This is a genomic window from Bosea sp. Tri-49 (genome assembly GCF_003952665.1).
Lineage (GTDB): Bacteria > Pseudomonadota > Alphaproteobacteria > Rhizobiales > Beijerinckiaceae > Allobosea.
Map to the genome: position 1 here is coordinate 1 of NZ_CP017947.1, position 56941 is coordinate 56941.

Consider the following 56941-nt stretch of genomic DNA (forward strand, 5'->3'; position numbering starts at 1 on the left):
GCCGCGACCGCCGAGCGCCTGCTGCAGCAAGCCGAAATCGGCTCGGCCGGCTCCGTCGAGCACCACCGCCTCGCCATCGAGGATGAAGCTGCCAGCGTCGAGGATGAAGCCGCCTCAGCCGCGATCGAGGGGAAGCGATGCGTCCAGTCATGGCCGCCGCGGGTGATAATCCGCACGCCGCCAGCGTCACGATGGACCGCCAGGCGATAGCCGTCCCACGTAACTTCAAAGGCCCAGTCCGGCCCTGTCGGCGCCTTCGACTGCAGGAGAGCCAAGCAGGGCTCAATCCGTGCCGGCATCGGTTCTGCGAAGAGATCGGGCTTGGCAGCGCCGCGACGCGCTTTGACTGGCGGGCTGCTCACCACCTCGCCGGCAGGCATAGCCCTCAAGACGCGACGCGGCTGCCTCGCCATGCTCAACACCACCGAACGCAACACACTGACGGCGACTCAACGTCATCACGCCTGCCCCGTTCCTAGCGCGGCTAAAAATATCTCTTCTTGGTCAAGGGAATTAGCTCATTTGCAACCTTGCCGAGGTCACATCAGCCACCGCACCAACTCCAGAGAGTAGATCAGATAATGCATCAGCTCATCACCGCGATCCAAAGCGAGGACGATCGCGAGCGCGTGCTGCTGCGTATCCAGGAAATGTCCGGAGCTACCGAGCAATCGCCAGAGGAGGTGGAGCTCATTCTCCTGACCCTGTCGCTGGAACTCTGGGAGCTTCACATGCGAACGGCTGACATGGCCGAGCCGAGCTGCCGCTCGTCCTCAACTCGCGGAACGGTTCTGCGGCCAGACAGTTGAGCCTCCATCAGTTGCGTTGGAGGTTGCGATGCATACTCAGCCGAAACGTTCCGGGCTAAGCGACAAGATCGCGGCCCATCTCAATCCCGCCCATCTGGAGCTCTATCGCGAGATCTGCCATGACGAGGACGGCAAGCGCTATGCCGTCATCGTCTATCGGCCGTTCCCCGATGTGAACGTGACACGTTACGAGCTTGAAGACGGCACCCCAGTGCGCTTCATCGCCGATTGCCTGTTCGAGATTGAGTCGACCGGGCGAACGCTCACGCGCTGCGAGCCGTGACGACCCGCTTTGGCAATCGCCCGATGGACCGTGCCCGCCGCGCGGGCTGCAAAATCCTAACCGCTGCCGAGGGATCAACGAGGCGGCCGGCCGCTACTGCTGCGTCGATAAAGGCAGCCCGTACTTGAGCGGCGGGCATGTGGCCCGTCAACGCTTCCGCGCAGCAGTCCACTGCCCTATGCCATTCCGGGCCGCGAACCGACCATCCAAACAATTGCTCCGCGGCCTTCTCGACCGAGTTCACTATACTGGGTTGGCCGGGATTGGCCGTCTCGACGCGTACGGCCGGGCCGAACCAATGGTGTCGCATGACACACAACTCCCGTTAGGTAACTAGCGACTCAACGCTGATCGCAGCTAGACGTTCCGGTTCAGGAGTTTTGCCGTGACCTATCCGCCAGCCAAGCCGCCAATGGTCTTCTCCCACCTCGCCGGCCGGGAGGTTTCGACCTGGTCGAGCGAATGGGCACCGGCAGTGCGAGGTCGACACCATACTTCGCATGCCGGCGGCTCAGCGGCTGCGCTTCCTGAACGGCTCGGGCAATCCGGAGGATGGGCGGGACGGCCGACCTCTCGTTACCATCCGTGGCCAAGCAGGTGCGGACGCCCTGAAAGCCGACCTTGAGCGGATGGAGGATATCCTGCGGACGCGGCCCAACTGACTTCCGACGGGATCCCGGCAACCCCCCGCGCGACATGCGCGCTCGATGATTAGGCTTTTGCTGACGGCCGATTGTCGATCGAGAGGAAATCCCGCGCCTCACAGAAGTTCTGAGCCGCGAGCCTAAATCGGTGCCAAGCTGGCGTGCCCGCTACCGCAGGCGCTAGCGAGCGATTGAAACGGGGACCGTCCACCGCATCGACCAGCGCATCGGGATCAGTTCGGGCGGCGCGGCAGAGCACTCTGGCGATATGTTCGATGCGGGCCTCGTCCATTCTTGGACTCCTGCCCATCAAGGCAGCTGCAAGGCCTTTGCGCTGATGAGCGCGGCGCAGAATTCCAACAAATCCAAACGTACAAAGTTCCGCTAGGAAACCAAGAACCTTCGCCTCCGCCGGACATTGAGCAAGCATCTGCAATGAGGATGGAGGCGGCCATGCCACGCGAAAAGCCTGGACACGACGACACCGTCGGTCAGCCGCGCCGAGCGTCGGATAGCCGCCCACGGCCGGGCTCGGGAACTCCAACGGCAGAGCCCGCGCCTGCTTCGGCGCCGTCGAAGGTTCGGGAAAGCACCGGCGATCGGAAGCCGTCGGAATTATCGATCCCGGGCGCCCCAGCAAAGGCAGCTGATTCCGAGGCCTTCGGCGAGCTGGCGGCGATCTGGAACGTGTAACGCGATTCTGCGGGCGAAAATCAAGCAATAAAGGACGCACGTCGAGTACCGGCGGGCTAGTGACTGGTCATGTGGCTTTGCCCTTTATCTGCCGCTCGACCACTCAAAAGCGCATCAATCGAGTCGCGAAAATTCAGCCCCTCCACTGGCATCACAAGCCGAGCTCAAACTACCGCTTCGAAACTTAGTTCCGTCGATGGACCGGCCAGCATCTTTTCCGCTACTGGCCGCACGTGCGTAAAGGTCAGGCTCGCGAAATCGCCCGTCCCCGAGTAGTTGAAAGGGCCTGCGACAAACGTCTCGGGAATGTGGTCGGGATCGATGACGGGACTTTCGCTCAAGGCTTCTGCTGCGATTGCGACATTCGGACAAATCTCTGCCTCTCGCCGATGTACGCGGGGGAGCGACTGCACCGGCGAGAGGCATGGCGCTGGTTGGGGAGCGCCGAGATCAAGCTAGCACGCTGCGTCGGAGGGAAAAGGCCCAGGTTCGTCCGCTGGACGAATTCGAGCTACTGGCTCTGAAGGGCTGCCTCTCGCCGACGAGGACCGGGGGAGATGCAAGTCGGCGAGAGGCATGGCGCGAGGATCCCGAGAGCGCCGGGCTATGAACTGGCTAGTCGTCGGCCGGTTCCTCGGGCGCTCCGGTTTTTCTTCGGCCTTCGCCCTTGAAGTCGAGAGAAGCGCGATAGACCTCATTACCGTACCTTGAAGTGGGCTCGCTCGCCGTTCGGAAGAGTTTCCTTCGCCATGTCAACGACCGCTGTGCGTCATCGGTCGCGGCTTGCTCGCTGGGGAAGTCCATTGACTGGCGGGCTGAGCCGCTCGGATCCTTGGTAGTCACCCGGTATTTAGGCATAGCGCTTCTCCTCTTGCGAGGAATGCGCCAGCGCTACTCGGGGTTCCCTAACTCTGCCAGGAACCGGTCAATGGCATGTTCCGCCAAGTTACCGGCGGTCTTATTCCGGAGCAGGCCAGCGACAATATAGGCCAACCGTGTCCGCTCCCCTTCCGGGTCATCGGAACAAAGCCCTCGCTTTCCGATTTCCGCCCAAGCAGCCTCAAGTGCACGTTGTGCTTGCTCGACAGAGGCGGGGTCGTGGAGCGATGACAACGGCATTGCTCCACACCATAGGGCGCCGCGATGCCAATTGGGAGCATAATATGAGCAAGCGGCCGAGGGCTGAGTGGCTTTACCTCGTTGCGCTCGTCGTTGTTGCACTCGCGTGCTGCATCATTCTCGAAGCGCCGACACTGGGGCGATAGCAAGAAAGCCCCGCCTGCGGTGCTGGCGGGGCCGCGGTTATGCTGCACGTCGTCGATACCGCTCGATGGCGCGTTGCGTTAGATCGTCCTCGTCCTCTGCAATAGCCAGCAAGCTGGCGACAATGTAAGCGAGATGCGTTCGTTCGCGCTCGTCGAATGGGTCGGGCAGGGTCAACCGGATTTCGTTCCAAGCTGCATCGAGAGCTGCGCTTGCCCGGGCAAGTTCGACCGGGTCCAATGATCGGGATATCGCGCTCGATCCCCGATACGCGCGTTCGCAGGATGCCGAGCTCTTCCCGGTCGCTCTGCGACCACCCGACATAAGCCCCCGGACGATCACCATTCTGGCGAGGCCTCCTTGGCATGGTCCCCCCGTCGCGGGTTAGCGGGCCGTCACAGAGGGATCATCGACCTTGGCCGCGATCTCCGGCGTAGTCACGATCTGGGTCACCTCCGGCAACGCAGCGGCGGCGGCGACAATTCCGGCCTTGCGGCGAACCCACAGACCATAGGCCGCCGTAGCGATCGTAATGATCGCCCCCACGATGGCCTCAAGCGTGCCGCTATCCAGATAGCCTTTGGCCACGAGGCCGCCGCCGAGGGCCAGGAGGATCTGGCGCAGGAAGCTCCAGAACTGAACGTTGTTGAACATGCTGCTCTCCATGCTGCTGCTGGTGGTGAAGTCGATGCGGGAGCGGCGCTCGAAGGGGCCCGGCCCATGAGCGGCGCGCTACTGGCAGGTGACGAAACTGAATTTCGCCGCTAGCCTCACCCTCGGTGTGGGGTGGGAGTGTTGCGGTGGTTCTGGAAAAGATGATGGCCAACAACCTGAAGGGGATGTGGCTCAGGGTGGCGCTTGTGATTGCGATCGGGACTGCACTCGTACTGCCGATCCTCTGAAGATCAGCTCAGTCGGCCGAGTACATCATTACGAACGTCGAAGCTCGGACAGGCTTTTTCGGCGACCTCGTTGTGGCCGCGGACGCGCGAAATCTTCGGGAACCGCCGCCTCAGCTCACCCGTGAGCTATAGCAAAGCCGAGCGTTGAGCCGGAGTGCGCGTGTCCTTGGCGACCTTCCCGTCGGCACTCACGCCGCCGACATAGGAAATCCCGATCGAGCCCGTGTTGTGGCTCTCAACGTGTGCGCCCACCTGGCCGATAGGGCGGCCAACCATGATTCGGCCGTCGCGATAGATCACGTAGTGGTAGCCGATGTCGGAAAACCCCCGCTGCTTGTGCCAGCTGCGGATGTCGTCGACGGTGTAGTCCTTGCCTTCGGGCGTGGCGGTACAGTGGATGAAAATCGTGTCGATCGGACGGGCGGTGTCGAGCAGCTTGAGGCTCGTCACATTGGGCGGTGCGCCGACGACCCCGCCCGGAATCCTCACGCACGGCACCTCGCCCTGCATCGCCGTCTTGTCGGGCTCCGGCCGAGCGGACTTCGGCGCCGCTAGCGCGCGCTGGAGAGCGGTCTCGGTCTGTGGCCCGGCGATTCCATCGGGGACGAGCCCATTGGCGCGCTGGAAGGCGACGAAGCCCGCCTTGGTCAGCGGTCCGCTCTTCCCGTCGATTGAGCCAGGCTTGAAGCCGAGCGCTATCAGCACCTGCTGAAGTTCAGCGTTCGTCATAATGTGCTCCGGGCACGAAAAAAGCCGCGAAGGCGGCTGGTTGGAGGTCACGCAAACGCCAAAAGCCCGATTTCCCAGTTGTCGTTGTTGCAGAAGCTGCCAGCAGTTGCAGCGCTGACTAGGCGCTTCGAGAATGAGACCGAGTTTTTCTGCTAAGACCGCTATAAAAATACCTTGCGCCGATGAGTAGAATCGTCGATCAGATTGAGATTGATCGTGAATTCAATGTGAGAAAAAGAAATGTCAGAAGATGATCAGGACGTTGTCGCGCTCGCGGCCCATATCGTGTCGGCTTTCGTGGCGAACAACAGTGTGCCGCAAACTGACTTGGCGGCTTTGATTGCTAGCACGCATGCGGCGCTAGCTGGCCTTGGGCAATCTCAGGCTCCGGCACCTGAAGAGAAGGCCGTGCCCGCGGTGTCCATCAAGAAATCCATCACCCCAGATTATTTGATCTGCCTTGAGGACGGCAAAAAGTACAAGTCGCTGAAGCGCCATCTGCGGACTTCTTATGACATGACGCCCGAAGAATATCGGGCCAAGTGGGGATTGCCTATCGACTACCCGATGGTCGCTCCCGCGTATGCTGAGGCGCGCTCGCAGCTCGCCAAGAAGATGGGGCTTGGACAGCAGCGCAGGAAGGCGCCGCCTGCCCGCCCTCGGGCGAAGGCTAAGGCTTAAGCGACATGGCGGCGAGCTAGATGGTCAGCTCGCCGCCCGAAGGCGGCTCGAAGGAACCGGGGCCGAGTCTTACTATGGCCAGCTGATCGCTGGCAGTTCCGCGACTATCTCAGCGACCGTAGGCTGCTCGCGTTCGCCGCCTTCGACTTTTGCCAGTTCGGCATAGGCGTAGACCCAAACTGCGTCGCGCCAGGCGACAAGAGCTGCCGCCTCGGCCGCCCAAGCCGGGTTGGTCGAGTCGAGATAGGACGCGCAGATTAGCCCGCTATCGTAATTGCGGGCCTGCGCCGTCGCATCGACATGTGCTTGGATGGCGCGACGGTAATGCTCGACCGTGAGTTCTGGTTCAGGCGGTGGTGGCTCTAGGCCTAGATCGTCGCCCATCTCTATTGCGCGCTCTACCGCTTCTGACCACAGCGGCTCATCGCCTTCGAGCACGTGATAGGGCATGCCGGAGACTTGGGCGACGAACGAGCCATCGGCCCTACGATAGGTTAGGTCAATCATGTGATCCTCAGAGCCCGGCCCACCAAGCGGTACCGCTGATTCCGCTTGCTACAGTTGTCCCTCCGGCGGAGATGCCGGAGGTTTGAGCAAAGTTCACCGCACCCGACACGACGCTTATGCCCCAGTAGTACCAGAGCCAAGTGCCGCTCGCCGGGAGGGTGAACGGGGTGGCGTCTACGCCAGGCGCTTTGACGAACTGCCCGACACCCGATCCCGTCTGCGGTTGGGGCCCGGCGCCGATCGCGGTTCGGCCCGTGGCGGCGTCGGCCGCCATCAGGACGGCCTCACCTACAGCGGTCGCTCCGATGATCGCGCGCACCTGAGCAGGGGGCAGATCCTCCGGGTCTCCGGTGGACGCCGTGGCGCGACCTTTGATCGTACCCGCCGCCACGTTGGCGAGCTTGGCGTTAGTGGTCCCGTCGTTGGCTAGTTTCGTTGTCGCCATCGCCAGGCGTGACCAGCTCAATGCGCGTCACGGTCTCGATCGGTCCGCCGCTGCCGCCTGTCAGAGCAACCTTGTCGCCGTACTTCTTCGGCTGGAGCTTGCTCGCCATCCACTTGCGGGCGTCGAGCCGTAGCTTCGATCGCTGAATATGTTCGCCGTTGACGAGCCACGCCTCGTTCTCATCATCGGCGCGAGACAGCATCCAGTCGTTCGTGCCGTCGTCTGCGATGTCCAGAATCTCGTCGAATAGAGCATCGGCCTGCGCTTCCTTGGCGCGCGCGTACTGCTCCGAGAACCCTCATGGTCGCGAAGCCATTTGAAAACCGTGCTTGCGGCCGGCATGTCCTCGGCTTTGCAGATCGACCGCAGGCTTACGCCCGAGACAAGCTCGTCGCAGATGCGGTCAGCGATCTCCGGCGTGAACTCTGACGGCCTTCCCATCCCCTGCTCCCAAACGAAAAACCCCGTCTGGAGGACGGGGTCGCATGAAATAAATGCGCATATTTCGCGTATTTTTGTTAACTGATACACAGATTTTGCGCACACGTCGGTCACTCACGGCTGGCCGAAGGAGGTGACCCGCTTGAGACTACGGTATGTGAAGCTTGAGATCAGACTTTGGTTTGCCCGCCTACTTCTGATCTTCAAGTGACGCTAAAGGGGGTCGGGCGAAAGCCCGGCTCCTACCGAAAACAAGCGGGTCACCTGCCTGGTAGGATAGCTCGGAAAGGCGTGTACTTCAATGACTGGCGCTGAATTCGCCGCGATGCGAAAGGTCTGTGGTCTGACGCAGTCGGCTCTCTCTGCTCACTTCGGTTTGAGCCTGCGAGCTGTGCAGGACATCGAGGCGACCGAGGGACATGTGAAGAGCCACTACACCTTGGCGCTTGAGCGGGTCGCCCTCAACTGCGCCTATGTGCAGGCTAACCCGATGATCGCTCCGCCTATCGTTCGGAAAGAGGCTCTTCAGGTCGCAGGGATGATTACTGGTGGAGCGACTGTGCCGCGCGCTTGAATGGCGCTGGGAGAATACGCTCATCACGCGGCCTTTGCCTTGTCGAATTCGCGCTGCGTGGTGAACCCCAGGATGATCGTGAATTCCTGGCCTTTCGTCGCGTCGCGTCGCGTCGTGCTGCTGGAGTTTGGGATACGTCGTCGACTGGAAGACTTGGGAGCCGACGATCTCGTCTCCGTTGCGTGCCGCCTGCTCGTGCAGCGAAGCCTTGGCGCTCACGACCTTGTTGGCGTCGCCGGTGGCGTACTCGTAGCGCATCTCGTCCCCCTTTGAAGGCCGCATTGCATCCGCGCCATAATCTCGCGCGTATATGCTGAATGCCTATGCTTAAACGCCGCACGCGGGACGCGGAGAAGAATCCTAACACGACGGAGAAAGAGCAGATTCCTGTCGGGAAGCCTGGATCCAAGAAGTAGAGCGACCTTGCCGACTCGAGAATGATGACTTTGAATGGCCGAGCAAGCGCGGACGCCTACCAATATGAGGCTTACAGAAGAGGTGCTCGGCCAGCGGTAGTAGCGTGCGCGCGATCCGGGAGGAAATAACATGTCCGACGTAAAAACGACGGCCTACTTCGGCGAGGGCTCGCCCCAAGCCGTGGCCTTCAAGCTGCTGAAGGAAGTTGCATATGCAGAAAGTAAAGAACTCAGCGTGAGTGGCGCGGCTGACAGCAAGCCAGATCGGAAATGGATTCTCGACACCTTTGCCGAGTGTCTCAGCGCAGCACATGGCTTTCGCCAGCTCAAGTGAGCATGTCTACCTAACCGCCACCAGCGCGCGCCGCAGCCCGCTCGCGATCGAGACGGGGCTGCTCTCAAAGCCTAGATGCCGCCGATGCCCAAGCTGACCCGCCCTGCGTTTCTGCCACCGGGCTATCTTGTTGCCACGAGCGCCTGGCTTCGGCTTGTTTCGATCGGGGCTCAGGGCGAGACAATGTCCTGCGCTTTCGATGGAACAGGCGATGCGATGTCGGGTTGGTGTACGCCTGCAATGTGCTGGCAGGAGTAACCGCATGACCACTGAAGCTGCGATGAGCACTCTGCACGCCTACGGCTCGGTTCGAGCTACTGTGCAGATTTGGGGCTCGACCTTTACCTCGCGATCTTTCGATACTCTGCGCGAGGCTCTTCTCTTCCTCGGGGATAAAGGTGGGGATGAGTCGCCGCCTTCGATAGAGATCCATTCCGACGACGGAATCGTTTCGGTAAGCGGACCAGGGCTGCAGACGCTGATCGCGCAGGCCAAGGCCGTCCGCTCTGCGAGCTAACTCAGGCGAAAGTCCGGCCTCAAAGGGCTGGGCTTTCCTCGACGGATCTCAATCCAGGGCACATGGGAAAGCCCGCAGGGCGAACTCAAACGACAACGCCCGCGGGCCTTCGGCTGCGGGCGCAATTCAATCGCTGGAATTTATGATGTGTACGCGCCGTCAACCGAGCGCACGGTCTGGTAGTGGGTCAGTTTGAAAATCTGGCCGCAAGCCGTTCAGCAGAGGGACTGCCAAAGTTGTGCGCCCATGCCTCGGCCTTCGCGATTTCTGGACGGAGTTTTTCCAAGGCATCCGATTGCCAATATTCGCGCACCGATCCAAGCGGCATGGCATCAGTCTCGGAGTCGATCCCAACGAATGCCATCGCATCAGGGTCGGTCTCAAGATCGGCAGGAAAGCGCAGAAGGCAATTCTTCGCGCGCCTTCGATATAGGACATCGCGCCGGACAACATGGCTTGAGCCGTTCTGCTAATCTCAGTCCGGGCTTCCTCTTTCGTCATTTGTCGCGCCTTTAGGCTGCTGATTTTTTGTAGGGCCCGCGCTTGGCAGGTGCTTCCTCGCCAGCCTCAACCAAAGCCACGATATCGGCAACTTCCCAAAGCTTATCCGAAACGCCTGCCGCCATGGCCGGCGACATCAGCAGCTTCGAATGGATGCGGACGAAGTTGAAATACATCATGTGGAGCGCGACGGCGGCGACGGCGAAGGCGTGGTTCTCGACCTTCTTGGAAAAGCCATTGGTGAGCCGTGTGAAGCGGCGCATATGCTTCCGCATCGTGAGGTTCGAACGCTCGACGTAGGACGTGCTGACATGCGCCAGAGCAGGGTTGCCCTCGACCTTGGTCTTCTTGATGCCGGTGCAATCGGCCGGGCTGTAGCGCTATGGTCCAACTCGCCCCAATGCGTCTGTGGCTCCGCGCTTATGAGTTTACGGCCTAATCAACGCGACATGTGCGGTGCGCCCAATTTCATCTCAGCCTAGCCTTCCGTCGCGCCATTATGGCGCATTGGAGAACGGCCATGTTGAAGTCTGGAACGAGCTCATATGAGGTCTAGAAGAAGCGGCTAGAGGAAGGGACTGTCGCCGCGGGACAGCGCCATCGGCGTGAAGGCGATGCGGCCTCCTGGCGCGCATGGCAGGACACTTTAGCGCGCGAGACCGAATTGCGGCGACGCCGATCCGGGTGAAACGAAAAAGCCCCGCCGGCGCGAACCGACGGGGCTTTACATTTTAACTCTGCCTCTCGCCGATGTACGCGGGGGAGCGACTGCACCGACGAGAGGCATGGCGCTGGCAGTGGAAGCGCCATTTCCAAGCTAGCATGCTGCATTTGAAGGAAAAGGTAGAAACGTCCGCCAGACAAACTCATCTGCCGGCCCGGAAGGGCTGCCTCTCGCCGACGAGGACCGGGGGAGATGCAAGTCGGCGAGAGGCATGGCGCGAGGATCCCGAGAGCGCCGGGCTATGAACCGGCTAGTCGTCGGCGGGTTCCTCAGGCGCCCCAGCTTTTCTCCGGCCGCGGCCTTTGAAGTCGAGCGAAGCGCGATAGACCTCATCACCGGCCTGATCTTGAACTCGTACCTTGAAGTGGGCTCGCTCGCCGTTCGGAAGAGTTTCCTTCGCCATGTCAACGAGCGACCGCTGAGCGTCATCAGTCGCGGCTTGCTCGGTGGGGAAGTCCATCGACTGGCGGGCTGAACCGCTCGGATCCTTGGTGGTCACCCGGTATTTAGGCATAGCGCTTCTCCTCTTGCGAAGAATGCGCCAGCGCTACTCGGGGTTCCCTATAGGGCAATAGCAATAAAGCCGCGCCGCGGTGCTGCGATCACGCTGCACGTCGTCGATACCGCTCGATGGCGCGTTGCGTTAAATCGTCCTCGTCCTCCGCGATATCCAGCAAGCTGGCGACAATGTAAGCGAGATGCGTTCGTTCTCGCTCGTCGTATGGGTCGGGTATGGTCAACCGGATTTCGTTCCAAGCTGCATCGAGAGCTGCGCTTGCCCGGGCAAGTTCGACCGGGTCCAATGATCGGAATGGCATGTCCTTTCCCCATGCAAAACCACCAGACGGGCAAAATTTAGGGCGCCTGCGTTCGACGGCAATATCAAAAGACAAAAAGCCCCGCCGGCGGATGCCAGCGGGGCCGAGAGTTGGGCTTTCGGAGGCTGTAAAACGCCGGAAGCCCATGCCGGTTCAAACCGATCCCTGTTCCGAGCGCGTTGTGCCAAGATCTTGGTGCAGCGCATGGTGTCCTCGACCACCACGCTTGAGGTAAGGGGCAGCGCAATGCGAGCCGCGCCGCTCTCTCCTCTCATGCTCGCTTGGTGTGAGGCCACCTCATTACTTGTCCAGACATGACCAGGCGATCGCGACCAGCTTCTTTGGCGAAATACAGCGCGCGATCGGCGGCTTCGACCAATGAGATACAGCCCTTCGAAGCGGCAGGATCGGGCCATGCGCTCGCACCTCCCATGCTTGCCGTCACGAGTTCGGAGGGCGGGTTCAGCGCGTGCGGAATCTGGGCGTCGCGAAGGGCCTCGAGCAGCCTCGCGCCAACTTGCTCGCAGCCTTCGAAATCCGCGGTCGGCAGGAGAAGGGCAAGCTCCTCTCCGCCATATCTGGCAGCCAGATCAGCTGGCCGCCGCGCATGCGCGGCCAGGATGCCCGCCACGGTACGCAAGCAGCTATCTCCCGCCGGATGTCCGTAGCGATCATTGTATTTCTTGAAATGGTCGATATCGATCATCAGCAGGGATAGAGGTGTGCCTTCCCTCGCGGCCCTGGCCCATTCCTGCTCCAGCCGCTCGTCGAAGGAGCGGCGATTGGCGAGGCCCGTCAGTCCGTCCAACGCCGCCAGCGCCGCGAGCTTGTCTTCCAGGTCCTTGTGTTCCGTCATGTCGCGCGAAATCGCCACGACGCCGTCGACCATGCCGGTGACCGGCGTTCTCGTCGCGCGCAGGGCCGTCTCGATCCAGATCTCCGTCTTCTCTCGATGTCGTGTGCGATAGATGATCTTGGTCTCTTCGATATCGCCGCGCTTCAGTGAGGCGACCGTCTGTTCGACGCGGGGCAGATCCTCTTGGTTGACGCCCGCCAGGGCTGGCGTTCCCACGAGTTGCTCGGGATCCCAGCCGAGGACGCGCGTGGTCGATGGCGAGGCGTAAAGAATGCACTCGTCGAAGCCGATCCGCATGACCATGTCGCTAGACTCTTCCGCAAGCAGGCGGAAATCCGCCTCCGTTGCGGCTAAGGCCGCCGCGAGGCGTTGACGCGCAAAGAGCTGGCGCACGAGATACAGGCCGATGGCACCGATGACCGCTGTCAGCGTCAGGACGATGGCCGTCCGTATCAGGGCGCCCTGCCGCCACGGCGCCAGAACATCCTCCTGCGCTTCGGTCGCGAGAAGCAGCAAGGGATAGCGTTCGCTGAACCGGTAGGCGCTCAGGCGCCGCACGCCGTCTAGCGGCGATTTGAAATAGTAGGTGCTGGCGAAGGGACGTGTTGTGCGCTCCTTCAGGAGAGGCGTCCTCGACATGTCGCGCCCGACATACGTGCCATCGTCGGGGCTGCGGGCAAGCAAAATGCCATTGGCACTGAGCAATGTGACAGCGCCGTTCGGTCCGAGATCGAACCGGCTGTAAAACTGCGAAAAATAGGCAGCGTCGATCGTCGCAAGCACAACGCCAGCAAAAGTCCCGTCGGGATGGTTGAGGCGGCGGGACACGGTGATGATCCATTGTCCACCTGACCGGCTCTTAACGGGTTGGCCCAAATGGGGGCGCTGATCATCCGACTGGCGGTGATGCTGGAAATAAGCCCGGTCACTATTGTTGAGACCAGCGAGGGGGACCTTCTCCGTGGTTGCCAGCCAACGACCAGCTTCATCGTAGACGAAAAGGCCCCTGATACGCCCCAAAGTCGGCTTGCGCAGGTCCAGAAAACTCTGGACACGGGCGATCGCGGCAGGATCTGTCCCATTTGTCTCAAGACGGCTGGCCAAACCAATCAATATCGCATCGGCAAGCTCGACAGTGTCCTCCGCATGTTGCGTGAGCGAGCGCGCCAGATTGGCCATATCGACTTCGGCAGTCTTTAGATCGGCGCTTCTGGACGTCCATTCCCGCCACCCGCTCAAGGCGAGCATCGTGGCGCAGGCCAACAGCACAAAAATGGCTGCCCAGAGGGGAAGGCGCGGCAAGGCTTCGGCGCGGTTATCAATGCGAACCGCCATACGGCAGGCTCCCTTCGAATCGAAGATTCGCATCGCCATCTTAACAAAGCGAGTCCGGGGCAGCTCGGATATTAACCTTGGGGGCAGCTGGAGACCGTCCAAAGATTGGCTCACGTTCGAGACGGGGACGGAAAGACGCTGCAGGCATGGCTGACCATTTCGGCGGATCTACACCCGAGCCGGTCACTCAAGCTGGGCAAATGTGCAGCCTGGGTTGCGCCAGAAACCGACCTTGGCACGGTGGCTGGAAGTGGACTTCGCCAATTGTTGGAGTCTCGCCACTATTGCCAAGTAAAAAAAGTATAATCTATCGCCAAAAGGGGATTGACTTAGCGGAAGTTAGCGGTTGAGTTGTGTTTTAATCAGGGGGCGAGATATGAATCGTCATCTGCAACTTAACGGCACCCAGCGCGCTCAGAGATGGAGCAGTGCTCGCCGCTCTACTGGCATAATGCACTTTTCGCTCTCTCCAACAATCCGAGGGGCACGCTATGACCAACCCTTGGAAGCCCGCGCTACCTGAACCGGTCGGCATGTTGCTGAAAGTCGCGACGCCGGCGGCGGCTTCGCGACTAGTGCCAAGGCACTGACACGCGGGGCCGAGCCACTGCTTCGCGTCGACGAGACGGACGATGGGTTGGGATTTGGACCAGCAGCGGCTGCAACTTGGTTCCGCACCGAAGCGAGTGAGAATCCCTGGGACCAAGCGCTTGCGATGATGCGCATGGGGTTTGCAGTGGGCAGTGGTGATCTTCTCGCAGCAGAACCCGAGTTCGAACGACAATGGGTCTCTGGTCCGCTCGCCTCGTCATGCGTTGCCGATTCGCAGGACGGCGGCGGTGGCCGCGCGATAGAACCACATTCGCGTTGGCATCTAGAGGCAGACTTCAATGGACTGGCCGATGCTCGGTCGATGGTTGCCGCTGCCGACCAAACTCAGGTGCTCGTTGCGCATCTGGATACTGGCTATGATCCTCGTCACCGGTTTTGCCCCACTAAAATTGCCTTTGGGCTGCGCAATTAAGGAGAAGGCAAGCCCGACAGTGCAGAGGACGTGACGCCGTCGGGGGCGTCCTTCGCAACCGTGGCCACGGTACAGGTACCATCGGAATTCTCGCTGGCCGCGAGATCGGTGGCGCTCCTGAGGTTTCTGTCCTGCCGATCCGGATCGCGGATTGGGTCGTCAGATACCGCACCGGAACTATGGCGCAGGGCTTCGACTATGCGCTCGGCCGTGGCGCCCACGTACTCTCCATGAGCATGGGCGGATTAGCGTCGGCCGTCCTCGCCGAGGTGGTCAACAAGGCCTATGCGGCCGGAATGGTGAGGGTCACCGCGGCGGGTAACAACTTCTCGGGCCTGCCCGTACGCTCGATAGTCTATCCAGCACGAATGCGGCGCGTGGTTGCTGCATGCGGCGTGATGGCGAACATGCGCTCGTACAGCGGTCTTGACACCATGGAAGGGTGCTACGGCCCCGCAAGCAAGATGCGCACTGCGCTCTCGGCTTCACTCCCAACATCCCGTGGCCGGAGATCGGTCGCGCGACGGTGGTTGATGAAGACGGGCAGGGTACCTCGGCAGCAACCCCACTGCTCGCAGCAGCCGCGGCCCTCTGGATTGCCAAACACTGGAGTGCGTTCAATCGCCTTGCTGGCTGGCGAAAAGGGGAGGCCGTACGGCAGGCGCTGTTTCGGTGGGCCTCTCTAGGTTCCAGAGCAAATCCCGACTCGAAGCTCGGCTGGGGGGCGGTGAGGGCTGCGGCGATGCTCGCCATCCGTCCCGCCGATCTTGGTTCTCATACCGAGTAGCCGCGCGCGACTGCGGCTTGGGCGTGGGTGAAACTGCTGACCGGACGTGGGACCGGCTTAGCTGCCGCCGGCCTCCAGTCCGCTGATGGTCTGCTTGGGCTCGAATTGGTTCAACTCGCACAGCGCGACGTCTCGGTTGCCGACGCGGTCCCAGACCCCGATGCCGACAGGCAGAGGCCAACCTCACGAAATCGGCTGCTGGAAGCGGCGGCAGCCTCTCCACTCGCGTCTCGGGCGGGCGCCCAGCGCGGCGGTCGCGCCGCTGACGGCCCCGAGAAAGCTGCGGCGGTCGAGATCTGTCGGCCTGCGGGTCGTCGTCTCGTCTCCTTCCAGCTCAGAATTGCCAGCCTGCGGGCACCCAGGCGTAGCCGCTGTCCGTCCGCAGCAGATGGCCGAGGCCCGGGAACGGATAGTGAAAGCCGAGAACCGGGATGCGGTCGGCCGCCGCGCGATCGAAGATGCGTCGGCGCGCGCCGAGCGCGGCGTCCCCGTCACGATCCGGGCCTGGCCGCCACGGCCTGTCGATGTTGACGACCGGGTGGTAGGCGAGGTCGGCCGTGAGAAGCAGCTGGTCACGGCCCGAATGGACGAGAAACGAGACCATGCCGGGAGTATGGCCAGCAGCCGCGATGGTCGTCAGTCCCGGAACGATCTCCGCGCCCGCCTCGTAGAGTTCCACGCTCTTGGCGATAGGCTCGACGCTGCGCTTGATCGCAGCGCCGAAGCGCCGCCGAAAGTCCTCGGGGACGGGCATGTAGGACAGGTCGGGCTCACTGCTGACGAAGAAATCCCAGTCCGCCTTGGGGGCGAAGACGGTCGCGCGCGGAAAGGCGGGTCCTCCGTCGGCGGTTCGCAGATTGCCGACATGGTCGGGGTGCGTATGCGAGACGACGACGACATCGATGTCGCGCGCGCTCAGGCCGATCTCGGCCAGGCGGGCGAAGACCCGGCCGCCGTTCGGGCCCATCGTCTGACCCGCGCCCGCCTCCAGCAGGATGCGCCGGGCTCCAACTTCGAGCAGGAGGGTGTTGAGATTCAGCGTCATGTGGTCTGTCGGCAGGAAGGCGCGCTGCAGGACGTCCTTCAGCTCCTGCTCTGGCGCGTCGCTGGCGTAGACGCGCGGCGGACCGCCGATCAGCCCGTCGCTAAGCACCGTCGCGCCGACCTCGCCAATCCGGAAGCGATAGTGACCTGCGTTGCCGCTCGGTGGTTGCAGCGCCTGAGCACGGGCCTCTCCGGCACCGCCTCCGGGAACCAGCCCGGTTGCGCCGAGGAGTGCGGACAAGACGATCTTGCGGCGGTTCATGGTGATGATCGTCATGGTTTCCCTCGCGGCCGGATCGGTCGATCAGGTTCAAGATGACGGTGCAAGATTGATCGGATAAGATATCTTCTCCCGATCAGCTTGATAAGTAAAATGCCGCAATGAGACCGCTCCGCCTCGACAGTCTCGACGTCTTCGCATCGATCGTCAGATGCGGGGGCTTTCGCGCGGCGGCGGCGGAGCGAGGCGTCTCGTCGGCGGCGCTGAGCCAGAGCATCGGCGCGCTGGAGGGAACGCTAGGACTGCGCCTGCTGAATCGAACCACGCGCAGCGTCGCGCCCACGGAAGCCGGAGCGCGGCTTTACGAACGGCTTATTCCGGCCTTGCGCGACATCAGGCTGGCGATCGAGGACCTCGACCGGCTACGCGAGACCCCGACGGGCACGCTGCGGATCAATGCACCCGGCCCGGCAGTCGACCACGTGCTGTGCCCGCTGGTCTTTGACTTCATGCGACGCTTTCCGGAGGTGAAGGTCGATCTGATCAGCGACGCGGCGATCATCGATATTGTGCAGCAGGGCTTCGATGCCGGAGTGCGGTTCGGCAAGCACCTGGAGCAGGACATGATCGCGGTGCCGCTCGGGCCTGCCTTGCGCTACACGATCGTCGCCTCGCCGAACTATCTTCGGGGTCGCGCCGCGCCAGTGACACCGCCCGATCTGATTGGATTCGACTGCATCCGCCGTCGCTTCCCCGGAGGAACGATCGTCAGCTGGCAATTCGAAAAGGGGGGTGAGCGCCTGGCGATCACGCCTGAAGGCCGCCTGACGCTGAGCTCGGCGCATCAGGAGCTGCAGGCGGCGCTGACGGAACAAGGCATCGCGCATGTCTTCGAGGATTATGCGAAGCCGCATCTCAATGAGGGCCGCCTGGTCGAACTGCTACCCGACTGGTCGCCCGAGCTGCCGAGCTGGTTTCTTTACTACCCCAACAGGCGCCACCAGAGCGCGGCCATGTCTGTGTTCCTGCAGCACATCCGCGACTTCAAGTGGAACGCCGAGTCGTAATCGCGTTTCGCAGAACGTCGGCTTACGGGAGGGCAGCCAATGTCGCTGGTAGCGCACAAGGACGGTTGCCTATAGCCTCACGCGGCGAGGCTGCGCATCTCCGCGATAAGGTCGGCTTTGCCCTCGAAGCCAATGCCCGGCAGGTCCGGCATGATGATGTGGCCGGCCTCGACGCGCACGCCGTCTGGGAAGCCTCCATAGGGCTGGAACAGGTCGGGGTAGGATTCGTTTCCGCCGAGGCCGAGGCCCGCCGCGATGTTCAGCGACATCTGGTGGCCGCCATGGGGGATACAGCGGTGCCAGGACCAGCCGTTCTGCTTCAACATCTCCAGCGTGCGCAAATATTCGACGAGGCCGTAGCTCAGCGCGCAGTCGAACTGCAGCCAGTCGCGGTCCGGGCGCATGCCGCCATAGCGGATCAGGTTGCGCGCGTCCTGCATCGAGAACAGGTTTTCACCGGTCGCCATCGGGCCGGGATAATGCTCGGCGAGCCTGGCCTGAAGGTCGTAGTCGAGCGGATCGCCCGCCTCCTCATACCAGAACAGGTCGTACTGGCGCAGCGCCTTGGCGTAGGCGATCGCCGTCTCCAGGTCGAAGCGGCCATTGGCATCGACCGCGAGCTTGCACCTGGCCGGCAGCAGATTCAGCACCGTCTCGATGCGCTTGCAGTCATCAGCGAGCGGCGCGCCGCCGATCTTCATCTTCACGACGGTGTAGCCACGGTCGAGATAGCCCTGCATCTCAGCCGCCAGACCCTCCAGGCCCTTGCCGGGATAGTAGTAGCCGCCCGCAGCATAGACGAAGACCTTCGGATCGGCCTGCGTGCCGTGGCGCTCCGCCAGCAGACGGAAGAGCGGCTTGCCGGCGATCTTCGCGACGGCATCCCAGACCGCCATGTCGATCGTGCCCATGGCGACGGAGCGCTCGCCATGGCCGCCTGGCTTCTCATTGGTGAACATCGCGGCCCAGACCTTGCCGGGGTCGAGATTGCCGCCCTCGGCATCGAGCAGGCTCTCGGGCGCCGTCTGGAGGATACGCGGGGCGAAGCGCTCGCGGATCAGCCCGCCCTGGCCATAGCGCCCGTTCGAGTTGAAGCCGTAGCCGATCACCGGCTTGCCGTCGCGGATGACGTCGGTGACGACGGCAACCAGGCTCAGCGTCATCTTCGAGAAGTCGATGAAGGCATTCGCGATGGGCGAGGCGATCGGAGCGGTGCGCTCCCGGATGTCGACGATACGCATTTAGAAGGCTTCCTGATCGGAGGGAGATCGGCTGGGTTCAGTCGGCGAACTGACCGGCGGCCTGGATCAGCGGACGCCAGCGGCCGATGTCGCCTTTCAGGGTCTGCGCCAGGGAGTGCGGCGTGGCTTTTTCCGGCGTCGGTACTGTGCTGATGTCAATGAAGCGGCTGGCGAGCGTGGGGTCCTGTAGAGCCTTCGCCAACGCTGCCGACAGCGTCCGAACCACGGAATCCGGGGTCTTTGCAGGCACGAAAAGGCCGTGCCACACGCTGATTTCCATGTTGGGAAGGCCGCCTTCGCCTACGGTGGGCACATCGGGAAGCGCGGGGATTCGCTGCGTGCTCGTGACGGCATAGCCCTTGATGCTCTTCGACTGCAGCTGGGGCGCGGCAGTGGTGGCCTGCTCGCAGCCAAGGTCGACCTGGTTCGCCAGCAGCGCCTGCAGGACCGGCCCGCCGCCCCGGAAAGGCACCTGAGTGAGCTTCTTGTCCACGGCCGCCATGAACAGCAATCCGCAGAGTTGCGAGGAAGCGCCCAGGCCCGAATGGGCAAATGTCACATCCTGCCCGCGCGCTTTGACGTCTTTAATCAGATCCGCGAGTGAATCAGGCTGGTATCCCCGCCGGGCGATGATCGCCATGCTGGCATCCGAGACGACGCCGACGGGCCTGAGATCGGCCGTCGGATCGAAAGGCAGCTTGCGATAGAGCGTGACGGCCGTCGCCAGTCCGAGATGGTTGAGCAGGATGGTGTGCCCGTCGGGATCGGAGCGAACGGCTCGATGGCTGCCGGTCGTGCCGCCAGCGCCGGCCACATTCTCGACGATGATGTTCTGGCCGAGAATGCGGCCCATCGTTTCCGCGGTCACACGAGCGACCGTGTCGGACGGCCCCCCGGCGGCAAAGGGAACGATCATCGTGATCGGCCGTGAAGGATAATTCTGCGCCGCAGCTGGCGTCGCGATCGCCGCCGCCAGCAAAATGCCAAAAGCCAGTTTCGCCATCGTTGCCTCCCCCGTAGTTGGTTGACGGGACGATAGAGCGAGCCGAAGGGAATATCAGCCACCGCTGGCGTGGTAATTTTTCATCCAAGCCGTTCCATTTGGAGATGGCTGTAAAGCTCTGCCGGAGGCTTCATGCGCAGTTTCGACCCGGTATCCTTGCGCCTGTTCGTCGCCGTCTGCGAGGAGGGCAACATCGCGGCCGCCGCCCAGAGGGAAGCGATCGTGCCCTCGGCCGTCAGCAAGCGCATCGCCCAGATGGAAAGCGAAGCCGGCGTCAGATTGTTTGAACGTGGTCGTCGAGGCGTGACGGTCACGGCCGCGGGCGAGGCGCTCTGGCGCTATGCGCGCGAGTCGCTGCAGATGCTCGACCGGATCAAATCGGACCTCGGCGCCTTTGCGCAGGGCGTGCAGGGCCAGGTTCGCGTTTTCGGCAGCAAGTCGGCGGTCGCCCAGTTTCTACCCAATGATATCGGTCGCTTCGCCAAGATGTATCGCGACGTCCGAGTGAGCTTGGAAGAGCGGGAAATCTGGGAGGTTGTAAGAGGCGTCGAAGAGGGACGAGCCGATATCGGCGTGTGCTGGGATGCGGTGGACTTTCGAGATCTGACCCTCTTTCCCTATCATAGGGATCACCTCGCCGTCGTCGTACCCGAGGGGCACCCACTTGCCAGCCGCGACTCGGTCGCCTTCATCGAGACTCTCGACTACGAGCACGTCGATATCCTGGCTCGCAGCATCATGCAGCAGAGACAACGGAGTGCTGCAGGAGCAGCCGGAAAGCAGCTCATCCACCGGATCCAGGTGTCGACGGTGGATGCTGCCTACCGGATCGTCGCCGCTGGACTGGCTGTCGCTATCGTCCCCGGCGAGGAAGCGCGCGCCGTTCAGCAGGCGCTGGGTCTGACGGTAGTGCCGCTGAATGACTCTTGGTCCCTCCGCCAATTTGTCATCTCGGTAAGGAACAGGGGATTGTCATTACCTGCCAGTCTTCTGGTCGAAAAGCTCCGACGTGCGGCCGACGTGGGAAACAATGATCAGCGAGCACATCCAACGTCTGCACCGTTGAATGTCCCGTAGTGGCGCTGCGGAGTCTCTAGCTTTTGGCCGCCCGCAGCCGTCTTCGGGCTATCGCAGGAGCATTGACGTCCAAACGCCATCGACTAATAATGAGTGGCTAGCTACATGTGAGACTTCCGTGTCCGAGCGGCCCAAAAAGAGATCGGATCTGAAGCGTGGCGGGCGCTTTGCAGATCATGTTGAGTAAGTCAGAGCTAGCTTTGATCGAGGAGTACCGCTTCCGAAAGCGGATGCGCAGCCGGTCCGATGCTGTACGGACACTGTTGCAGCGAGGCCTTGCTCAGTGCACCAATGTCCACGCCGAAGGTTCTGGCCATACAGGCAGTTAGGACTGGTCGCTGATGCCTGCTCCCAACCCGAGCGCCTGGAGTGCCACAGCCCTGCGCCGCGCAATCGGTGCTGCCGGCGTCGCGCTGTGGTCCTGGAATGTCCAGACGAACGCATTTTCCATGGACGAGCGCGGCTTCGAGCTTTGGGCGGTGCCTCAAAGTGACAACGTCAAGTTCGAGGACTTGTCGGCACGCATCCACCCTGCCGATAGGGACAGGGTTCGGGCAGCGTTCACGGCGACGCGGGCCATCATCGGCGCCTACGAGATCGACTTTCGCATCATCATTGGCGAAGAGATCCGCTGGATATCGGCTCGCGGAATCGGCGATGACTCGGCGCTGCACGAGAACCTTGCCTATGGCATCTTTCTTGACGTGACGGGCCGCAAGCAGGCTGAGGAGGGTCACGAACTACTCGCGGGCGAGATGAGCCACCGGGTGAAGAACCTGCTCGCGATTGCCGCTGGGCTGACTCAGATATCATCCAGATCCGCCACGACGGCCAAGGAGATGGCCGTTGAACTCACTGGACGTTTGGCCGCTCTCGGGAGGGCTCACGACCTGGTGCGGCCGCTTCCTGGCCATCAAGGACGTGCAGCGTTGCTGGGCGACCTGATCTCAATCCTGCTTTCACCCTATGAGGACAAGGGCGCGTTCAGCAGGCGCATTCGCGTCGCCGTGCCCCGGATGGGTGTCGGCGAAGTCGCGGCAACGACCATCGCTCTGATCATCCATGAACTGGCGACCAATTCGCTCAAGTATGGTGCCCTATTTTCCGAGGCGGGCACGCTCGACGTCTCAGGTTCTCTGGACGATGACAACCTAAAGATCGTTTGGATTGAGCGCGGGGGACCGAGTGTCGAACCTCCTAACGGAGCTGAGGGCTACGGCAGCCGCTTGGTCGTGCGGAGCGTGTCCGGGCAACTCGGTGGTTCCATCAACTACGATTGGTCGGCTGAGGGTGTCGTCGTCACGCTGATGATCAAGGCGTCGAAGCTTGCCACTTAGGCGGCTTGCGGACGGCTGGTAGGGCTTTCGTCGCCGGTTTGGCAAGCACCCCGGGCTCTTCATTTCATCGCAGCAATCAGGGCCGCCTCGAGCTGAGACTGCCAGAATGGCTTGGCAAGCATCACTACGCCATCGCGGGAGGGCGCCTCCAATTCCGCATAACCGGAAGCGAGAATGATCCGAATGTCTGGCCAGCGTTCTGAAACCGCGTCAATCAGCTGAGTACCCGTCATATTGGGCATTGCGTGATCCGTGACGAGCACATCGACGGGGTCTCCTGTTTCGAGTTTCGCCAGTGCCTCCCTGCCCGAGTTCGCTTCCATCACCGCGTGACCCAGATCTTCAAGCAGAGCGACGGTATTCATGAGAATCAACGCATCGTCGTCGACGGCGAGAATGCGTAGCGCCCGTGTGTCATGATCCACAGCTGGCTCTGAAGATGTCACTTCAAGCGTGTGTTGCTCGGCCGTAGGCAGCCAAATCGTTGCGGTGGTACCCTCCCCAAGCGTGCTCGCAAGAGTCAGACGGCCGCCCAGTTGTTCGGCGGTTCCGGACACCATCGAAAGGCCGAGCCCAGTGCCTTTCCCGACACCCTTGGTCGTAAAAAACGGCTCAGACGCTTTCGCCAAGGTGTCTGGGTCCATCCCCAATCCCTTGTCGGCGACACTGATTTGAATGAAACCTGGGTGGGGAAGCCCAGCCTTCTTGCTGTCGCTGGCCGTTGCGTTCCTTGCTGAGATTGTGATTGAACCGCCCTCGGGCATCGCATCGCGCGCGTTTACGGCAAGATTGATGATGGCGAGTTCGAGTTGATGCGGGTCCGCCAGTGCATGCTTCAAACCAACACCGAACGAGTATTCGATCTCGATCGAAGGCCCCAATGAGCGGCTCAGCAAGTCCGTCATCCCGCCCATCAAGTGAAAGACATCGACTGGCGCAGTCGCCAGATTCTGTTTGCGAGCAAAAGCTAGCATTCTTTGAGTGAGTGCAACGCCGCGTTCTGCGCCCGCCAAGGCATTCCTGATCAAAATTTCCCTGCGCTCAGGCGGTTGCGGCTTTCTGAGCAACTCAAGGCTCCCGATAATGGCATTGAGCAGATTATTGAAGTCATGCGCCACACCGCCGGTTAGCTGGCCCAGGGACTCCATCTTCTGGGATTGATAAAGGGCTTCCTTTGCCGCCTGCAAGTTCTCTTGGGCGATCTTTCGCTCGGTCAAATCCCGCGTGATCTTGGCGTAAGCGAGCAGTTCGCCCGTGCGGGTATCGAACACCGGGTCTATAATGACGTGCGCCCAAAACGTTGTTCCGTCTTTGCGGACTCGCCAGCCTTCGTTTTCAAATCGCCCCTGAGTTCTGGCCGTTTCCAGCGCCCGAGCGGGAAGGCCGGTCGCTTTGTCGTTTTCTGTATAAAATCGCGAAAAATGCTGTCCTAGAATCTCACTCTCGCGGTATCCCTTAAAGCGTTCGGCACCGGGGTTCCAACTCGTTACGAACCCGCCGCTATCCAGCATGTAGATGGCGTAGTCGGTTATCGCGTCGATAAGGATGCGATACCTGTCATCCGCCAAGTCGTTTTTGAAGGTCATATCCGGTTCCTGCGGTGACCTCCTATAACTGATATGCCGGTGCTCCGTTCCGACCTCAACCAAATGGGTCCCCGTGACGATCGCCGCACTACCACGACAATGACCCGCAGATGGAACCGGGCAAGGTAAGGTTTCGCACGTCTTGAACAGGACTTTGCTCAAGGTCCCGCGCAGTCCATCGTAGCTATGTCCGCTGCGTTATTGGATTGGGTAGCGATACCGACGCAAGGCTAGAAGTCGACCTCGCCGCCGAGATCGAACGGGACATCGCCCTCTAGCAATGCTTAGTGAGCAAGGTTGTTCAGAGTTTCGGGCGCGCCATCGAAAGCGAAAGGATTGAGGAACTGTCGTCGCCAGAACAATTCTCTGTCGACGACGCTCAATGTCGCCTCGTCGCACACCGCCTGCCATTGCTCCTTGATGGTCGAGATCTGCGTTGCCGCGATCGCGGTCGCTTCCTCGCGAGACAAAAGGAAACTCGGCGCGGCATCCAGGCACATCGCGATCTGGCTGAAGCGTCGGTTGCCGTCGATCAACATGGCCTGGCTGGCTTCCCGACCGGTGCGGCCCTGCGGACAGATATCGTAGGCCGGCGTCAGCGACAGCGTGCTGCCATTCCAGAACGCAGCATGATTGCGCGCATGGTCGTCGGTATTGCCGCACAGGATGTTGAACGTGAGGCGCGAGAACAACTCGCGCAATGTCGGCTTGGGATCGGTGAAGCGATGCCGGATGATCGTCGCTAGCTCTTGATAGCTGGCATAGCGCGCCATCATCTCGTCGAGGCCGAGAAGGGTGAGGGCCGAGACCATCGCGAGGCGCTCCCAGCCAGCGTTGATCTTGCGCCGATCGAAGCGCCGGATCAGAAGCACGTCCTTGCCTGCGACATGCGCGAGCCGGACCGGGGCCGTGTCGATGCCGACGAGCGCCGCCAGCCGCATTGCGATGAATTCCGCCTTCACGACGCTGTAGACGTCGGTCTGCGAAGAGAATTTGGCAATGTACTTCTCGTCACCGTCATCGATGAGAGCCTTCGGCCGTGCGCCGCCGATCGAGCTGCCGTGCAGCAGGGCGGCGTCCAGTTCCGGCGGGAGCGGCACACCTTCTTCCACCAGCCGCGCGGCGTTCAGCAATTCCTCCAACGGCGCGGCGGACGCGGAGCGCGGCACATATCTCGAGGCCGATATCTGGAAGTCGAGCCCACCAACCTTGTCGGACCCTGAATCCAGCAGATAGATGAGCTCATCGAGATCGGCTGTGTCGGCTGCGCCCCCCTTTGCTCCCAATCGTCGATTGATGATGACGCGGCGGCCCCAGGCATCCGGCGCAGCATCACGCAGGCAATTGGGCATCGACAGTCCTGCCGGAAGCGGCAGGACGCCTGCGCGCAAGGGAAGCTCTGGTGCGTAGAGCGAGACCGCGTCTTCGCGGGCGAGATAGCTGCGGCCGTAGTTGAACAGGAAGTTGCTGCCCTCGCGGGCGAGGCGACCCGCGACCACAGGCTGCGTCTGTCCTGGCAACCAAGCCCAGACATACGCCTCCGCATAGCGCTGTTCAGAAGTCATCCTTCACCTTTCCCGAGGGGCGTACTGATTTGGGCAGCAAGGCGAGCATGGCATTGTTCGCGGACAGATGAGCTGCCATCGTCGGTTGATCGGCATCGAACAGGCGCACCCCGATAATGGCGGCGATCTCGAATACCGCGCCGATTGCGGAGCCGGGGTCGCCGCGCTCGATTCTCTGAACGAGACCGCGTGAGATCCCCGCGCGGTCAGCGAGCTCCTGGGTGGTCAGCTTCCGCTCGATCCGCGCGCGCCGGATCATCTGGGCCAGCAGCTTCAGTGCGTCGTGGCTGTAGGAGGAATAGGCCCTTGTTACTGGCTTTGCCATTGATCTGGTCCATAAACAGCCCGCGAATTAATTTCACGGCCCGTTAATGGCTCATTAGGCGAGCCGTCGACTGTAAACAACCCATGTTATGCGAATTGGTTCATAAATAGCCCATATATCACTTATATGGTCTAATAATGGATCATCGTTAGGTGCGGGGTGCGAAAAGGTTCACCTCGTACACGGAAGGTCGGGGATACAGCCCCGCCTCCTTGTCTGCCGCGAGGTGGAGCTCATAGACTAGAAGGCCCAAAGGAAGCCACCTGGGCTCGCCAGCGCCGGGCTAACCGCGGCGCGCTGCCGCCGCATCTGCCGCGGATCGAGATGATAGTGGACATCGAGAGCGACACTTGTCCTTGCTGTTCCGGCAAGCTCCATCGCATCGGCGAGGATGTAAGCCGAGCGCAACGACATCGTGCCCGGCCAGTTCCGTGTGCTCGTGCTGCGCCGCCCGAAATATGCCTGCCGGTCCTGCGAGGACGTCGTGTCCGGCCCCGGCGCGGTTGATCGAGGGCGGGATCGCGACCGAGGCGACAGTCGCCCATCTGCTGGTCTCGAAATACGCCGATCATCTGCCGCTGTATCGTCAGGCTCAGATCTATGCGCGCCAGCGCGTCGTACTCGATCGCTCGACGCTGGCCGACTGGGTCGGGCGCGCCGCCTTCCTGTTGCGGCCCGTGCATGAACGGATGCTGGCGGCGCTGAAGAGCTCGTCCAAGCTGTTCGCGGACGAGCCCACAGCGGCCTGCGCTCGATCCCGGCCAGGGCCGGACGAAGGCGGGCCAGCTCTGGGCTCTTGCCCGAGAAACCGGCCCGGGGGCGGCGCCGGATCCACCCGGCGTCGTCTGTGTCTATGCTCCCCACTGCAAGGCGGAACGGCCGATCGCTCAACTCGCCGGCTTCCGCGGCATCCTCCAGGTCGAGGCTACTGCGGCTACAAGGTGTTGGCCGAACGCGGCGAGGTTCGCCTGGCCCTATCTGACCCTGTGCCGGCAGAGTTCATAGCTGGGACCACTCTCCAGCGATTTCGGACGCCCCTGGAGCGGTGGTACGTCCACATGCCCCAACGCGCAATTTTGGCCCGTTGCGGACGTTCGGTATGTCCGCTTCCGGATGGTCCCAGTTTGGCGCGGGCAGGACCAGCGCGCCGGCAATTTTTCACGCTGCGGTTACGCTGCTCCAGTTCGCTCCCAGGTGATGGAACTCAGCGCTCCAGGAACATCCGGCTCGCATGGTCGGTGAACGGCTTGGTCAGGAACGAGAGCGCCTTGCGCTCTTCGGTGGTGATCATCACCTCGACCGGCATTCCCGGCAGGAGCTTGCGGTCGCCGAGCACGGCGATATCCCCTTCGATCTGGACCTCGCACGTATAGTAGTTTTGGCCGGTTGCGGCGTCCTTGGTGGTGGCCGGCGAGACATGGCTGACCCTGCCGGGGATTTCGGGCGTCGTGTTGCGGTTGAAGGCTGAGAAGCGCAGGCGCGCGGCTTGACCGGGTTTGACCTGGTCGATGTCGGCGGGCGCGATACGCACCTCGATCGTCAATTTCGTCCCGGTGGGAACGATGGTGGCGAGCCGCGCCGCCGGGGTGATGACGCCGCCGATGGTGAAGATCGTCATTTCGTTGACCGTCCCTGCGATCGGGGATCGGATCTCGGTGCGCGACAGCCGGTCTTCGCCGGCGACGCGGCGGTCCTGCAACTCCGACAGCTTGGCTTCGACCAGACGCAGTTCGCGCTGCGCCTCCGTCCGCGCGGTGTCGTTGATGGAGATGATCTGCAGCCGGGTTTCGCTGATGCGAAGCTTGGCACGCGCGAGCGTCGCCTCGATCTCGCCGCGCTCGCCGAGCAGCCGCGCCCATTCCCGGTTGATGTTGAAGACCTTGGAGCCGTCGATATAGCCCTTCTGGAAGAGCCCGAGAAATTTCGTACGCTCCATCTCGACGAGCCTGAGCTCCTCGGATTTGGCGACCTGGCGCGCTTGCAGCCCCTTGATCTCCTCTCCTAACTGGACGATGCCGATCTCGAGCTGCTCCTTGCGGCTTTCCCGATTGGTTCGGTTGCCCTCGAACAAACGCGTCTCACCCTTGATGATCTCGGCGGCCTCCTCGGAAAAGGCAGCGAGATCGGAAGGGAAAGCGACCTTGTCGAAACCGTCACGCTCGGCGACCAGCCTGGCGCCGCGGGCAAGATGCTCCGCCAACTGGGAGCGGACAATCGACAGCTCCGCACGGGTCTGGACGTCCTCGAGCTGGAACAGAACCTGGCCCTCGCTAACGTTGTCGCCCTGCCTGACCGCGATCGACCGGATGATGCCGCCGTCGCGATGCTGTACCTCCTTGAGGTTCTGGTCGACCTTGACCATTCCCTGGCCGAGAACCGCGCCATTGAGATTGGCCGAGACGGCCCAACCACCGAATCCGAACACGAGCAGCAATGCCAGCGCCATGCCGGAGGCAATGTGCGCACCGAGGCCGAAATCGGCCCGCCGTTCAGCCGCGCTGGCGCCCTTCTGTGCCTTGGCGAAGAGCTTGGCGTCGAAATTTTGGGCATTCATGACACGAACCCTCCCGGCGCCATAGCGAGCGGCGACCACACCACGCTAGATCAGTAGTAATACAATTTGTGAGCACCATAGATTTCGATCGAGAAGTCCTTTTCGTCCTGCTGCGCGACGAAGACATCGACAAAGGTCCTGTCGTCCTCCCCGACCTTTTCGATGCGGAAGCGGAACGGGCGTCGGTCCTCGTCGGTGCCGTTGTAGGTTTCGTTGAACGGGTCGATCTCGGTTCCGCCGGCCTCGGCGTCGGAATGGACCTGGTATTGCTTGACGATGATGCGGTCGCCCTCCTCGAGATCGAGGATCTGGTGGATCAGGTCGTTGTCGGCGGAGGCGGGCACGTCGAATTCGAACCGGTCCTCGCCCTCGCCACCCGTCACCGTCGCGCCCTTCGCCCCCACGATGAAGTGATCGTTTCCCTTGCCGCCGATCAACGCTTCGAAATCGAGAACCGTGTCCTCCCCGATCTCAATGCCCACGGCCTTGTTCTCCGTCAGGTCGACGGTTACGCCATCGCTCGTCTGGGACAGATCGAGGGTGTCATGCCCCTCATCGCCATCGAGGCAATCGTCGTGCTGATCTGGTGAGGAAATAACGACATCGTCGCCCGATCCAGCCCTTACTGTATCGCAGCCCTCTCCTCCGTCGAGCCTGTCGTTCCCCTTCCCGCCCTCGACGACGTCATCGCCTTTCCCTGCGCGGACAACGTCGTCGCCATCGCCGCCATCGACCTCGTCGTCGCCTTCCCCGGCTTTGACGACATCGTCCCCGTCCCCTGCATCGATCTCGTCGTCGCCTTGCCCAGCATCGATGACATCATCGCCATCGCCGCCCTCGACCTCGTCGTCGCCTTGCCCGGCATCCATGACATCATCACCATCGCCGCCCTCGACCTCGTCGTCGCCTTCCCCGGCATCGATGACATCATCGCCATCGCCGCCTTCGACCTCGTCGTCGCCTTCCCCGGCTTTGACGACATCGTCCCCGTCCCCTGCGTCGATCTCGTCGTCGCCTTGTCCGGCATCGATGATATCATCGCCATCGCCACCCTCGACCTCGTCGTCGCCGGCGCCGGCGAGCAAGGTGTCGTTCCCTTCGCCGCCATCGGCGCGGTCGTCGCCCTCACCGACATCGACGAGGTCGTCGCCTCGGCGACCGACGAGAACGTCGTTACCGGACCCGCCCGAAAGCGTGTCGTCACCGTCGCCCCCGTCCAGACGATCGTCCCCCGCCTCGCCGAAGAGGGTGTCGTCGCCGTCCTCGCCGAACAGAAGGTCGGCTCCTGCTCCCGCCTTCGCGACGTCGTCGCCCCCGCCGAGCCGCACGACATCGCGTCCGGCGCCGAGCTGAACCAGTTCGACGCCGGCGCCGCCGAGTACCGTATTATTGCCACCGGCGGCACTGACGCGGTTCAGGCCGTTCCCGACCGAGATGACGTTATCGCCCGATCCGCCATCGATCTCGCTGTCGCCATCGCTGGTCGCGATGATGTCGTCGCCGGGACCGCCCGAGATGACGTTGTCGCCAGGGCCGCTGCGGATATGGTCGTTGCCCGGACCGCCATGCAGCTCGTTGTCGCCGGCCCCGCCGTCGATCGCATCGTCGCCGGCTTCGCCGAGGATCGTGTCGTCGCCGTCGCCGCCCGAGAGCTCGTCGTTCCCCAGGCCGCCGACGAGAAGATCGTCGCCAGCTTCGCCGAACAGGCGGTCGTCGCCGTCCTCGCCATAGAGGCGGTCATTGCCGGCGCCACCGAAAAGGACGTCCATGCCGGTGCCGCCATAGACGACGTCGTTACCGGTGCCGGCATAGACGATATCGTTGCCGGCACCCACTATGATGTGGTCGTCGCCCGCGCCGCCGTGCAGGATATCGTTGCCGGCCCGCGCATCGACCGTGTCGTTCCCATCGCCGGCCCTGATCAGGTCGGCGCAATCTGTGCCGGTGAGCACGTCGTCGCCGGCGGTGCCGTCCAGCTCCAGGATTTCGACTACCCGGAGCATCGCGACCTGCGAGACGGTCGCGGTGCCATCGGTCACGCCGTAGCTCACGAAGACGGGGCCGTAGTATCCGGCGGCCGGCCTATATTGCCAGCCGCCCTCGGTCAGCTCGATCGTGCCCGACGACACCTGCAGGTTGCGGACCGTCAGCGGATCGGCGTCGGCATCCGACGCGCCCACCAGCAAGCCCGCCGCTGTCAGCAGCAACGTCTGACAGGCACCGATCTCGCCAAGCTGGACCGATCTCGCCAGGCGCGGGGATCGGTTACGCGCCGTCGGATCCTGCGGTCCAACCGGATCGGGATCGGGCCGGTCGGGAGGATCATACGGTTTGGGAACGACGATCACCGGGTTGAAAGGCGCCACGACGACCGGCAGCCGCGCGCCGCCCCCCTCGATCGGGACAAGATGGGGGCTGCTCGACACGCTCGCGCCACCGATCGTCTGCGAGCCCTCCGCGGTAAAACGGTTGTCGTTGCTGACCCGGTCCACGCCGAATTCGATGGTTTCCCGCACGAAGGGCTGCAGGGGTAGCTGCTCATAGTCGATCGGCGGCGAGTCGATGCCAAGGAAATCCGCCAGCCCCGGCACCGGATCGCTCGCCGCGCCCGAGCCGAGTTCGTGGTCGCTCTTGTCGTTGGAAAACGAACCGGTTTCGTCCGGATCGCTCTGGGGCGCCGCCTCGCCGACTGGCAGTGGCGTGGCCGCACTGTCAACCGGGCCTGGTTCCGGTTCGGCCTGCGTCGAGGTCAGCGAGCGCAGATAGGCGGCGACCGCCAGAACGATCACCGCGAGAGCGGCCGGCCAGCGTGACGGCGCGGGCTCTTCCTGCGCCTTCCGGTAGATTTCCTCGGCTGAGGGTGCGGAGTGCTGAGTGGGCTTGAGCGCCTTAACCTCGATCATACTGTCACCCTCCTGAGCGGACCGGCGCCCGCATCGATCCCGCTGGCGGCGGGCAGGCGTGGTTCGACCGGAACATCGGTCCCGGCGGGTGCGGGCTGCTTCTGTACGGGGTTGAGGATGGTGTCCCTGGCACCGAAGCCAGTAAGCTTGCCGCCCTGCACGACGCCGAGCAAATCGACCGCGACAAGTGCGCTCGGCCGGTGGGCGACTATGATCGCGATGCCGCCGCGCGCCTTGATCCCTTCTATCGCCCTCGTCAGGGCCGCCTCGCCCTCACTGTCGAGGTTGGAGTTCGGCTCATCCAGCACGACCAGGAAGGGATTGCCGTAGAGCGCGCGGGCCAGGCCAATGCGCTGGCGCTGGCCGGCCGAAAGCGCGGTGCCCTGCGGGCCGAGCTGCGTCTGATACCCTTCCGGCAGCTTCACGATCATATCGTGGATGCCGGCTGCGGTCGCTGCGGCCACGATGGCCGCCGGGTCGAGATCGGGCGCAAGCCGCGAGATGTTATCGCCGATGCTGGCGTCGAGCAGGCTCACCTCCTGCGGCAGATAGCCGAGATGGCGGCCGATCGCTTCCTCGGGCCATTGCTCCAGATTCGCGCCGTCGAGCCGAACCGAGCCGCGCAGGCACGGCCAGATGCCGGTGAGCGCGCGAACCAGGGTGGTCTTGCCGCCGCCGCTGAGGCCGATGATGCCAAGTGCCTTGCCCGCGGCCAGCTCGAAACTGACCTCGCTCAGCAGTACCTGGCCGGATCCCGGCGCGGCGACCGTGATGCGATCGACCCCGAGGGATCGGTGCGGTGCGGGGAGCTCCATCGGCTCGACCGCCTTGCTCAGCGCCACCACGGTCTCGCGCAGCCGCCCGAAGGCGAGGCGCGCGGCGACGAAGGATTTCCAGTTGCCGATCGCCTGGTCCACTGGCGCGAGCGCCCGCGCAGAAGCGACGGACGCGGCGATGATCGCGCCCGCGGAAAGCTCGCCCTTGATGGTGAGGAAGGCGCCGAGGCCGAGGGTCGCCGATTGCAGGATCATGCGCAGGACGCGCGCGACTGCTCCGAAGGTCCCGCCGAGATCGCTGGAACTGGTCTGCAGCGCCAGATGCTCGCGATTCAAACGGTCGAAGCGGGCCACCGCGCGGCCGGAGAAGCCCATGGCCCGCACGACCTCGGCGTTGCGGGCATGGGTCTCGGCCGTCGCATTGCGGGCGATCGCAGCCTGGCGCGAGCTGTTGCTCAGTTTGCGCGCCAGAATCTCGCTCAGGAGCGTCAGCAGGGTCAGCACCACGGCGCCGGCCAATGTCAACGCGCCCAGCCAAGGGTGCAGGAAATACACAAAGGCCAGATAGAGCGGGATCCAGGGCAGGTCGAACAGGGTCGCAGGCCCCTGGCTTCCGAGAAAGCCGCGTACCGTATCGACATCGCGGCCGCGCTCGAGTGCCTCCGTGCTGGAAAAGCCGAAACGCGGCATGTCGATCGCGACGCGATGGGCCAGCGGCGCGATATCCTGGTCGAGGCGCGCGCCGATCCGGATCAGGACCTGCGATCGGACGATGTCGAAGCCGCCCTGGAACAGATACAGGCCGATCGCGAGCACGGAGAGGGCGGCGAGCGTTTGGACACTGCCGCTGGTCAGCGCGCGGTCATAGACCTGCAGCATATAGAACGAGCCGGTCAGCGCGAGGATGTTGATCAAGCCGGAGATCAGGAACAGGAACAATGCGACCTGGCGGAAATCCCGGGTCAGCACGGCTCCGTCGCGCTTGCGGGCTTCGGTGAGACGGGCAGAGGAGGCCATGGCGGCGCGCCCTTGATCATAGCGGTGAAGGGAAGTGCAGAAGGCGGGCGGACCACGCGGCCCGCCCGCCGGGCTTCGTTCGCATTCACAAGACGAAGTTGCTGGCAGTCAGGTTGTGGCTGCCCTTCAGCTCGATGCGGAACTCCTCCTCGGCGCCGCCGCCGACATTGCCCTTGACGATCGTGTAGGCGACGCCATCCCGCTCCTCATAGGACACCATCAATTGTGCCGCCGCGTTGAAGGCAGGCCCATTTACGAGCGTAAAGCTCTGGTTGCCCGCCGCTGCACCATTGGCGTCGATGCCAGACAGATCGAGGCGGTCTCCAGGCTGGAAGTCGACGATGGTGTCCCCATCCGCGCTCTCGGTATCGGAGAAGCGGAAGACGTCATCGCCGGCGCCGCCCTCCATCACGTTCACCGCGCGACCTGCGGTGATCGTGTCGTTCCCGGAGCCGGTCGCGACGTTCTCGATGTGCCACAGCGTGTCGCTGCCGCTCTGGCTGCTGACGGCGCTGCCGCGCCCCAGCATGCCATTGCCGAGATCCACCGTCAGGTTGGCGCTGATCGCCGACAGGTCCAGCGTGTCGACACCGTTGCCGCCGTCGATCTCGTCGCCGTAATAGGTGTCGTTGCCGTCACCCACCTCACCGACGAACAGGTCGTTCCCGGCCCCGCCGAAGGCAGTGTCATCGCCCGCTCCGGCATTGATGACGTCGTTGCCGCCCTGGCCGAAGAGCCTGTCGGCTCCGGCCTCGCCATTGACCAGATCGGTGCCCGCTCCGGCGAAGACATGGTCGTCGCCCGAGCCGGCATGAACCGTGTCGCGCCCCGCGCCGCCCTCGACGAAATCGGCGCCATCGCCGCCGGAGATCGCATCGTCCCCGGCTTCGCCGACGAGGACATCGTCACCGGCCAGGCCGATGATGCTGTCGCCGCCGCTCGTGCCGAGCAGGACATCGCCCGAGGCCGTCCCGACCCGGACATTGACACCACCCGTCGGCGCCGGAGTGCCCGCCTCATCGTCGTCATCGTTGCAATCATCATCATCGTCGTCGTCGTCGTCGTCCTCGTCCTCGTCCTCGTCGTCGTCATCCTCGTCGTCCTCACCGACCTGCGGACCGTCGCCGACGGCCGTGTAAGTGATGCTGCTCTCGCCGTTGGTCAGCGTGGTGACGCCGTTCGCATCGGTCGTGCTCTCGTAGTCTGCCAGCGTCGCGCCGTTTGGCAGCTCGATCACATCCTCCGGACGCAGCGCGCCGATGATGGTGTCGTTGCCGCCGTTTGAGCGGAACACGATGCGATGGGCCGAAGACAAGGCCGAGATGTCGATCGTGTCGTCGCCCGCATCGCCATCGATGGTGATGGTGTTGAGGCGCAGACTGGTGGTCGAGAAGTCACCCACGATGGTGAAGGTGTCGCCGCCCGCTCCACCGCCGGTTCCCGAAGGATCGACGCCGTTGATGCGGACTTCCTCGATCTCCGCGAGTTCCGCGATTACAGCGGCATTGTTGCTGCCGTTGCGGGTGACGACGATCTCGGTGGCTGCCGCCAGGTTCGCCGCGACATTGCCGGCAACCGCCAGCCACGCCGCCCTGGTGTAGATCGTGAAGGCCTCGACCGAGGCATTGCCGTTGATCACGAAGGTGTCGCCGGCAGCTCCTTCGGTGCCGCCATCGACGATGTCGCGACCATCCGTCGGAGCCGCCGCGTTGGCGTTCCAGATGATCGTGTCGTCGCCGGTGCCGCCGTTGACGGTGTCCACGCCGCTGTTCGGGCCGAGAGCCACAACCAGGTTGTCAATATGGAAGGTTTCTCCGGCCTCGAACCCACCCGTTGCTACAAAGCGGATCGCCGAGTGTGCAGGGTTCAATGGTGAGGAGAAGGTTGTGGTCGTGGTTCCGCCCAACGTACCGAGCGTTTCCCACGTGGCCCCATTCAGCGCCTGGACGACGACAGTCTCGCCCGCATCAAGCGCAACAGCCTGATAGTCGAAGGAGAGCGTCGGCGCGGTGGCCCCTGTCAGGTTGATCGCGCGCTCGATAGTGTCGTTGTTGTCTGTGCCTGCTGCGAATGTCAGCCGACCGCCGGTAATAAGGAGATCGCCATTGGTCGCCGAATCGTTGTCCCCGGTTTCGTCCCAGTTGCCGGCGAAGGCGAAATTGCCGTTGTTGTTCGCGTAGGACACAGCACCGAAATTATCGACCATACTGCCGGTGGTGGCTCCGAAACCTCCGGAGAGCGTGTCGTTGCCGTCCCCGCCGTTGAGGGTATCCGCACCCTCACCGCCGTTGACCACGTCGTTGCCGCCGTTCGCGTTGACGATATCGTTGCCGTCGAGCGCGTTGATCGTCTCGGAGGTGGTCCCCACCCCGTTGAGGGTGTTGGCGGCGTCGGTCCCGGTGATCGTGCTGGTCGGGGCTGCTGCGGCCAGCGTGAAGTCAGTGATGTCGATGGCCGCTGTGCCGCTGCCAGTGATCAGGATCGTACCTTGGATGGGCGAGGCCGCTCCACCCTCCCGGATGGTGATGACGGTGTTGCCGCCGGAGGCGGATTCGAAGACGCGGGTGGCGAAGTTCGCCGCCGTTACCCCGAGCCCGCTGAGGTCGATCTTATCCTGGTTGGTAGCCGCACCACCGGCGTTGTCGAAGCTGTTGATCGTGTCGTTGCCGAAGCCGGGAGCATTGTAGACGATGGTATTGAACCCGCCGCCGACATCGATAATGTCGGTGCCGGCTCCGCCAATGATCGTATCGTTGTCGTCGCCGCCGTTGAGGGTGTCGTCGCCGTCGCCGCCGTCGAGCAGGTCATTGCCGTCATTGCCGGCGAGCGTGTCGTTTCCACCGGCGCCGAACAGCTGGTTGGCCTCATCATTGCCGTTGATGACGTTGGCGAGGGCGTTGCCGGTGCCCCGGATCGCGTCGCTGTTAAGGTCGAGCCTTTCGACATTGGCGCCGAGCGTGTAGTCGACGTCGGACTCGACAACGTCGTTGCCGCCGAGCACGAGATCGGCGTTAGTTTCAGAGACCACGTCGCCGGCGTCGTCGACGAAGTACGTGTCGGTGCCGTCACCGCCGATCATCGTGTCTGCACCGAGCCCGCCTTGCAGCGTGTCGTTGCCGCCGAGGCCGCTAAGCGTGTCGGCGAGGTCGCCGCCAGTGATGACGTTGGCGAGGCTATTGCCGGAGCCGACGAACTGGTCGGCGTCGAGGCCGGTGTAGGTCAGGTTCTCGACGTTGGCCATGGCCTCGATCGAGAGCGCGGCCATGCGCGTTTCGACGGTATCGGTCCCCTGGCCTGCCGCTTCGACTACGACATCCAGCAGGTCGTCGACGCCATAGATGTCGTTGCCGGCGAGGCCGACCATCGTGTCGGCGCCAAGCTGGAAGGGGCCTGGATCGACGGTATCATCGGCTGGGACGTCGAAGACGTCGACGCCGGCGCCACCGACCAGCAGGTCGTCGCCGTTGTTGCCGAGAAGACGATTGTTGCCAGTGCCGCCGAAGATCAGATCGTTCAGCGCGCCGCCGGTGATGATGTCGTTGACGCCGTCTTCGCCGGCCACGAAATTCTGCTGGGCGTTGGTGACGGCGTTGGTCGACATGTTGACGCCGCCGGAGTCGCGAGCGACATCGCCACGGCTGATGAAATAATCATCCGTACCGAGCACGTAGCCCGCATAGTTGGCGCCGTTGAAGTTGATGCGCTCGACGCCGGTCTCCGCGTTGGTGCCCGTGTAGTGACCGGCTACGGTGATCGTCTGGTTGACCGTGGCAGCGCCGTTCGGCAGGCCATAGTTGATCACTAGGCTGCCGGTGTTGTCGGCGGTGTTGTTGTCACTCGCGCTCAGGGAATTGAGCGTCAATATGGGCAGACCGTCGACGTCGTTTCCCGTGCTCGGCGCCAGGATCGAGATTCGATCCGCCGTGCCGCCGCTTGTCGCGTTCACGGCTTCGTTGATGACGTCGTTGCCGTCGCCCAGCGTGAACGAGTAGGTGTCGTTGCCGAGACCACCGTTGAGCGTGTCGACGCCGGTGTTGGTGGTGACCGTTGTGAAGCTGATGACGAGATCGTCTATGTTGACAACCTCCACGGCCTCATTGATCGCACTCGCGACGAAGCGGATCGATGCATTGGTGAACGGACCCGTAGCGCTGTGAGTGTAGGGCTGGTTCCCGCCGTTGCCAGTGATCGTGGCGATGGTGACCCAAGTGGTTCCGTCTGCAGTGAACTCAGCGATGACGGACTCACCGGCATCCAGATTGTCCGGATTCGCCGAGAACGTGATGGTTGCAGTAGCCGCCGCGGTCAGGTTGATGGGACGGGTAATGGTCGCCCCGTCGGAAGCAGCGCCGCCCACGATACGGAGGGTATTGTTGCCGTCGTCGATACGGATCTGACCCGTTGTGACGCCGGTGTCGCCGGTTTCAAACCAATCCGGGTCCCAGGCGGCTGAGCCGGTGGAATTGCCGAAGCTGTTGTTGTTGAAGTTGTCGGCATACGTCGCCGATGTCGTCGTGGTGGCGCCCGCGCCGCCGACCAGAATGTCGTCGCCCGCAAGGCCATTGAGCGTGTCGGCGCCGGCAAGCCCGAGGATCAAATCATCCTGCGCCGTGCCGTTGAGCGGAACATCGTTGCCGGGCGTGCCGACGATGATATTGAGCGGACCGCCCGCCAGGAATTCGACGCGCTCGATGTTGCGCAGGCGGTCGGTTCCGTCGAGCGAATCCTCGACCACGTGCGAGACGATGACCTGCCCGTCTGCGGTGGCCGAGAACGCATACTCGCCCCGGCCGCCCCGGAACTTAGCGGTATCGATGTCGGGTATTGCATCCGCGCCGGTCGTGATGATCTCGCGGACGATGACGAGCTGGCCGGGATTGATCTGGCCCGAGAACATCTTGGCCGCCAGCGTGGTCATGCTGTTGTGCGTCTCGATTTCGGGGCCGGTTCCGTCGATGTTCTCCCGCACGCTGATGCGCACGTTCAGCCACTTGTCGCCGTCGATGATGTCGTCGCCGGCATTGCCCTGGATCACATCGCTGCCGTCGCCGCCGAGAATGATATCTCCGGCGTTGAACGCCACCGCGCCGGCCACCATTGCGTTGACCTGAGCCGGCGTGAGCCCGAGCACCTCAGCCAAGCCTGCGATCAGCTGCAGGCTTTCCTTGGTCAGCTGGCTGCCGCGATAACCTTCCAGTGGGGTCGGGTTGGTGACCGGATGAAACGGAAGCCGCTCGTCGGCGAGGATGTTGGAGCCTTTCAGGATGTCGTTGCCGGCAGACCCGGACAGACCTTCCATCGACTGGTACTCGTCGAGAGCTGCGTTCGCCGGGATAACCGGCGCCTCGTCGAAGATGATCGGGATCGACAGATCGGCGGTCACGCCGGTGGTGCCGACTGCGCTGTCCTTGTAGGTCGCCCAGTCGAAACCGGACATGCCCGCCATCTTGCCGCGGCCGGTGCTGCCGACCATGATATCGTCGCCGCCTTCGCCGATGAACTCGTCGAAGCCGCCATCGCCGAGGAACACGTCGTGTCCGTCGATGCCGTCATGGGCGAAGATCTCGTCGAAATTGTCGCCGGGGGCGCCGTCGAAGGTGCCGGTCTCGATCCAGTCGTTGCCTTCATTGCCGAGGATGCGTTCGGCGTTGCGGTTGCCGTAGATGAAGTCGTTGCCTTCGCCCGCGAACACTTCGGAGCCTTCGTCGGTGCCGAGGAAGACGAAGTCCTGTCCGGCACCACCCATCACCAGATCGAGGCCGGGTCCTGCATGGACAACGTCGTTGCCGTCACCTGCCTTGATATTGTCGTCTCCGCCGGAGTCGACGATTATGTCGTCGCCGGCGCCGCCGTTAAGGATGTCGTTGCCGAAGCCGCCTTCCAGCCGGTCGTTGCCGCCATCGCCGAAGAGCGTGTCGTCGCCGATGCCGGCGATCAGGACGTTGGCGGCCTCGGTGCCGCCGAGAACGACATGCTCGTCGCCATTGTAGCGCAGGTTATTCGGGCTGTTGCGGACAACCAGTTGCGTGAGGAGGCCAGGCCCCACCGGATCCAGGCTGTCGAGGATGCCATCGCCGTTCGTGTCGTTGAACTGCTTGGTCTGGTCGACCTCAAGGATCAGTCCGGGTGTCGAGAACACGTCCGATGGTAGATGCGTCGCGTCGGTATTGCGCATGATCATGGCGGCGAAGGAGTTGTTCTCCATCTCGCCGAATAGGTGCAGACCGTCGAGGCGCTGCAGGTAGTAGAAGCGATCGCCGCTCTGCAGCAGTTCCATCTGCTGCTCGAACACGAAGTTGAAGGTTGCGCCCAGCATGCCGCCGAACGGCATGACCTCCTCGGCCAAGCCACCGATCCACAGATCGACATTCTCCAGGCCACCGAGATTCCCGGCATAAGCGCCGGTGCCGTTGAGGAAGGCCTCAGCATCCGCCGGCACGAGCAAACCGCCCACGGAAACGCCCGTGATGATGGTCAACGCCGCGTCGCGCTTTCCCTCGATCGTCGTCTGGTCGGTGATCAGTTGATGCGTGCCGTAGGCAGCGATGAAGTTGATGATCGAGGCCTCGTGCTTGAGGTGCCCCGCATAGTCGATCCAGCTCTCATAGGGCTTGAGCCGGGCATCCTGGTTGGTCGCCTCGTAGAAGGTGCGCCGCGCCTCGTTCAGCGCCGGCACGCCAGTGTCGCGGCCGCGCGCCAGGTTGATGGTCGCGAGGTCGAGCGGCAGGCCAAGCAAGTTGTTGCGGAGCGCGCCGGTGACGAATTCGTCGATCTCGTTGCCGACCTGGCGCGTCATGCCGCGGACGATGGCGCCGGCGGCGATGCCGTCAGCGATCCCGTTCGCGCTGGTGAACGCGGTGGGGTTCAGGAAGCCCTGGATCAGGCTGATATGATTGGGTTGGAAAGTCGGACCGAACTGGTCGATCGACTCCGTCAACATGGAGTGGCCGAACCGGTACACGACGTGGGCGAACTCGGCGAAGATCGACGGGTCCATCATGGTGTCGAAGCCATCGGGCACCAGGAAGGTGTTGATCGTCGGCTGAACCTTTCGTGCAAACTCCTCGAATACGAGGTGCTGGTACTGCATCTCGGTGCCGAATTTGGCCGCCTGGAACAGGCGTTCGCCGTTCCAGCTTCCATCCGAGTTCTGCCATTCCGCTATGAAGGCCGCATCCCCGGTCGCGAGCACGGTCGCCTTGGTGTGCTCGACCAGACGGTTGTGCTCGGAATGGAACACATGATGAACCGCGGTCAGGCCGATGTTCTCGTTGGCCCGGCCATCGCCGGCAATGAAGTGAGCGTTCAGAAGCTCGTCGTCATAGGTGCCGTCTTCGGGGATATTGCCGCCAATCTCCGTGTCACCGTCGGCGAGCCCTTCCGGAACAGCGGTGTGGGCGATGTCCGCGAGGAATGCCGCGTTGGTACGGATGGCGCTCACGATCGAGATGCCGAGTCCGCCATTGGCGGTCGGATCTCCCTGGATTACCACGTCGTCGGCGGTGTTCGGGATTCCATCGCTACCGACACCGGTAATGACAAGCGGATAGCCGTTGGAGCCGGCGATGAAATTGCCGTACGGGTCGGTGCGAAGCAGCGGCACCCTGCCGACATCCAGGTCCGTCAACTGGATGCCCAGGAGCGTGGCTGCCTGAGCCTTGACCTCGCCCCAGGTCGCCATTCCGCCATTCGCGCCTTCGATCAGGTGACCGGTTGCGACCGGGCCATTGGCGGTCGCCACATACTGACGCAAGAAAACCTGGTGAGACGCGTGGGAACTATAGGTTTGGTTCTGGTCGACAAAGGCTGTGGTGGTGTTCATCGGCCGGACATCGTCGGCCGTGCCCATCACATTATCCGCCCCGGCCGTTACGGTGGCGCGCGTCAGCACCATGAAATTGGGAGCGCCAGGTGTCGGATCCCAGAGCGGATCATCAGGCTGCAACGGAACAAACACCGTGCCGCTGCCACCCTTGTTGACCAGGTCCAGACCATGGTCGAAAAACTGGCCGAACAGCGTGAACCACGAGTTGAACGGCGCCGACAGACCCTCGTCGGGTGCGGTGTTGGGGATGTGAACATTGGCACCGTCCATCGCGATGCCGTGAAGGGCGAGCAGGTCATAAAGACCCGTACCACCGCTCGCGACGGGGCCGGCGCCGGCGTCCACGGCCGACTGCGCTGCGGCGAGGTCGGCCGCAGCGTCGGCAGCAGCTTGCTGCAGGGCAGCGTTGCCGGGGTTCGCCGCGGCTGCCGCGGCCGCTGATGCTTCCGCGCGCTCGGCTTCAGCCAGTGCCTTGAACAGCGGCTTGAGCGGCGCATAGGCGGCGGAGATTTGGCCGGTGATCACCAGTCCCGGGTCCTCGACCCCGGCGTTCTGCAGCCCTGTCAGGATAGCGGCCGGATTGCCGAGCGATTGGTCGACGAGCAGGTTGGAGATCGTGCGCAGGCTCGAGTCGAACACCAATGAGTTGGGGTTGTTGGAAGGGTTGTAGTTCGACGATGTCGGCATCGCCGGCGCCGGGCCCGGACCGTCCGGATCGAAGGGCGTTCCGTCGGCCGGCCGATAGCTCGGGTCCATCAGTTCGACGAACTCGCGATCGGACGCGCCCCATCGTTCCTGCCCCGGGAGCAGGTGATTGAAACTGCCATCGACCGTACGCAGACCCCAGGCGACGTTGTAGCTCGGGATCAGGCCGCCCGGGCCGTAGAGCGGCTGACCGGCGGCATGCGCTTCTGCGATCTTGATCTGCGCGAGGATGAAGTCCAGATCGCTCCTTATGTAGGTTACCATCGTACTTACCCCCAATGTTATGAACACCAAGCGCAACTTCGCGCAAACTGAGTTTTAACGGAGCATCAACGCTGCATTTGCTCGAACTGAGCTCCGATCGACTCGGAACAGGACGAATAGATCGCAATGCCACGCTCATGATCTCAGCGGGGATCATTGTCCGGGGGCGCGTTTGTTCATAGATCGGAAGGTCCAGCCAAAGAGCGAGACTTTGGTCCGTATGCGCTGGCGACCTTTTTCGGCTCGATACGAAAACCGGTACGTTTCGACAACACGTCATGTTGCGCTGCGAAACCGCAATCGCAATAAATCGCGTCCCGAAACATGGTCACGACGCCATGTCAGCACCCTGCCGAGCAAACGGCATCGATGCTGTCGCCCGCATGTCGCCATTTCATTCCGACTTGTTGTAGATTTCGTCCCAGATTCGCTGAGTGGGTGTTTGTTAGGTCTGTGGCCACAAAATGGATCAGGGATGGGCAAGCCTACTGATGGAAATCTCGAAAAAAAAACGGTGACCGTGGAAGGACGCGGGCTGGTGGCTTCAAGTGTCCAAAAGCTTGCGCGCTGGCTGGCGATGCTGGGTCCACTTGTGAGGCCCTGGCGCGCCCTCAGCTTGGAGCGAAAATTCCTGCTCACTGCCACACTCGCCATCGTATTATCGATGATGACGTTAGGTTACTGGATCGAAAAGCGAATCCGCGTGGGCTGGATTCAGGGCATGGCGGAGACGGGCGCTCTCTATCTCGAAGGCTTTCTAGCGCATCATATCCAGACGCTCGAAAATTCGCGGGTGCTGCCCGCCGCGAGCCAAATCGAAATCAAAAACCTGCTGTCCGATACCCGCCTCGGCAATCGAGTCGCAATTATAAAACTCTGGGACCTCGACGGAAATCTTATATATAGTACGAATAACTCAGATTCACATGAAAAACTTCACAGTGGCTACATTGAACGTATCAAAAAAGGGCAAGTTGTTGTCGATGACGACACTGATAATCACGCTTCAGAAATCAAATCAAGCAATATTTCTCCGAGATTGATTGAAATTTATGCGCCAATATACAAAAGGTATTCCAACACAATAATAGCTATCGGTGAATTTTACGAGTACGATAAATTTCTGATAGACGAGATTAAAAGCGTAAAGTATGGAACTTGGTTTCTTATATTTAATGTATCGATAATAATTATCGTATTACTACATATTATTGTAAACAAAACTCGCAAAACTATTGGTGATCAACAGGAATTGCTGGAATCCAATTTTGCCCGCGCAGCCGAATTGGCAAAGCGGAACAACGCCTTGCGGCGCGCAGCAGACCGCGCTCGGCTCAATGCGACGGTCTTGAACGAGACCTATCTCGCCAGCGTTGGCGCGGATATCCATGACGGGCCCATCCAGGTGCTCAGCCTGATGATGCTTAAACTGCCGGATGCCAAGGCGAACGCGACTCAACCTGACGAACTGGGCATGGTGCGGAAGGATCTGGAGCCCCTGATCCAGCAAACGCTTGCAGATCTGCGTAATCTCTCAGCTGGGCTGGTGCTTCCCGAGGTCGAGAACCTGTCCCCGACGGAGACGATCGATCTGGCGATCACCCGGCACGAACACCAGACCGGAACCATGGTCCTGCGCGATCTCGAGGATTTGCCCGAGCGCGTCTCGCGCGCCATCCGGGTCTGCGCTTATCGCGTTGTTCAGGAGGCCCTCATGAATTCCTACAAACATGCAGGAGGCCAGGGCCAGCGGGTGTCGGCGCGTCTCAATGGCAAGATGCTGGAGATCGTGGTGACCGATACTGGCATGGCTCCGACGTCCCAGCGCCACTATCCGGCGCGTAGCGCGAAGCTCGGGCTGCAAGGCATGGACAGCCGCGTCAGGGCACTCCGTGGCAGCCTGACCATCGCGCGGCTGGTCGACGGCGGGACCGAAGTTCGAGCAACTCTGCCGGTGCGTTCCTGATACCGGCTTATATCGACTTCTGCGGCCGCGGCGAAATGCGCATTCCCTCGAAAGCTGCGGGATTGAGCCTCTGTGCTGCGATCACCACTTCCAACCTGTTGCGCGCCTTCAGCTTCTGCATGAGAAGCGTCATATAGCCCTTCACGGTCTTCTCGCTGAGGGACAATGCGCGGGCAATTTCTCGGTTCTGCTTGCCGCATAGAAGCAGCCTGATGATCTGATCCTCCCGAACGCTGAGCTTTGCGCTCTGCGCTGCCTGCCCGTCCAGCGCCTTACCCTGCAAGGCGCTGATCACTTTGGCCGCGAAGCAGGGAGTAATGTAAATCTCGCCTCGACACGTCGCCTCGATTGCCTTGATCAGTTCATCGGCGCTGCTGCCTTTCAATACATAACCCTTGGCGCCCGCCTCGAGAGCTTGAATGGCATGGTCCGTGTTCGTCGAGGCCGTGAATACGACAATTTTCATGTCCGGTGCTGTTTTTGTAGCGTCCTTAATCGCCCGAAATGCGTCTCCCGGCATATTCAGGTCGACTATCATCGCGTCCGGCCTGTGTTTTTCTGTAATCGAATAGATATCGCCCGCATCTGAGCCGGCTGCGCTCAACGAAAAACCGACCTTGCGCTGCATAAGAGCCACAAGACCTTCCATTAGGAGTGGATGATCGTCGACAACAGCGATTGAAATTTTTCTCATCTTCCCCTCATTTTCTTAGCTTTCATTTATGATGCCGCATTTGTGAGCAACTGTAAACACCGTGGTAAATGACTGATTAATTATCCAATTCGGCGGCGATTGCGCCACGAAGTACCTCTTTATTGCCATTCCCTACCTCAGAGTAATGATTATTCAACTTGTGAATCCTGAGGGCTGGCATAGGCTCTTGTTGTTGCGCTATCTTTCCGTTCCGCAACGCCGAGACCAGCGGATTCATGACGGCGAATATTGACCATCGGCCGAGAACAATCGGTTGGCAGCGCGCCCCGCGCGAACCTTCGCTTGTCGAAGCCTTTGCCTCGGTTCCGTTGGCCGCCGGAGCGACATCGTGGCGTAGATTTCTCGCCTTTCTGGGGCCCGGATACCTTGTTGCCGTGGGCTATATGGACCCTGGGAACTGGGCAACAGCCGTCGCTGGAGGATCCCGCTTCGGCTATGCGCTCCTCTGCGTCGCTTTGCTTTCGAATGTCATGGCGATCGTCCTGCAAGCGCTCTGCGCCAGGCTCGCGATTGCGACCGGCCGCGATCTTGCACAAGCCTGCCGGGACGCCTATCCGCCTTGGGTCAGCGTACCTCTTTGGGTGCTGGCGGAGCTCGCGATTTGCGCGACCGACCTCGCCGAGGTACTTGGAACCGCGATCGCACTCAATCTGCTCTTCGGCCTACCGATCGAAATCGGCGTGGTACTGACCGCGCTCGACGTTTTCGTCGTGCTCTGGCTGCAGAACAAGGGCATTCGCTGGATCGAGGCTTTCATCATCACACTGCTCGGCGTGGTTGCCATTTCTTTCGCCATTCAATTGGCGATGGCGAATCCGGACTGGCGCGGAGTGCTGGGTGGCTTTGCCCCGAGCCGCCTGATCTTGACCGACCCCGATATGCTTTATCTGGCGCTCGGCATCATCGGCGCAACCGTCATGCCGCATAACCTTTATCTACATTCGGGCATCGTCCAGACCCGCGCCTATGGCCGTGAGGAGCGCGACCTCCGCGAGGCGCTTCGCTTCGCGACGATCGATTCCAGCGCCGCCTTGCTCTTCGCCTTTCTCGTCAACGCCTCGCTGCTCATCGTCGCCGCGGCGATATTCCACTCCGCCGGCCAGACCCAAGTGGCCGAGTTGGAGCAGGCCTATAAGATCCTTACACCGCTTCTGAACAGCGCAACTGCGCCGACACTCTTTGCGATCGCGCTCCTGTGCTGCGGCATTAACGCCAGCGTAACGGCGACCATGGCCGGGCAGATCGTGATGGAGGGTTTCATCGAAATCCGCTTGCCAACATGGCTGCGGCGCCTGGTAACCCGCCTCGTCGCCATTCTGCCCGCGGTGATCGTGCTGCAGTTTTACGGCAACACCCGCGCCACGGACCTCCTGATCTTGAGCCAGGTCGTATTGGCCCTGCAATTGCCTTTTGCTGTGACGCCGCTGGTATTGCTGACAGCTTCACGCAAGAAGATGGGGGTTCTCGCGCCGCCGCTCTGGCAGACAGGGCTGGCCAGCGCGATAGCGGTGGTGCTTATTGCGCTTAATCTCACGCTCGTCACGGGCATGCTGTTGCGGTGAAACGCACCGCTCGCCGCCGCGACCGGCTCATCTGGCGCGAGCGGACCGACATCGATCGGGTCGGAGATCCTAAGGCACAGCAGGGGAAAGGATATGCCATTTTGATCGTTGGACGCAGTTAAAATTGCTGGCACCCCAGGAGCGCTGGACGCCGCCTGGAACGGATCAAACAGTGCCCAACGGCTTCGACGAGCGCGAACGAGCGCGGCTCGCTTATATCGTCGCAAGTCTTGTAGCGCCTGCGGAAAAAGACGATTTAGCCCGGCGCGCCTTCGAGCTATACCGCCGATCACCCTGAACTCCGGCGACGGAGCGGCCGCAAATTTGAGCGTCCGGTCTTTGATATCGACATTCGGCGGAGAAAGGTGTCTGATGTAGGGGCCGTTGTCTCCATACTGCTTATGGACATGACTGCGTGCGACGCTTGCTGACCCCGTCGAGCGGAGACACGCTATGATTACCGGAAATGGCTATTTGTACCTGCGCAATGGGCGCCGGGCTGAAGTTTCCTACGAGTTCGCGGGCAACTACGACGACCAGCGTGCCGGCCACCTTCTCTTCGACACGACGACATTCGACGACAGCCTGTTTTATTACAGGCTCATCTTGACCTGTGAGGACGGCGAGGCCGTCGCGGTATCGATCATGAACCGCGGTGATAGGCACCTCGCGGTCACAGGTCGCGTGCTCGCCCGGACCCAGCCTGCGTAGGGACACGATTATCGCGCTGGACGATCCGGCCCGTGCCCCGCTTGCGTACGTGGCACGGTCCTGGCGCCCATACCGGAGTAGGGTGGGCGACTTCAACAATGCCCAGATCGTCACCAGCGTTGCTCAGGTCCCAGGCGCAGGCCGACCTGAGACGCCAAGCAGCCACCTCAACGTCGCGTTCTCCCCGGAGACCCAGGCTAACCCGGCTAGGCGGGCATCCTTGCTGCGGGTGCAGAATTGGCAGCGGAAGCGCACGACCACCCACGGAAAGTCGATTAGCGAGTGTCTTCGTTCGGCGGTTCCATGGCCGTCATGCATCAGTGGCGACCTCGCGCGGCGGCCTGGCTCCTTCCGAAAACACACCCTAGCACGGCCTTCAGCGTCTCGTAGGTCACCCTCAAAGCGGCAGGCTCGCTGCCGTGAGCATCGACCAGTTCACCCACTCCAGTTCGTCGCGCTCTGGCAATGGCTCGGCTGACATGTTCCGCGTCCTCAGATATGAGAACATAATGAGAACGAACGAGATGGAGAGTCAACCCTGACGCCAGCCCGAAACTCGCGCCGCGCCTACAACAAGGACGGCAGCAAGCTTCAGCCAGCGACCGTAGGTTCCGCCCGTACGTTCGGACACAGGCGCGCCGAGGTCTGGTGCAACGACTGCCACCATCATGCCGAGGTCAGTATGGACGGGCTGCCCGACGACTTGCCAATTCCGGATATCAGCCTGCGCTACCGCTGCTCGAACTGCACAGCAAGAACCTGATGTCCCGAGGTAGCATCGAAGAGCACTATGAGCTGATCGAGCAGCGATCCGGGAAGGCTATCGGGAATGGGTCAAAACATCGCTCATGATCACATCAGGCTGATTGGTGGAACTCGCTGGCCTTTGTTGCCAGGTACTCCGCGTATCTCGCCGGCCGCCTCTTCGGCCGAATTAATAAGGGCTTGAAGTTTTGTTTCCTAGTCCGTTGCCATAGCTAGCAACGCATGGCTCAGGTCTACGTCGGCGGTGGCGAGGCGGTGACATCTTGCTACCGCGGCACGCAGAAGGGCGATCTGCTTGGCCGCCGTCGCGATACGAGGAAGATCAGGGTCGTTCATGGCGGCGGACTAGGCTCCTTACATTGGCCATCGCCGGACAAAAACGTGCGTTCCTCACCCACCGAGAACTATTGATTCGACACAACAACCCCAGCGTGCTTGGCTCCCGATGGGGACGGGAGGGGCTGATGTATGAGGGGGTCGACGTTACGGGCGCTGCCGTATTGGCGACGCACGCCCAGCTCAATGCGCTGATCGCCATCTTGATCGAGAAGAACGCGCTGTCCGAGTTTGAGATGGAGCGCATGATGAAATCAGCAATCAGTGCGCTCAGCTCTGCTCCGGTCGTTCGCACAAACGACCCCGAACGATTACAAAACGCGCGGAGGCTACTCGAACACGCTCGCTCGGCCATGAGGGAAAACGTGAAGTCTGCGCCCATCAAGATTTAGCGCCAAAGCGGCCATATAGGACGCCGGCCTCGGTTCGCCGGCCCACAACAGGCGGCAATAATGCCTAGCGGAATTCGACGGAACGAAGAGCTACTAAGGCGCCACGTGCCAGCTTTTCTCTGTTAGTCTGTAATCACCGGGAGCGCCAGCACGCGGCCTGTTACCGCCAGATGCTTGTCACCGCGGTTCAAAACCGCGACCACGACGGACGAGCCGTCATCGCAATCGACGATCAGCCGACGACAAAACGAGATGTCATCGAATGCGGCTGTGTCGAAGTGCAGATAGCCGGCTCGGTGGCCGTCGTAATCGGCGGCGAACTGGTAGGAGACCTCAGTCTTGTGCCCATCGCGCAGGTTTAGGTAGCCTTTCCCGGTAAGCATAGCCTGTCTCCCGCCTGGCGGCGTCAACACGCGCCGCACGCGGTTATTTCCAAAAGCGGTATGGAGACAACGGCCAGCCAATGGAGCGCCGTTTCCAGCTCCTTGTCTACGTATCAGGGCGCGCCGCGCGGAGGTCAGGACAGCCGGAAGACGGTGACCTTGTCCGCTCCGTCGCGCAGGCCTTTGAACGACGCATGGCGCAGCTTCTCGTCATGCGTCCAACCGCGATAGGCAATCTCGGCCGCTAGCTCCGGCTTCACCCAGATCACGCCCTTACCGGCGATGCCGCGAGCCGGCGGCGAAGCGCCCGTAATCCGGTCAAGCTGCTTGCGAAGAGCCGTCGCGCTGGAGTGGGTGAAGCCGGTCCCGACGCTGCCGACGTAGGTCAGACCATAGTTGCCATGGGCGGCTAGCAGCAGCCGGCCGATGCCACCGAGCGCAGCACTGGAGGGCTCATAGCCGATGATCAGGAAGGTGTCGGACTGGACGCATTTGATCTTGAGCCAGTCACCGCCGCGGCCGGGTCGATAGGGAGCGTCGCGCCGCTTGGCGATGATGCCCTCCACCCGAATTTGCAAGCGCTCGCCAGAAACTCGGCGCCATCCGCCTCGACCCCCTCGCTCAGCCGGATCGCGCCGCTTTCATGGTCGATCAGATCCTCGAGCATGTGCCGTCGCTCGACCAAGGCCATGCGGGTCAGGTCGTGTCCACCGAGATAGAGCAGATCGAAGGCGAACAGCATGGCGCGCTCGGCCTTGGCCTTTTCACCACGTCCGCCGAGCGCCTGCTGTAGCAATCCGAAATCAGCACGGCCGGCCTCATCGAGTATCACCGCCTCGCCATCGAGAATGAAGCTGCCGGCATCGAGTTCAGCCGCCGCAGCCGCGATGGAGGGAAAGCGATCGGTCCAATTAAAGCCGCCGAGGGTAAGGACGCGCGCGCCCTTGACATCGCGATGAACCGCCAGGCGGTAGCCGTCCCATTTGACTTCGAAAAGCCAGTCGGGGCCTTCCGGCGGGCTGGATTTCAGGAGCGCCAGACAAGGCTCAATCCGGGCTGGCATTTTGTCGGCGAATATGTCTGGCTCGGCGGTGCCACTCAGCGCCACGACGGGCTCACTGCGCAGCACCTCTCCGCTAGGCATAGACGCGGTCGCCTTGCCATGACTGAACACCATAAACGCAACTCACTAACGGCGACTCAACGTAAGCTGAGGTGCGACGTTCCTGAGTTGACGAAATATTCACCCCAGGTACGGCGATTACTCGCTTAGCGAGCTGAGCGAGGAACTCGACCGAAATGCGCGCTGTTCTGCTAGTCGACAGGAGGCGCGAATTATGGAGCTATTCCTCGCCGTAACGGTTGCAATGGTCGCATCAGTGGTTGCTGGATGGGCGGCCGCCGACCGCTGGAATCTTTAGGCTTGAAAGGACTCGTGGTTACCATCGCCACCGTCGCTGCGTTGCTGGCCGCTTATTTCGTTGTGGTGTCTGACGCGAACTGATGGCCACGAATGATCGCGATGTCCGACCGTGCCACTGCCCTGCTCGTGTTTTCACATCTCGCCGGCCGGGAGGTCTCGACTTGGTCGAGCGAATGGGCGCGGCAATGCGAGGTCGACACGCTGTTGGTCGTCACCGCGATCTAGTCCGGGCGCTTTGTAACCTTCCGTTCTTTCTGTTGCCTTTTCGTCATTGCGGCGGCCGGTGGAGAAGCCTGCTGGAAGCGGCTCGATGCGGCCGTCGTGAAGCTGACCTTAGTCCTGCGCATCGCAGGCCAATGCAGGTAAATTCTGCCTCTCGCCGATGTACGCTGGGTGAGCCTGCACCGGCGAGAGGCTTGGCGCTGGTTGGGGAGCGCCAGTTCACGCTAGCACGCCGCGGCAAAGAGAAAGGCCCAGATTGCTTGCGTCGGACTAATTCGAAGCTACCGGCTCCAAAGGGGGCTGCCTCTCGCCGATGAGGAACGGGGGAGCTGCCCGTCGGCGAGAGGCGAGGCGCGAGGCGCCGAGCATTGAACTGGCTAGTCGTTGGTCGGTTCCTCGGGTCCGCGGTTTTTCGACCTTGCCCCTTGAAGTCGAGTGAACCCCGGTAGACCTCCTCGCCGGACTGATCTTCGACCCGCACTTTGAAGCCTGGCGCGCTTGCCGTTGGGAAGAGCATCTCTGGCCATATCCGCCAACGAGCGTTGCGCGTCGTGGGCTGGGGCTTGCTCGTTTGGAAAGTCGATGTGATGACGGCCGGAGCCGCTCGGATCACCCGGAATTTAGGCATGGCGCGGCTCCTCTAGGCGAGAGATGCGCCTCATCCAGTCATGTTCCGCTATCCTGCCAGGAAACGATCGATAGCGCGCCGAGCGAGGTCGTCCTCGTTCACTTCGAGCGTCACCAAGCTGGCCACGATATAGGCCAATCGAGTTCGTTCGCGCTCATCACATTGATCAGGCAGCGTTGTCCTGACCTCTTCCCATGCGGCTTTTAATGCCGCGCCAGCCCGAGCCAGTTTCACTGGATCCGTCAGTGATGAGAATGGCATCCCTTTCCCCTGAAAAGCCTTAAACGTTGAATGAATTAGAGCGCTTCTGACCTTTGGCAAGAGGTCGCAAAAGGGCCCCGGTGGCGGCTGCCAACGGGGCGTTCGCGCGGATGCACCGATCCGTGACGCCAGGCTCAACACCCGGCCCCAACATCGGACTCCGATTTCCTAGGCTGCAGTCTTTTCGGGCTCAATCTGCCGAGCAGCGCTTTTCGATGTCATCTTGCCCGTCCCGATCTGGATCTGACGCGGCTTCAGCGCCTCCGGCAGCTCGTGCGTCAGGTCGATGGTCAACAGGCCGTTCTCCAGGCTGGCCGCCACGACTTGCACATGATCGGCTAGACCGAAGCGGCGCTGGAAACCACCCTCGGCTATGCCGTGATGCAGATACTCGCGGCTGTCCTCGCTCGTCTTCTGGCCTGAAACCAGGAGGACATTCGGCTCGTGCATGATGGTCAAGTCATCCGGGCCGAAGCCGGCAACAGCCATGATTATGCGATAGTCGTTATCCCTGGACTTTAGAATATCGTAGTGCGGCCAGCTGCTCCCGGCAGGGTCCAGCCGACTAGCAGCTTCCAATGCGTTGAACACACGGTCGAAGCCGATGCTGGACCGATAGAGCGGGGAAAAATCAGATACGGTTCTCATAGCCACATCCTCCTTTGAGCAACATGGGTACAAAAACAGTCGAGCGCGGGCTCACTGTCGCCGCTCGACCGCCGATCCCTTTGAAATTGGCGTTCGGCATCGATCGATTTGGGTTGGCTGAAACGGAGTTCAAGGGGGCCTCTGTCGCCAATTTCCTAGGCTCGTTAAGTTCGACAGTTGGTTCGGCACAACGCCGCTGCGGGCCTTGCACGGCGCGCAAAAAGCCCCGCCGGTGGGTGCCAGCGGGGCTGAGTTGGCTTGGTCAAAGGAGGCTTCGGAAACGCGCCGCGAGGCCACCGGTTCCATACCGTTCAGCGTTGGAGCTCTTGCTCCAGATCGCGCGCCAACTCGCGGAGCTCACGCGGTCGTGGAGACATGATCCTGCCGAGCCGACAGCCAACCCCCACGCTCAACAGCATTCCGATTGTGACGCCGGCGAACGTCGTCAGGTCTTCGAGCATAGGCATCTCCGGGTAGGCCGACGGAGACTAACGCGGGGGAGCCTGGGAGGTTCGACAATATCGGTGGGCGGACCCGCCGGTCAGTTCATCCAACCTACGGGCCAGGGATGGCCGGCGACGGCATCGCGATGAGTAGGCCGAATATAAGCATCTCTTCCATATGGCCGCCTCCTGAGAACAATGAGTGGTTGTATTCAAAGTCCCGTTCTATGACGACGGCCGACGCTCGGAGGCAGCCGACACGTACACGCTCGGCAGCGCCATATGGTCCAGAGCGCCCCTGCTGGCAGCGTTTGGGTCGACTCTCCCCATCCCGCGTGCTCCTCCTATCGACAATGAGCGGGGTGGCAAGATTGCGTATTTGGATGGTCGCTGCGGTCGCCGCTCTGGCTTTTGGTTTCTCTGCGTCCGGAGCTGATGCGCTAGTTCCTGCAGGGTTCCAGGCCTGCGGTGCTCGCGAACCGGGCACAAAGGAACGGCTCGACTGCTACGATGCGCTGATGGCGCCGGCGCTCAAAGCGAGACCAGGCACCGCCACCAAGATGGAAGACTGCCGGTTCAAGCGAGAAGAGGACCAGCGGCTTACGTGCTTTGATTCCTTCATGACCACGGGGCTGCCGCCATAGCCTTCACGAACTCCAGCCTCTACCGGCGGGCAGCTTCGCTGATTGCCACGGGGTTGGAAGGTGAACGCTGGATCGTCCGCAGAACCTAGAAGCTGACTCGCGTGATAATGCCTGACGTCGGGCGGCGGGCTTCGACGCCGCCACCGCGAGCAGGTACTGGGCGGTGCAGGCTTTGCCGCCGTGGTTCTTAAGGGTGTCGAAAGCGGTATCCGTGATCATAGATATGGGCTCCGATTATCGCGGTACGATCAAAACGTCAGTCCTTTCTCAGCGTTCCAATTGGCTGGCCATGCGTCCGAGATGGCGAGCGGGGGGGTAGATTCGCGCGTGATGATCACGCCGGTTGACGAGGAGGGCGGCTACTGTTGCGGGCGTCCAGGTAACGCTCGATAGCGTCCCCGTAGGCGACCATCAGCAAATACTCGACGGAGCCCTCGGGAGCGCTTCTCAGTCGCTCGATTGTCTCCAGAGCATCGACATATGCCTCCTCGGTATCGATGACTACGACGGGTGCCTCAGGGTGGCCGGGTCGACAATTGCTGGTCATGCACCTCTTCTCCGATCGCCTTAGAATATCGGCTAAACGCCAATTTTTGCCAGCCTGTTGCAGGCGGGTTTTCCTGCTCGCGGGAATTGGCTGTCAGAACAGAGCGCCCTGCACCGGCGCCTTGACCGCCGGGAATAGCGCCGGATCGAGTGGATCGTCTTTCTTCGCCCCGCGAGCGACGATCTGAAGCATTCCGTCGGGCAGAGGTCGTTGCAGGGCCTTCGCCACGTCCCAAGGCGCAGTCATCCAGGCCGCGCATTCCTCCGGCGTCGTCAGGATAACCGGCATGGCCTTGGGATGGATTGTGCGAACATCGGAGTTCGGATCGGTTGTGAGAAACCCGAACAGGTCGATGGTTTCTTCCCCGTCCTTGATCTTGCGGACGCTGGTCCATTGAGAGCACCAGATCCCGGCAAACATGGCCGTGGGGCGCTCTTCTCCGAAGGCGAACCAGACGTCGCCGCCCTCAAACTTGTTGAACTCGCTGAAGCTCGTGAAGGGCACGAGGCACCGGTTCTGGACGCCGAGCCAGCGCAGCCAATGCTTGCTGTCGGTGCGACGGATATTCGTCGTCCCCGGGTCCGGTTCCAGACGCACCAGCTCCTCGAAATCCACCGTCTTGCCCTTCGCCCGCAGCTTCTCGGCACGCTCGCTTGCGGCGTCGTACAGAGCTTTGCGAGAAGAGGGCATGCCCCATCGGACCATGGCCAGCTCTGGCCCTGCCTCGCTGTTCCGAATGATCGGTGCAGGCCGGTCGGGATTAATGTTCGGCATCGGCGGCAGGTTGGCAAAGTTCGCGCCGCCATCGTCGAACGGCGCGAACAGCTTGCGCATCGCCTCTACGTTGCGGGCGTGGCTGTAGAGGTTGCACATGCCTCGCGTCTCCGGCTCCGCTCGACGAACTCAGCGGTGATCGCTTCCTCGCCACCTATCATGAGTTCATCAGCATCGTAGGGATTGAGCAATGCCCCGCCGAACTGCTGGATGAACGCCTCCGCAGTCTCGGAATCCTTCATTTCAGCCCACAGAAACCCGGCCTTCGTGAAATAGTCGATTGCAGCGCCGCGATCGCCCTTGCCGAGCCATTTCGCGGCCTGTGCAGCTGCGTCATCAAGCTCAGCCTTCGGCATGCTGACCAGCACATGGAAAGGCCGGTCCCACTTGTCGATGAAGTAGTAGGCCCCACCCATCTCTTCGAGCCCGTCATATGGTCCGGAAATTCCACAGCCTTGGTGTGCTAGGAGCCGCTCGGCTTCCTCCACGATGACCAGATGTCGGGTTCTAAATTGAGGCATCCAGCGGTTTTCAATCACGCCCAGGTCGAAGAGTTCGTTGAAGGTCGCCTGGTAGAGATGGCCGCTCTCCTTGATTCCGGCGACGATCTTCGTCAGAGCTTCAATCGCCTCCGATCCGACGGCCGTCGGCAGAGCTTCAATCGCCTCCGATCCGACGGCGCCTCGTTTGGTCGGCCGGTTCAGCGGGATAGCTGTCATCCTTGCCTCCTTCGATAAGGGTCAGACCGGACATGCTGGGCGGCAGATCCGGCGGCGAGGTGCGGCCGATATCCATGAGGTAGGCGCCGCATTTTCTCCCATACTTCTGCGGCTTGCGCGCCGCGTTGCTCGGGTCCCAGGCGCACCCCGATCTGAAGACGCCGAGCAGCCATCTCAGCGTCGCGTGCTCGCCGTACACCCAGGCCAAGCCAGCCAGCCGGGCGTCCTTGCTGCGGGTGCAGAATTGGCAGCGGAAGCGCACCGCCACCCAGGGAAAGTCGATCAGCGACGTGTCTTCGTTCGGCGGTTCCATGGGCGTCATGCGTCAGTGGTCGCCTCGCGCGGGGCCTGGCGCCTTTGGAGAACACGCCCTGAATGAAGCCCTTCCAATTCGTCGCGCTCCGGCAATGGCTCGGCAGACATGTTCCGCGTCCTCAGATATGAGAACATAATGAGAACGAGAGAGACGGAGAGTCAAGCCTGACGCCAGTTCGAAACCCGCGCCGCGCTTACAACAAGGACGGCTCGATAGTGCAGCCGGCGACAGTCGGCTCCGATCGGGCGCGAGGGCATCAGAGAGCCGAGGTGTGGTGCAATGACTGCCACCACCATGCTGAGATCAGCATGGACGGGCTGCCTGACGACCTGCCTATCCCGGACATCTGCTTGCGCTACCGTTGCTCGAAATGCAGCAGCAACAAACTGATGTCCCGAGGCAGCATCGAAGAGCACTATGAGGTGATCGAGCAGTCAAAACGCCGCTCATAACCACATCAGCCCAATCGGTTGGCCTCAGCCGCGTCGGCCTTCTCGCGAGGCTCTGTTGCCAGGTGCTCCGCGTAGCGGCGTCTCATTTCCGGCGTGTTCTCCCGGCCGGCAAGCCAAGTGACGTAAGCCTGCGGCTTGATCGTCACGAAGGCCACTGCGTTGCCTGCGCGCAGTAGGTCATCGACGGACTGCATCGCACTCCGATACCAGATTTGATAACTCTGCCGGGGGTCCGTATCGTGGCCGCCGATCGCCAACAGATCGGCAAAATCGTCCTCGTCGTACCATGGCACGACGGCCATGTACGATCGATCGTTCGTTGACATGATAGCCGCCTTACCGCGTCCAATCTGCGGCATAAGAGGTCGGGAAACGACCCAAAAGCAAGGGAAGTCGGCTGGGTCTCATTGGGCGCCCGAACCGGCGGGCTGTCAATTTCTAAAATTTGAAAAGCCGGCTCGTTATCCAGCGGATATGCCCGTGGTTCGACACTCGGCGAAAGCCTCAAGACTCGCCGGTAGCCTCTTCGGTCGAACTAAAGAGAGCCTGAAGCCTTCTTTCGTAGTCGGTTGCCATTGCGAGCAACGCATCGGCCAGGTCGGGACCGCTGCTGACGCTCGCCAAGTGACGGCATCTGGCAGCCGCAGCACGCAGAAGGGTGATCTGCTCCGATTTCGCTCCCGGAAGCTCAAGAGCTAGCGGGGTTGAATCAGCCATTGAGATGAAAGCGGTCTTCGGTGATGGCCAGCGTCACGGAAAAAAGCGGGGTCGGCCCTCGCCGGACACGAACGGAGATGACGGCGTCCGCGCCCCTCAGAATTTCCAGGCAGGCACGGCCAGCTAACATTGATCGCGCCGCAGTTGCGGCGTGTTCATCATTGTCCAACTCCCTGCCATCCACATCGACCAGGTCGTGGAAGCTGTCCTGATAGTCTAGAAAGTAATGCGGCATTCGCTACTACCATCCTAAAGTTGTGTCCGGCCAAACAAAAGCCTCGCCAGTCAAGTGAGAGGACTGGCGGGGCTGCTGCTTTGACAGACCCTTTGGATTGCGAGTGAAACGCTCTCTCTGGTCAAAAGTTCCTGCTCACAGCAGCTTCACCAACCGGCTCCAGAACGCGGCCATGGAACGCCAGAACTTTGTCGCTGCGATTCATGACTACGAGCACGACTGTCGTTCCATCGTCGCATTCGAGGATCAGCCGATGGCAAAACTGACCGTCTTCGAATTTGGTCGTATCG

General features: G+C 62.0%; 45 protein-coding genes and 4 pseudogenes (1 of these 49 cut by a window edge). 18 read left to right on the top strand and 31 right to left on the bottom strand.

What is annotated here, in order from left to right:
• Positions 1-380: pseudogene (locus BLM15_RS32010) on the bottom strand (ATP-dependent DNA ligase); the annotation flags it as partial.
• A gap of 201 nt (positions 381-581) precedes the next feature.
• Between BLM15_RS32010 and BLM15_RS28995 the strand changes: the two are divergent.
• Positions 582-809: a hypothetical protein gene (locus BLM15_RS28995; protein ID WP_126116410.1), complete on the top strand. Its 228-nt coding sequence runs from the start codon at positions 582-584 to the stop codon at positions 807-809.
• A 28-nt stretch (positions 810-837) separates the two neighbouring features.
• Entirely contained in the window at positions 838-1092 is a 255-nt protein-coding gene (locus tag BLM15_RS29000; RefSeq protein WP_126116411.1) for a hypothetical protein, read from the top strand.
• On the opposite strand, the gene BLM15_RS32355 is transcribed toward BLM15_RS29000, so the two are convergent.
• Positions 1073-1402, bottom strand: a complete 330-nt coding sequence (locus BLM15_RS32355) for a DUF982 domain-containing protein (RefSeq protein ID WP_126116412.1) — start codon at positions 1400-1402, stop codon at positions 1073-1075. The genes BLM15_RS29000 and BLM15_RS32355 overlap by 20 nt on opposite strands.
• A gap of 190 nt (positions 1403-1592) precedes the next feature.
• Here BLM15_RS32355 and BLM15_RS32360 point away from each other — a divergent pair, with 190 nt between their 5' ends.
• On the top strand, positions 1593-1754 hold the full coding sequence (locus BLM15_RS32360) for a hypothetical protein (protein ID WP_442859483.1): 162 nt from the start codon (positions 1593-1595) through the stop codon (positions 1752-1754).
• A gap of 49 nt (positions 1755-1803) precedes the next feature.
• Here the strand turns inward: BLM15_RS32360 and BLM15_RS29010 are convergent, their stop codons facing one another.
• The 3 genes from BLM15_RS29010 to BLM15_RS32015 all read right to left on the bottom strand — a co-directional run bounded on the left by BLM15_RS29010 (position 1804) and on the right by BLM15_RS32015 (position 5323).
• Positions 1804-2028 carry a hypothetical protein gene (locus BLM15_RS29010; protein WP_126116413.1) on the bottom strand — a complete coding sequence of 75 codons (225 nt, stop codon included), beginning with the start codon at positions 2026-2028 and terminating at the stop codon, positions 1804-1806.
• A gap of 2048 nt (positions 2029-4076) precedes the next feature.
• Positions 4077-4346, bottom strand: coding sequence for a Pam3-gp28 family putative phage holin (locus BLM15_RS29015; RefSeq protein ID WP_126116414.1), 270 nt, complete (start codon positions 4344-4346; stop codon positions 4077-4079).
• Between the two features lie 374 nt (positions 4347-4720).
• On the bottom strand, positions 4721-5323 hold the full coding sequence (locus BLM15_RS32015; protein ID WP_206734937.1) for a peptidoglycan recognition protein family protein: 603 nt from the start codon (positions 5321-5323) through the stop codon (positions 4721-4723).
• 240 nt (positions 5324-5563) lie between these two features.
• Between BLM15_RS32015 and BLM15_RS29030 the strand changes: the two genes are divergently transcribed.
• Positions 5564-6004 (top strand): Ros/MucR family transcriptional regulator, encoded by a 441-nt coding sequence (locus tag BLM15_RS29030; RefSeq protein ID WP_126116415.1) that lies wholly within the window; start codon positions 5564-5566, stop codon positions 6002-6004.
• 72 nt (positions 6005-6076) lie between these two features.
• Here the strand turns inward: BLM15_RS29030 and BLM15_RS29035 are convergent, their stop codons facing one another.
• The 3 genes and pseudogenes from BLM15_RS29035 to BLM15_RS29045 form a co-directional block, all read right to left on the bottom strand.
• Positions 6077-6511, bottom strand: a complete 435-nt coding sequence (locus BLM15_RS29035; protein ID WP_126116416.1) for a hypothetical protein — start codon at positions 6509-6511, stop codon at positions 6077-6079.
• A gap of 407 nt (positions 6512-6918) precedes the next feature.
• Positions 6919-7397: pseudogene (locus BLM15_RS32365) on the bottom strand (terminase small subunit-like protein).
• A 298-nt stretch (positions 7398-7695) separates the two neighbouring features.
• Complete coding sequence (locus BLM15_RS29045) at positions 7696-8229, bottom strand: hypothetical protein (RefSeq protein ID WP_126116417.1); 534 nt, start codon at positions 8227-8229, stop codon at positions 7696-7698.
• Positions 8230-8517: 288 nt separating this feature from the next.
• Here BLM15_RS29045 and BLM15_RS29050 point away from each other — a divergent pair, with 288 nt between their 5' ends.
• Positions 8518-8721, top strand: coding sequence for a hypothetical protein (locus BLM15_RS29050; protein ID WP_126116418.1), 204 nt, complete (start codon positions 8518-8520; stop codon positions 8719-8721).
• 262 nt (positions 8722-8983) lie between these two features.
• Positions 8984-9238: a hypothetical protein gene (locus BLM15_RS29055; RefSeq protein WP_126116419.1), complete on the top strand. Its 255-nt coding sequence runs from the start codon at positions 8984-8986 to the stop codon at positions 9236-9238.
• A gap of 512 nt (positions 9239-9750) precedes the next feature.
• On the opposite strand, the pseudogene BLM15_RS29060 reads toward BLM15_RS29055, so the two are convergent.
• The 3 genes and pseudogenes from BLM15_RS29060 to BLM15_RS29070 all read right to left on the bottom strand — a co-directional run.
• Positions 9751-10119 (bottom strand): annotated as a pseudogene (locus BLM15_RS29060) (IS1 family transposase); the annotation flags it as partial.
• 594 nt (positions 10120-10713) lie between these two features.
• Positions 10714-10977: a DUF6894 family protein gene (locus tag BLM15_RS29065; RefSeq protein WP_126116420.1), complete on the bottom strand. Its 264-nt coding sequence runs from the start codon at positions 10975-10977 to the stop codon at positions 10714-10716.
• Positions 10978-11552: 575 nt separating this feature from the next.
• Positions 11553-13472, bottom strand: a complete 1920-nt coding sequence (locus BLM15_RS29070; protein ID WP_126116421.1) for a diguanylate cyclase domain-containing protein — start codon at positions 13470-13472, stop codon at positions 11553-11555.
• A 1128-nt stretch (positions 13473-14600) separates the two neighbouring features.
• Between BLM15_RS29070 and BLM15_RS32370 the strand changes: the two genes are divergently transcribed.
• Both BLM15_RS32370 and BLM15_RS32375 read left to right on the top strand, forming a co-directional pair.
• Positions 14601-15182 (top strand): S8 family serine peptidase, encoded by a 582-nt coding sequence (locus tag BLM15_RS32370; RefSeq protein ID WP_442859485.1) that lies wholly within the window; start codon positions 14601-14603, stop codon positions 15180-15182.
• Positions 15092-15283, top strand: coding sequence for a hypothetical protein (locus BLM15_RS32375; RefSeq protein ID WP_442859486.1), 192 nt, complete (start codon positions 15092-15094; stop codon positions 15281-15283). The genes BLM15_RS32370 and BLM15_RS32375 overlap by 91 nt, the downstream gene beginning before the upstream one ends.
• Before the next feature lie 334 nt (positions 15284-15617).
• Here BLM15_RS32375 and BLM15_RS29080 read toward each other — a convergent pair whose 3' ends face one another.
• Positions 15618-16604: an MBL fold metallo-hydrolase gene (locus tag BLM15_RS29080; protein WP_126116422.1), complete on the bottom strand. Its 987-nt coding sequence runs from the start codon at positions 16602-16604 to the stop codon at positions 15618-15620.
• Positions 16605-16708: 104 nt separating this feature from the next.
• Here BLM15_RS29080 and BLM15_RS29085 point away from each other — a divergent pair, with 104 nt between their 5' ends.
• Positions 16709-17614, top strand: coding sequence for a LysR family transcriptional regulator (locus BLM15_RS29085; RefSeq protein ID WP_126116423.1), 906 nt, complete (start codon positions 16709-16711; stop codon positions 17612-17614).
• A gap of 77 nt (positions 17615-17691) precedes the next feature.
• Here the strand turns inward: BLM15_RS29085 and BLM15_RS29090 are convergent, their stop codons facing one another.
• Both BLM15_RS29090 and BLM15_RS29095 read right to left on the bottom strand, forming a co-directional pair.
• The gene (locus BLM15_RS29090; protein ID WP_126116424.1) at positions 17692-18855 is read right to left on the bottom strand and encodes a mandelate racemase/muconate lactonizing enzyme family protein; all 1164 of its coding nucleotides are present in this window, start codon (positions 18853-18855) and stop codon (positions 17692-17694) included.
• Positions 18856-18892: 37 nt separating this feature from the next.
• Positions 18893-19858: a tripartite tricarboxylate transporter substrate-binding protein gene (locus tag BLM15_RS29095; protein ID WP_126116425.1), complete on the bottom strand. Its 966-nt coding sequence runs from the start codon at positions 19856-19858 to the stop codon at positions 18893-18895.
• A gap of 132 nt (positions 19859-19990) precedes the next feature.
• Between BLM15_RS29095 and BLM15_RS29100 the strand changes: the two genes are divergently transcribed.
• Together BLM15_RS29100 and BLM15_RS29105 are read left to right on the top strand one after the other, a co-directional pair.
• Complete coding sequence (locus tag BLM15_RS29100) at positions 19991-20935, top strand: LysR family transcriptional regulator (protein ID WP_126116426.1); 945 nt, start codon at positions 19991-19993, stop codon at positions 20933-20935.
• Positions 20936-21276: 341 nt separating this feature from the next.
• Complete coding sequence (locus BLM15_RS29105) at positions 21277-22272, top strand: sensor histidine kinase (RefSeq protein ID WP_126116427.1); 996 nt, start codon at positions 21277-21279, stop codon at positions 22270-22272.
• A 59-nt stretch (positions 22273-22331) separates the two neighbouring features.
• On the opposite strand, the gene BLM15_RS29110 is transcribed toward BLM15_RS29105, so the two are convergent.
• The 3 genes from BLM15_RS29110 to BLM15_RS29120 form a co-directional block, all read right to left on the bottom strand.
• Positions 22332-23858, bottom strand: coding sequence for a PAS domain-containing sensor histidine kinase (locus BLM15_RS29110; RefSeq protein ID WP_126116428.1), 1527 nt, complete (start codon positions 23856-23858; stop codon positions 22332-22334).
• 284 nt (positions 23859-24142) lie between these two features.
• Complete coding sequence (locus BLM15_RS29115) at positions 24143-25423, bottom strand: type II toxin-antitoxin system HipA family toxin (RefSeq protein ID WP_126116429.1); 1281 nt, start codon at positions 25421-25423, stop codon at positions 24143-24145.
• Positions 25413-25748, bottom strand: coding sequence for a helix-turn-helix transcriptional regulator (locus BLM15_RS29120; protein WP_126116430.1), 336 nt, complete (start codon positions 25746-25748; stop codon positions 25413-25415). The genes BLM15_RS29115 and BLM15_RS29120 overlap by 11 nt, the downstream gene beginning before the upstream one ends.
• A 273-nt stretch (positions 25749-26021) precedes the next feature.
• Here BLM15_RS29120 and tnpC point away from each other — a divergent pair.
• Positions 26022-26722, top strand: a pseudogene (tnpC, locus tag BLM15_RS29125) (IS66 family transposase); the annotation flags it as partial.
• Positions 26723-26952: 230 nt separating this feature from the next.
• On the opposite strand, the gene BLM15_RS29130 reads toward tnpC, so the two are convergent.
• From BLM15_RS29130 to BLM15_RS32025, 4 genes are all read right to left on the bottom strand, one after another.
• Positions 26953-28302, bottom strand: coding sequence for an HlyD family type I secretion periplasmic adaptor subunit (locus BLM15_RS29130; protein ID WP_126116431.1), 1350 nt, complete (start codon positions 28300-28302; stop codon positions 26953-26955).
• Positions 28303-28352: 50 nt separating this feature from the next.
• Positions 28353-31091, bottom strand: coding sequence for a calcium-binding protein (locus BLM15_RS29135; protein ID WP_206438724.1), 2739 nt, complete (start codon positions 31089-31091; stop codon positions 28353-28355).
• Between the two features lie 110 nt (positions 31092-31201).
• The gene (locus tag BLM15_RS29140) at positions 31202-32998 is read right to left on the bottom strand and encodes a type I secretion system permease/ATPase (RefSeq protein WP_126116433.1); all 1797 of its coding nucleotides are present in this window, start codon (positions 32996-32998) and stop codon (positions 31202-31204) included.
• Positions 32999-33083: 85 nt separating this feature from the next.
• Complete coding sequence (locus tag BLM15_RS32025) at positions 33084-41792, bottom strand: peroxidase family protein (RefSeq protein ID WP_206734939.1); 8709 nt, start codon at positions 41790-41792, stop codon at positions 33084-33086.
• A gap of 475 nt (positions 41793-42267) precedes the next feature.
• Between BLM15_RS32025 and BLM15_RS29180 the strand changes: the two genes are divergently transcribed.
• Positions 42268-43758: a sensor histidine kinase gene (locus tag BLM15_RS29180; protein ID WP_126116434.1), complete on the top strand. Its 1491-nt coding sequence runs from the start codon at positions 42268-42270 to the stop codon at positions 43756-43758.
• Positions 43759-43765: 7 nt separating this feature from the next.
• Here BLM15_RS29180 and BLM15_RS29185 read toward each other — a convergent pair whose 3' ends face one another.
• Positions 43766-44452, bottom strand: coding sequence for a response regulator (locus BLM15_RS29185; RefSeq protein ID WP_126116435.1), 687 nt, complete (start codon positions 44450-44452; stop codon positions 43766-43768).
• Positions 44453-44688: 236 nt separating this feature from the next.
• Between BLM15_RS29185 and BLM15_RS29190 the strand changes: the two genes are divergently transcribed.
• The 3 genes from BLM15_RS29190 (at position 44689) to BLM15_RS29200 (ending at position 48239) form a co-directional block, all read left to right on the top strand.
• Positions 44689-46035 (top strand): Nramp family divalent metal transporter, encoded by a 1347-nt coding sequence (locus BLM15_RS29190; protein ID WP_126116436.1) that lies wholly within the window; start codon positions 44689-44691, stop codon positions 46033-46035.
• Between the two features lie 453 nt (positions 46036-46488).
• Entirely contained in the window at positions 46489-46746 is a 258-nt protein-coding gene (locus BLM15_RS29195) for a hypothetical protein (RefSeq protein WP_126116437.1), read from the top strand.
• A gap of 1229 nt (positions 46747-47975) precedes the next feature.
• Complete coding sequence (locus BLM15_RS29200; RefSeq protein ID WP_126116438.1) at positions 47976-48239, top strand: hypothetical protein; 264 nt, start codon at positions 47976-47978, stop codon at positions 48237-48239.
• Between the two features lie 122 nt (positions 48240-48361).
• Here BLM15_RS29200 and BLM15_RS29205 read toward each other — a convergent pair whose 3' ends face one another.
• From BLM15_RS29205 to BLM15_RS32035, 3 genes are all read right to left on the bottom strand, one after another.
• Positions 48362-48622 carry a hypothetical protein gene (locus BLM15_RS29205; protein ID WP_126116439.1) on the bottom strand — a complete coding sequence of 87 codons (261 nt, stop codon included), beginning with the start codon at positions 48620-48622 and terminating at the stop codon, positions 48362-48364.
• Positions 48623-48756: 134 nt separating this feature from the next.
• Entirely contained in the window at positions 48757-49188 is a 432-nt protein-coding gene (locus tag BLM15_RS32030) for an ATP dependent DNA ligase (protein WP_236846839.1), read from the bottom strand.
• Positions 49089-49799: an ATP-dependent DNA ligase gene (locus BLM15_RS32035; RefSeq protein WP_236846840.1), complete on the bottom strand. Its 711-nt coding sequence runs from the start codon at positions 49797-49799 to the stop codon at positions 49089-49091. The genes BLM15_RS32030 and BLM15_RS32035 overlap by 100 nt, the downstream gene beginning before the upstream one ends.
• A 345-nt stretch (positions 49800-50144) precedes the next feature.
• Here BLM15_RS32035 and BLM15_RS32165 point away from each other — a divergent pair, with 345 nt between their 5' ends.
• Entirely contained in the window at positions 50145-50270 is a 126-nt protein-coding gene (locus tag BLM15_RS32165; protein WP_257791812.1) for a hypothetical protein, read from the top strand.
• Positions 50271-51324: 1054 nt separating this feature from the next.
• On the opposite strand, the gene BLM15_RS29215 is transcribed toward BLM15_RS32165, so the two are convergent.
• From BLM15_RS29215 to BLM15_RS29245, 6 genes are all read right to left on the bottom strand, one after another.
• A complete protein-coding gene (locus BLM15_RS29215; protein WP_126116440.1) occupies positions 51325-51804 on the bottom strand; it encodes an Hsp20 family protein in 480 nt (159 codons plus the stop codon).
• A 1727-nt stretch (positions 51805-53531) separates the two neighbouring features.
• Positions 53532-54311: an SOS response-associated peptidase gene (locus BLM15_RS29225; RefSeq protein ID WP_126116442.1), complete on the bottom strand. Its 780-nt coding sequence runs from the start codon at positions 54309-54311 to the stop codon at positions 53532-53534.
• Positions 54278-54931, bottom strand: coding sequence for a hypothetical protein (locus BLM15_RS29230; RefSeq protein WP_126116443.1), 654 nt, complete (start codon positions 54929-54931; stop codon positions 54278-54280). The genes BLM15_RS29225 and BLM15_RS29230 overlap by 34 nt, the downstream gene beginning before the upstream one ends.
• On the bottom strand, positions 54870-55253 hold the full coding sequence (locus BLM15_RS29235; RefSeq protein ID WP_126116444.1) for a hypothetical protein: 384 nt from the start codon (positions 55251-55253) through the stop codon (positions 54870-54872). The genes BLM15_RS29230 and BLM15_RS29235 overlap by 62 nt, the downstream gene beginning before the upstream one ends.
• Positions 55254-55704: 451 nt before the next feature.
• Entirely contained in the window at positions 55705-56025 is a 321-nt protein-coding gene (locus tag BLM15_RS29240; protein WP_126116445.1) for a hypothetical protein, read from the bottom strand.
• A 383-nt stretch (positions 56026-56408) separates the two neighbouring features.
• On the bottom strand, positions 56409-56651 hold the full coding sequence (locus tag BLM15_RS29245) for a DUF6894 family protein (protein WP_126116446.1): 243 nt from the start codon (positions 56649-56651) through the stop codon (positions 56409-56411).
• Between the two features lie 103 nt (positions 56652-56754).
• Here BLM15_RS29245 and BLM15_RS29250 point away from each other — a divergent pair, with 103 nt between their 5' ends.
• On the top strand, positions 56755-56941 hold the beginning of the coding sequence (locus BLM15_RS29250) for a hypothetical protein (RefSeq protein WP_126116447.1). Its footprint extends 191 nt past the window's final position; only the first 187 of its 378 coding nucleotides appear in the window; its start codon is at positions 56755-56757; the stop codon falls past the right edge of the window.

Excerpts from the sequence above, each read along its gene's own strand:
- BLM15_RS28995 (WP_126116410.1), top strand. The coding sequence starts at position 582 with ATGCATCAGCTCATCACCGCGATCCAAAGCGAGGACGATCGCGAGCGC.
- BLM15_RS29000 (WP_126116411.1), top strand. The coding sequence starts at position 838 with ATGCATACTCAGCCGAAACGTTCCGGGCTAAGCGACAAGATCGCGGCC.
- BLM15_RS32355 (WP_126116412.1), bottom strand. The coding sequence starts at position 1,402 with ATGCGACACCATTGGTTCGGCCCGGCCGTACGCGTCGAGACGGCCAAT.
- BLM15_RS32360 (WP_442859483.1), top strand. The coding sequence starts at position 1,593 with ATGCCGGCGGCTCAGCGGCTGCGCTTCCTGAACGGCTCGGGCAATCCG.
- BLM15_RS29010 (WP_126116413.1), bottom strand. The coding sequence starts at position 2,028 with ATGGACGAGGCCCGCATCGAACATATCGCCAGAGTGCTCTGCCGCGCC.
- BLM15_RS29015 (WP_126116414.1), bottom strand. The coding sequence starts at position 4,346 with ATGTTCAACAACGTTCAGTTCTGGAGCTTCCTGCGCCAGATCCTCCTG.
- BLM15_RS32015 (WP_206734937.1), bottom strand. The coding sequence starts at position 5,323 with ATGACGAACGCTGAACTTCAGCAGGTGCTGATAGCGCTCGGCTTCAAG.
- BLM15_RS29030 (WP_126116415.1), top strand. The coding sequence starts at position 5,564 with ATGTCAGAAGATGATCAGGACGTTGTCGCGCTCGCGGCCCATATCGTG.
- BLM15_RS29035 (WP_126116416.1), bottom strand. The coding sequence starts at position 6,511 with ATGATTGACCTAACCTATCGTAGGGCCGATGGCTCGTTCGTCGCCCAA.
- BLM15_RS29045 (WP_126116417.1), bottom strand. The coding sequence starts at position 8,229 with ATGCGCTACGAGTACGCCACCGGCGACGCCAACAAGGTCGTGAGCGCC.
- BLM15_RS29050 (WP_126116418.1), top strand. The coding sequence starts at position 8,518 with ATGTCCGACGTAAAAACGACGGCCTACTTCGGCGAGGGCTCGCCCCAA.
- BLM15_RS29055 (WP_126116419.1), top strand. The coding sequence starts at position 8,984 with ATGACCACTGAAGCTGCGATGAGCACTCTGCACGCCTACGGCTCGGTT.
- BLM15_RS29065 (WP_126116420.1), bottom strand. The coding sequence starts at position 10,977 with ATGCCTAAATACCGGGTGACCACCAAGGATCCGAGCGGTTCAGCCCGC.
- BLM15_RS29070 (WP_126116421.1), bottom strand. The coding sequence starts at position 13,472 with ATGGCGGTTCGCATTGATAACCGCGCCGAAGCCTTGCCGCGCCTTCCC.
- BLM15_RS29080 (WP_126116422.1), bottom strand. The coding sequence starts at position 16,604 with ATGACGATCATCACCATGAACCGCCGCAAGATCGTCTTGTCCGCACTC.
- BLM15_RS29085 (WP_126116423.1), top strand. The coding sequence starts at position 16,709 with ATGAGACCGCTCCGCCTCGACAGTCTCGACGTCTTCGCATCGATCGTC.
- BLM15_RS29090 (WP_126116424.1), bottom strand. The coding sequence starts at position 18,855 with ATGCGTATCGTCGACATCCGGGAGCGCACCGCTCCGATCGCCTCGCCC.
- BLM15_RS29095 (WP_126116425.1), bottom strand. The coding sequence starts at position 19,858 with ATGGCGAAACTGGCTTTTGGCATTTTGCTGGCGGCGGCGATCGCGACG.
- BLM15_RS29100 (WP_126116426.1), top strand. The coding sequence starts at position 19,991 with ATGCGCAGTTTCGACCCGGTATCCTTGCGCCTGTTCGTCGCCGTCTGC.
- BLM15_RS29105 (WP_126116427.1), top strand. The coding sequence starts at position 21,277 with ATGCCTGCTCCCAACCCGAGCGCCTGGAGTGCCACAGCCCTGCGCCGC.
- BLM15_RS29110 (WP_126116428.1), bottom strand. The coding sequence starts at position 23,858 with ATGACCTTCAAAAACGACTTGGCGGATGACAGGTATCGCATCCTTATC.
- BLM15_RS29115 (WP_126116429.1), bottom strand. The coding sequence starts at position 25,423 with ATGACTTCTGAACAGCGCTATGCGGAGGCGTATGTCTGGGCTTGGTTG.
- BLM15_RS29120 (WP_126116430.1), bottom strand. The coding sequence starts at position 25,748 with ATGGCAAAGCCAGTAACAAGGGCCTATTCCTCCTACAGCCACGACGCA.
- BLM15_RS29130 (WP_126116431.1), bottom strand. The coding sequence starts at position 28,302 with ATGAATGCCCAAAATTTCGACGCCAAGCTCTTCGCCAAGGCACAGAAG.
- BLM15_RS29140 (WP_126116433.1), bottom strand. The coding sequence starts at position 32,998 with ATGGCCTCCTCTGCCCGTCTCACCGAAGCCCGCAAGCGCGACGGAGCC.
- BLM15_RS32025 (WP_206734939.1), bottom strand. The coding sequence starts at position 41,792 with ATGGTAACCTACATAAGGAGCGATCTGGACTTCATCCTCGCGCAGATC.
- BLM15_RS29180 (WP_126116434.1), top strand. The coding sequence starts at position 42,268 with ATGGGCAAGCCTACTGATGGAAATCTCGAAAAAAAAACGGTGACCGTG.
- BLM15_RS29185 (WP_126116435.1), bottom strand. The coding sequence starts at position 44,452 with ATGAGAAAAATTTCAATCGCTGTTGTCGACGATCATCCACTCCTAATG.
- BLM15_RS29190 (WP_126116436.1), top strand. The coding sequence starts at position 44,689 with ATGACGGCGAATATTGACCATCGGCCGAGAACAATCGGTTGGCAGCGC.
- BLM15_RS29195 (WP_126116437.1), top strand. The coding sequence starts at position 46,489 with ATGATTACCGGAAATGGCTATTTGTACCTGCGCAATGGGCGCCGGGCT.
- BLM15_RS29200 (WP_126116438.1), top strand. The coding sequence starts at position 47,976 with ATGTATGAGGGGGTCGACGTTACGGGCGCTGCCGTATTGGCGACGCAC.
- BLM15_RS29205 (WP_126116439.1), bottom strand. The coding sequence starts at position 48,622 with ATGCTTACCGGGAAAGGCTACCTAAACCTGCGCGATGGGCACAAGACT.
- BLM15_RS32035 (WP_236846840.1), bottom strand. The coding sequence starts at position 49,799 with ATGGTGTTCAGTCATGGCAAGGCGACCGCGTCTATGCCTAGCGGAGAG.
- BLM15_RS32165 (WP_257791812.1), top strand. The coding sequence starts at position 50,145 with ATGTCCGACCGTGCCACTGCCCTGCTCGTGTTTTCACATCTCGCCGGC.
- BLM15_RS29215 (WP_126116440.1), bottom strand. The coding sequence starts at position 51,804 with ATGAGAACCGTATCTGATTTTTCCCCGCTCTATCGGTCCAGCATCGGC.
- BLM15_RS29225 (WP_126116442.1), bottom strand. The coding sequence starts at position 54,311 with ATGTGCAACCTCTACAGCCACGCCCGCAACGTAGAGGCGATGCGCAAG.
- BLM15_RS29230 (WP_126116443.1), bottom strand. The coding sequence starts at position 54,931 with ATGACAGCTATCCCGCTGAACCGGCCGACCAAACGAGGCGCCGTCGGA.
- BLM15_RS29235 (WP_126116444.1), bottom strand. The coding sequence starts at position 55,253 with ATGACGCCCATGGAACCGCCGAACGAAGACACGTCGCTGATCGACTTT.
- BLM15_RS29240 (WP_126116445.1), bottom strand. The coding sequence starts at position 56,025 with ATGTCAACGAACGATCGATCGTACATGGCCGTCGTGCCATGGTACGAC.
- BLM15_RS29245 (WP_126116446.1), bottom strand. The coding sequence starts at position 56,651 with ATGCCGCATTACTTTCTAGACTATCAGGACAGCTTCCACGACCTGGTC.